This is a genomic window from Lutibacter sp. HS1-25, from assembly GCF_004121075.1.
GTDB lineage: Bacteria > Bacteroidota > Bacteroidia > Flavobacteriales > Flavobacteriaceae > Lutibacter.
In genome coordinates this window covers 1-57671 of the sequence record NZ_RHLN01000003.1, presented here as the reverse complement: position 1 = coordinate 57671, position 57671 = coordinate 1, and the positions used below count along the sequence as shown (strand labels likewise).

Sequence of the window (57671 nt, the reverse complement as noted above, 5' to 3'; positions counted from 1 at the left end):
ATAAATAATCCATTTTTCCTAAATGAATATAAGCTCTATACATATCTGGATTGTAAACTTCAGCCAATAAAAACGCATCAGGATTTACCATTTTTATAGCTGAATTCATATAACTCCAAAATTCAACAGGCACCATTTCAGCCATATCATATCTAAAACCATCAACACCTTTTGCTGTCCAATACAAGGCAATATCTTTAAACTTTACCCAAGAACTTGGCACCGTTTTGTCTTTCCAAAAATCGAAATGTGCTTTGTAATCTTCGTTATCAAATCCTGCAGGTAATTCATCAAAATCTTTTTTTCCATCTGGACTTACACCGTAATTAATTTTTACTGTTTCGTACCAATCATTTACATCTGGTTTTGACAAGCGAGATCCATTTCCTGTCCATTTTGCAGGATTTTCATCAAACTTACCATCTGCTAACGGATGATTTTCACCTCCTAATGGCAAATAACCATCTCTCCATTCAGGTACTTGAAAAGCTTCACCCGGATTGTAATAAAAATTATTATTTACATCGTATTGCTTTGTTTTGTTGTCAGTAGCACCAAAATCTTGAACACCTTCAGGATTTGTTTTTCCTTCGTAATTTCTGGCAACGTGATTTGGAACAATATCAATAATCACTTTCATTCCAGCATTATGTGTTCTTCCAATTAAAGCCTCAAACTCTTCCAATCTTTTTGAAGGATCAACCGCCAAATCTGGATTTACATTGTAATAATCTTTTACAGCATATGGTGAACCTGCACGACCTTTTACAACATCTGGATCATCATTAGAAATTCCAATCGCTGTGTAATCTCTAATTACATCGTGGTGAGGAACTCCGGTATACCAAATATAAGTTACACCTAAGTCTTTAATTTCCTGAAGTGCTTTATCTGTAAAATCGTTGAATTTCCCAACTCCGTTTTCTTCAATAGTTCCCCAAGGTTTATTGGTTGTATTGGTATTTCCAAACAAACGCGTAAAAACTTGATAAACGACTTCTTTGTGATTTTTTTCAGTTTTCATAGGCTCTTTGATTTCTTTATTTTGTTGATTGCAAGCCACAAAAATAACAAATAGACTTATAATACTTACTACGAATGATTTTTTCATTATATTATTTTTTAATTATACTAATTGCAAAACCGCCACCTGATGCTAATTTTAAATTTAATTTAGATTGTTTGGTTAAGGCTATTTCTCTAATATTTATTGAAGTTGGATTCTCGTTCCAATGTGCATTTTCACCATCTTCATAAATAATTGCTGAATAAGTTGCGTTTTCATCTAAAAAATCAAATGAAATTTCCATTTCACGTGCTTCTTCATTGGTAATAGCACCTACAAACCAATTTTCTGAATTTCTTTCTTTTCTAGCAATAGTTACAAATTCACCAACTTCAGCATTTAAAACTTTCGTTTGTTGCCAATCAACTCCTACATCTTTTATAAATTGAAGCGCTGGATTTCCTTCGTAATTTTCAATTAAATCTGCGGCCATTTGAATCGGACTATAAATAACCACGTATAATGCCAATTGCTGTGCAATGGTTGTATTTACCTGGTTGTCTTTTTTCCATTTGTCGAATTTAATATCAAAAATCCCTGGCGTATAATCTACTGGACCACCCAACATTCTGGTAAAAGCTACAAGAGGTAAATGCGCTGGCGGATTACCACCATCACTTGCCCAAGCATTAAATTCTTGTCCGCGTAAACCTTCTCTTGAAATTGTATTAGGGTACGTTCTGCGTAAACCAGTTGCCTTAATTGGTTCATGCGCATTGATAGCTACTTGATATTTTGCAGCTTTCATAACAGCGTTGTTGTAATGGTTAACCATATGTTGCCCATGATGATATTCTCCTTTTGGTAAAATAGCCCCAACATAACCCGTTTTTACTGCATGAATTCCCAAACTTTGCATTAAAGCATAAGCAGTATCTTGTTGTTTCTCATAAGTTTCAGTAGCTGCTGAAGTTTCGTGATGCATAATAATCTCAACTCCTTTTTCTTTGGCATACCGTGCAACTTCTTCCAAATCGTAATCTGGATAAGGGGTTACAAAATCAAATACACCTTCCCTATCATCAAAACCAATCCAGTTTTCCCAACCAGTGTTCCAACCTTCAATTAAAACAGCTCCAATGTTGTTTTTTGCTGAAAAATCGATATAAGCCTTTGCATTTTCAGTAGTTGCACCATGTTTTCCGTGTGCATTACCAGTATCAACCCATTTTCCATCTACCATAGTCATTCCATAATCCCAAGTGGATTTATTTAAATGCATTTCCCACCAAATACCGGTATATTTTGCTGGCTTAAACCAAGAAACATCTCCTAATTTGTTAGGCTCATTTAAATTAACAATCAGCTTAGATTCTATTAAATCACCTGCTTTTTCAGCAATTTGCATAGTTCGCCAAGGTGTATTAAACGGCACTGTTCTTTTTACCTTATAAACTGTATTTCTAGACCCTACTAAATTGCTAGTCATTGCCAAATTTTCCGTATCAACTTTTAAAGTCATATCCGAATAATCTATCAAACCTGCTTCATGAAAACTCAAATACAAACCTTCAGCTGTTTTCATGGTAACTGGCGTATTTACGGCATTTTCTGGAATATAAGTATGCTGACCTAAATTTGGATGATTGGCTTTTGACAACGCATCAATTTCATTAAAATTAGATGTATTATACAAATGCTCATAAATATCCCAATCACCTGGCGCCCACCAAACTTTATGGTTTCCAGAAAGATTAAATTGGGTATTTTCATCCATTATCAAAACTTCCGAAAGGTTTTCCTGTTCTGGAAATTCATATCTAAAACCTATACCATCATTATAAACTTTAAAAACCAAGTTCAATTTTCTTTTTAATGCAGCAGTTTCTTGTAATTCAATTTTTAATTGATTGTATTTATTTTCTACTTCTTTTTGTTCTCCCCAAGGCATTTCCCAAGTTTCCTCAAAATTAGAAATAGCGACATTCACAATTTCAAAATCATTAGCCAAAGCTGGTTGGTCTTTTATTTCAAAACCCAAGGTTGAAGGTTTTATGATTGTTTTATTTTTAAACAAAACTTCATAAGTTGGCGTTCCTTTTTCACTCAACTTAAATGCAACTTCAACATTGTTATCTGGTGAAGTAATTTTAGTTTGTAATGTTGCTTTTTTTGAACAAGAAAAAAGCAAAACACTTAAAATTAAGCTATAAAATTTTACATACTTCATCTCAAAAAAATTTTAAAATGATTTTTCTAACAATACCAAAGTGAAAGGAGATTCAATACTTACTTTTCCGCCTTTAACAATTGTCTCAATTCCAGAATAAGCATCTATTACCTTATCGCCTTCATTAAAAATAGTACCAACCGAAATTTCTTTAATACCTTTACTTAAATCCAAACCAACAACAACGGCATCGGTAAAATTTTCTTTTGAATAAGTACGTTGAAAAACATAAGGTGCTTCACTAATCATTTTATGCACTCCTGCCCCTACTGAAGGATGATTTATCCTAAATTTCCCTAATTTTTGATAATGTGCCAATAGCAATTTAGTAGACTCATTATTTTCAATATCGTCCCAATTCATAAAAGAACGCAAAGTTGCATCACCAACAGTTCCTTCAATAATTAAAGGACGAGCAGATTCGTCTCCATAATATATCTGTGAAGTTCCAGGGCATAACAATAGTAATTCTGCAGATTGATACGTTTTAGTTCGATCTTTATCAAAAGGTTGTCCATCATCATGCGATGTTAAATAATTTAAAACACCATATCCTTTTAACTGGTTGTTTAAAATACTATCATATTTTGAAAATATTTCTTCCTTGCTAATTTGTGCAGCATTCCATTTAAGTTCAAAATTGATTAAACTTTGAAAAGCCTTATCATAATAGTTCACTTTTTTATCACCAAAATCAAAAAACTGACCATTACTTATGCTATAATTATAAACCTCTCCAACCAAATAAAAATTATTATCATCTAAAACCAAGTCTGGATTTTCTTTTTTCCATGTCTCAAAAGCATAATCACATTCTGTTTTAAACTCTTGCCAAACAGCCTCTTGCGTATGTTTTACAGTATCAGCTCTGTAGCCATCAACCCCAAATTCTACAATATAATCTGTTAACCATTTGATAATATAATATTTAGGAGCTCTTGGATAGCCTGTTCTTTCAAAAAAAGCATCCAACTCTTTTATTTCCTGTTCGTATCTTCCTTCGGATTTCCATTTTTCAACCAATTGAGGTGGCAAATCAACATTTTCATCGCTATCGGTTAAAATATCAGGTAAATTTTCAACCAACGTACAATTTATAGTAGAATCATAATCTTGATACTTACAAGTAGGGCCTGTTAAAACCCAGTTATCTGGCCAAACAGGATCTTGATTTGTTACAGGACCCGTGTGATTTATTACACCATCTAAAACAATTCTAATTCCTTTTTTATGAGCAGCTTGTACCAATTTTTTTAGATCATCCTTTGTACCAAAATTTGGATCTAAACTTGTCCAATCTTTTGCCCAATAACCATGATAACCATAAGTTGCACCAGTACCTTCATCAACAGCTCCATGAATTTGTTCAACAATTGGCGTAAACCAAATAGCATTAATTCCCAAATCGGTAAAATAACCTGCTTCAATTTTTTGGGTAATTCCAACTATATCACCACCTTCAAAACCTCTTAAAAGTCCGGTTTCTTGGGTTCTTTCAAAATTGATATCGTTTGAAGTGTCTCCATTATTAAAACGATCTGTTAGTAAAAAATACATATTAGCACCTTCCCAAACAAAAGGCGTTTCTGCTTTTTTTGATTGTACTGCTTCTTTATTATTTTTTTCAGAACAACCCACAATTAGTGCTAAAACGACAATAAAACTTGTGATTTTTTTCATTGATTTATAATTTAATTTTAATATTTTTTTCAGATTTTTTATTTAATGAAACAGCAATAACAAGGGTTTTACCACTTTCATTCCAAGTATAATTATAACCTTTCACTTTTTTAGGTGCCTTAGCTATATTATGAATAACCAATTGAATTTTTTTTGAATAAAACTCGAAGTTTTCACCTAATTCTTGTTCAATTTCAATATTTAAGGAATTGTTTTTAAACTCACTTTCAAATTCTATAATTTCGTACATTCCTTTTTCAAAAGCATTTGGTGTTTCACCATCATCATTGTACAATTCAAATTCACTTTCTGAAACAGTTTCATCAAAATAAAAATGAGCATTGAACGACTTTAAACTATACGATGTTGTATTTTGTATTGTCTCAATCATTGGGATAAAAGCACCTCCACGCACATAGGTTGGGATACTTTCTTCAACCAAATTTACAGCCAAAGTTTGTCCGCCTTCAACTTTCTCATCAGTATAAAAATTAAACCAATTAGAATTACTTGGAAACGAAACTTCCTGTGTTTTTAAACCTGCATCAACCACTGGGCTTACCAAAAATTCATTTCCCCATAAATAAGCTTTATTGTTATTTAAAGCCTCCTTATTTAAAGGTTCATCAAAAAATAAAGGGCGCATTAAAGGCGTTCCTTTTTGATTGTTTTCAAAAGCCAACGTGTAATTATAAGGCATTAATTGGTAACGCAATTCAATAGCTGATTTTGCTAAAGCTTTGGTTTTTGGTTCTCTAAAAACAGGTTCAGAAGGCACATCTTCTTGCGCATGCGGACGATAAATAGGCTGAAAAACACCGTATTGCAACCAACGCGTATACAACTCATCGTCTAAATTAGCTCCTGCAAAACCACCCAAATCAGAGTGCATATAACCCATTCCTTGCATTCCCATTTGCAACGCAATTTCAACTTGCGGTTTTAAACCTCCCCAAGTTCTATTTACATCACCCGACCAAGGAATTAAACCGTAATGTTGTGATCCTGAATAACCTGCGCGCATTAAAATAAATGGTCTTTGTTCTGGAAAATTATTTTGATAACCTTCAAAAACCAGTTTAGCCCAATTGTGACCATAAATATTGTGCACCTCATCTGCAGTTCCAGTAACGTGTAACAAATCAGAGGGATGCACTTCAGGCTCACCTAAATCGCCCCACCAGCCACCAACTCCAAGATCAATGTGTTTTTTGTAAACATTCCAAAACCAATCTTTTCCTTCAGGCTTAAAAATGTCTATAATACCTGTATTTCCAAAATAAAAATCGTAGGTATAAGGTTTTCCATCTTTAGTTAGCCCTAAAATATTTTTTTCAACAACTTCATCCCATTTGCTTGAAGTTGTTAGTACAAATGGCTCTGTAATTAATATGGTTTTTACACCTTTATCCTTCAATTCTGAAATCATTTTTTTAGGATCTGGAAACGAATCTTTGTCGAATTCTAAATTCCCCATAGTACCTTGAACCGTTTTCCCGAACCAGTATAAATCTAAAATAATGGCATCAACCGGAATTTCTTCCTCTATAAAAGCATCGATTGTATTGATAGTTTCTTCTTGTGAATGATATCCAAATCGGCTAGAAAAATTTCCCAAAGCCCAGCGCGGAATCATAGGTTGCTTACCGGTTAAACTTACATATTGACCAACCAAGTCTGTCCAATTATCGCCTGCAACAACTTGATACACTTTACGGCCACTAATAGTTTCATATTGCAACGAATTGTCTTTTTTACTATCCAAATCTAAAAATCCAATTGGTGCATTGTCAAAATGAATAGCGTATAAATTTGAAGAATAAACTAACGGAATGGTAAAATTCATCAATTCAGAATGTGTTTCATAGCCATAATGAGCTCTATTATACAATTCTAGTTTATTACCTCTTCTGTTCATTCCTAAAACACGCGCACCGCCACCATATAAAAATTCATCGGCTGTTAAGTTAAAATCCAACACTTCGTGCTTTTCAGATTTTAAATACCCTTTTCTTTCAGAAATAAGGGGTTTGTTTTTGTAGAAATACGAAATTTGAAATGGTGACTTTTTAATTTCAACCTCAATTCCTTCGGTAATTAATTTTATTGAATTTTGACTTTCTGAAACCTTAAAACTTACCGTTTCTGGTTTTAAAACTATCGCATGTGAATTTGGGTTTACTTTTTCTCCATTTGGAATAAATGATGTTTCTATAATTTTTGTAGTATATGGTTTTATAGTATAAACACCATCGGAAGTAGTGATATTAATTTGTGAATTTTCTTGATTGAAATCGACAAATTTTCTGTTTTCATTTTGTGCATAACCAATGGTAAATGACAAACCAAAAACAAGTAATGATAATTTAAATAGTTTCATATTTTATTTTATTTAAAACTTTATAAGATTTTTAAAAATGCTGATTTTTCACTTTTTTTTGGAACAATCTAACTTTTTTAATCGTAAGTTTTGGATATTGTATAGGATGCATTTTTTGAAGCACCCACTATAAAATAGTTAAAAATAAAACGACACAAAAACTATAATTTTTAACTATTGAGAAAGAATTTTAATTTGAAAACCGTTTGCCAATATAACAATACTGGCAAACGGAACTCATTATAAATTAAACTGTTACCAGTTGGTTTGAAGGAATTGAAATTTCTTTGTTATTAACAAATAATTTTAACTCACTATCAGATTCATTCATAAATTTACATTCATTTTTACTAATGTAAACTTTTAAAATACTGCCTCTAAAATTAATTGTAAAAGAATACGATTTCCATTCAGCAGGAATTTGTGGTTTAAAGTTTAAAACACCATCATCCCAAACACGCATACCTCCAAATCCTTGAACAATAGACATCCAGGTTCCTGCCATACTTGTAATATGACAACCTTCGTGCACCTCGTGGTTATAATCATCTAAATCTAAACGCGATGTTCTAACATATTGTTCATACGCTTTTGGCATTCTATCAATAGATGCTGCCAAAATTGAATGCACACAAGGAGACAATGAAGATTCATGAACTGTTAAAGGCTCATAAAAATCAAAATGACGCTCTAATTCATCTTTGCTAAATCTGTTTTCAAACAAAAACATACCTTGTAAAACATCGGCTTGTTTAATATAACACGAACGTAAAATACGATCCCAAGACCATTTTTGGTTAATTGGTCTTTCTGATTTTGGTAATTGTGAAACAGGAATAATTTCTTTATCTAAGAAACCATCTTGCTGTAAAAATACTTTTCTCTCTTCATCAAAAGGAAAATACATATTGCCCGAAACTTCTAACCATTTGTTTATTTCAGCGTCGGTTAAATTAGTTTTAGCCATTACACGCTCAAAATCTGCACCATACAAATCTCTTACTTTTGCCAAACATTCTACTGTATATTCAATACACCAAGCCGCTAAATAATTGGTATAAAAGTTATTGTTGATGTTATTTTCATATTCATTTGGACCAGTAACACCTAAAATTACATATTGCTCTTTTGCTGCCGAATAATTTGCTCTTTGATGCCAAAAACGTGAAATCGCAATCATAACTTCCAATCCGTTTTTTGGAATGTATTCAAAATCTTGGGTAAAGTTTACATAGTTGTAAATACCATAAACCATTGCGCCATTACGATGAATTTCTTCAAAAGTAATTTCCCACTCATTATGACATTCTTCTCCGTTCATTGTAACCATTGGATACAAAGCCGCACCATTTTTAAAACCTAATTTAGCTGCATTTTCAATGGCTTTATCTAGTTGATTGTAACGGTATAACAATAAGTTTTTAGCTACGCTGGCATCTTTGGTTGCCATATAAAACGGTATACAATAAGCTTCCGTATCCCAATAAGTACTTCCTCCATATTTTTCACCTGTAAAACCTTTAGGACCAATATTTAAACGAGCATCGGTACCCATATACGTTTGATTTAATTGAAAAATATTAAAACGAATACCTTGTTGCGCTTTAACATCGCCTTCAATTACAATATCAGCAGTTTTCCAAATTTCAGCCCAAGCATCTATTTGAGATTGCAATAATGTTTTAAAACCAAGTTCTTTGGCGCTCTTAACATTTAATGCTGCTGCTGCAATTAGTTCTTCATTTTTATAATTTAAAGAACTAACATAACTTCCATATTTATAAATAGTAATGGTTTCGCCCTCAGCAACAGTTAAACTATAAGTATATGTTAATGATTTTTCGGCAATTTCAGTTTCTTGAGGCACTTCAACAGATTTACCATTGATAGCAAACTCAACTTCCATAGCTGTTGCTACATGAAATCCTGTTTTTAATGTTTTTGAAAGAATACAACCGTTGTTTGTACCTTCAACAATGTTTAAAATTTCCCAGAAAAATTCATCGTAATTAGCATCTTCATTTTCAATACCAGCATCTAAATAAGGCGAAAAAGTAATTTCACCCGAAAAATTCAATGCTTTAATTTGGTATTCTATAGCTCCAACTTCGTTGTATTTTACACTTATCAAACGTTTTGCAAAAACTTCAATTTCTTCACCTGTTGGCAACGTTGCCTGAAAAGAACGACTTAACCAGCCTTCTTTCATGTTTAACTCACGTTTAAAATTTGAAATTTTACAAGTATTTAAATCAAACGTAGTTTCATTGATTTTAATGTGAATTCCAATCCAATTTGGTGCATTTAATACTTTTGCAAAATACTCTGGATAGCCATTTTTCCACCATCCAACTCTTGTTTTATCAGGATAATAAATACCTCCAATATAACTTCCTTGAAAAGTTTTACCACTATAATCTTCTTCAAAATTGGCACGTTGCCCCATTGACCCGTTTCCTATACTAAACAAACTTTCAGAAGCTTCAACATTTTCAGCATCAAAACCATCTTCAATAATTGACCATTCGTTAGGAATAATATAATTCTTGTTCATCTCTTCTTAATTAATTATTTTCATAAAAAACTCTGTTGTAAATTCGCTAGTATCCTTTAAAACATAGGTAGCTTCACTTAATAATTGAGCATCTCCAATTCCAATACTTACCATATTTGCAGCATTTGCAGCTTCAACACCAGCAATGGCATCTTCAACAACAATACAATTTTCTGGTTTCATATTTAATTTTTGAGCACCAATTAAGAACACTTCAGGATCTGGTTTTGCTTTAGAAACATCGTTACCATCAACAATGGCAGCAAATCTATTTAACAGTCCTACTTTTTCTAAAATTAATGGTGCATTTTTACTTGCTGAACCCAAAGCATATTTGATATTATTGCTATCTAAATTATTTAGCAAATTGTTGATACCTGGTAAAATTTCTTCAGCAGTCATTTTGTTAACATAACCCAAATACTCGGTATTTTTTAGCACCAATAATTCCTGTTTTTTTTCTTCAGAAATTGTTACTTTACCAATATTCAACAAAATTTCAAGAGATCTAACTCTACTCACACCTTTTAACAATTCGTTGTGTTCTTCAGTAAATTCAAACCCCAAGGATGTTGCTAAATTTCTCCAGGCTAAAAAGTGATACTTTGCGGTATCTACAATTACACCATCTAAATCAAATATAAATGCTATTTCTTTTTTCATTTTTTTAAACTTATATCTCGGTCACTTTAATATCTTCATTAATTTCATCACTTGTATCATCTACAAAACGAACAGCTATCCCACCTAAAATCATTATTATTCCTGCAAACACTAAAATGTAAATTCCTTCACCACCGAAGAAACTACGTAAAATTGGCCCTCCTAAAACACCACTTAATATTTGTGGCACTACAACCGTTAAGTTAAAAAGCCCCATGTAAACTCCCATTCTTTTTGTTGGCAAAGTTCCAGACAAAATGGCATATGGCAATGCTAAAATTGCTGCCCAAGCAATTCCAACTCCAATCATTGAAATTAACAACATATATTGATCGTGAAAAAAGTAGGTTGAGATATATCCCAATCCTCCAAATAATAGAGACAATGAAAATACAAATTTTCTATTGGTTAACTTAATAAGTTTAGGCATAATTATCGAGTACAACGCTGCTACTAAACTATAAACTGCAAAACAAATTCCAACCCAGTTACCCGCATTATCAAATGCTTCTCTTATTGAAGGGTCAGTAACCGTTTCCGGATTGTAATCTATAGGTACACCAAAATAATGTTGTGAAATTGCTGTTGTTGAATACACCCATAACAAAAACAAAGGAAACCATGAAAACATTTGAACTACAGCCAATTGCTTCATTGTTTTAGGCATCTTTAAAATTAGTTTAAAGAAACTTTCTTTATTAGGTTCTTCCTTTTCAACAGCTCCGCTAAATGCTTCAAATTCTTTTGGTGGATATTCTTTTGTTTTAAAAACAGTTACTAAAACACTTAATAACAATAAAGAACCTCCAATATAGAATGACCAAATAACCGATGGTGCAACTTTTCCTGCTTCTGCTTCATTTACTACACCTGCCCAAGTCAATATAAAAGGCAACGCTGAACCAATTACAGCTCCTGCATTAATTAAGAAACTTTGAATGGAATATCCTACATTGCGTTGTTCATCAGGAGTCATATCTGCAACTAAAGCTCTAAATGGCTGAAATGTAATATTAAAAGAAGCATCCATTAGTGCGAGCATAGCAACGCCAAAAGCTAGGGCAGCTCCACCTTTTATAATTAAAGGTGCATTAGGCATAAAAAACATTGCTACCATAGAAACAAGTGCTCCAAACAAAATATATGGAGATCTTCTTCCTAAGCGTGTCCAAGTTTTATCACTTGCAGCACCTACAACTGGTTGTACTATAAGCCCCATAATGGGTGCTACAAGCCAAAAGAAGGAGAGATTATGTGGATCTGCTCCCAAACTCGTTAAAATTCGACTCGCATTTGCATTTTGCAACGCAAAACCGAATTGAACTCCCAGAAAACCGAAACTCAAATTCCAGATTTCCCAGAAACTTAGTTTCCGTTTAATCATAATGATTTTATTAATAATTATACAATTTAAGACCGTAGGTCTTAACTTTTTTTTGTGTGAAGTGTGAAAAAATAGTAAGTGTAAAATTAATTTTACGTAACAAATATATAAATAAATTTTATTTAATTCATTTATATACAGACGCTAATTTGCAAAAAAAATTGAAATTATAGTACTCTAACCTTTGAGTTGCTGCTATTTTTTTTAAAAAAAATTAGCAGCAATGGCTTAAATTATTACTTTGTAATGTTTTTTTCTGAAATTAAAGTCGAATTACGAATTTTTAAACTGGTTGAAATCACCTCTTTTTGAAACGCATTTGGTGCTTTATTCTCAATTCTATTAATTAATAATTCAGCAGCTTGTTTTCCCATTAAAAAACCATGTTGCTCTACACATGTTAATGGTGGTGATGTAAATTCTGAAATTAATCCACTTGTAAAACCAATAATTGCAAGGTCTTCTGGAATAGACAAACCTCGTTCTTTAGCTAAAATTAAGGCATTAGCTGCATATATTTCATTAACTGCTAATATGGCGTCTGGCGGGTTTGGAACGTCAAAAACTTTTGCAATTTGAGTACGTAAATCTAATTTATCATCAATTTTAAAAATTAAACTTTCATCAATAGCAACACCATTGTTTGTCAATGCTTTAATATAACCTGCTTTTCTTAAAGATCCTACAGACACATAATCTTCGGTTGTAACTATTGCTATTCTTTTAGCTCCAATCTCTAATAAATGATTGGCAGCTTTATAACCTCCTCCAATATCATCAATAATTACTTTATCACATTTTATTTCATCGGTTATTCTATCAAATAAAACCAACGGAAATTCATCTTTTGTCAGTGATTCAAAATGGCTAAAATTTTGATTTTTCTGTGTTTCTCTAGCAATTGAAACAATTAAACCGTCTACACTACCATTTGCTAACAAACTAAAGTTCAACACCTCTTTTTCATATGATTCGTTAGAAACACATACCATTACATTGTATCCTTTTTGATTTGCATACTGCTCAATACCATCAATTACTGTAGAAAAAAAATGATGCACAATTTCAGGAATAATAACACCAATAACAGATGTTTTTTGATTTCTAAGTTGTAAAGCTAAATTGTTAGGTTTATAGTTATAATAATTTGCATAAGCTTGGATTTTCTCTCTCATTTCTTCACTTATTTCATGACTCCCCTTTAAGGCTTTTGAAACTGTTGAAATAGATACTCCAAATTCTTTTGCTATATTTTTTAAGGTGATTCTTTGCTTCATTACAATTATTGTGTGTGTGATTTTATACAAATATAAAACTATTATAAATAAGAACGGAATACAACTGAGAAAACTAACCTACTTTTTGATAAAAAAACACGCATTTCCTACACATATTTACCCCTAAATATTGCTAAATTGATAATTTTTAACAAAATTTTAGAAAAAAAATCACATCAACTCTAACGTTAGAGTTGAAAAGTTATAAACACGAAAACGTTTGCGTTGTTTTAAAAAACGTGTTAATTCTATGTTAATTCCTTAACTTCACACAGTGAAAAGTAAAAAAATAGTACAAATTCTTAAAACAAACCTTAATTATTAATTAACTTAAAATAGATGAAAAATTTTAAAATTTTTTTGTTTAATGTGATCCTTTTGGTTCCTGCGTTTATGTTTGCACAACATACAATAAAAGGAACTGTTACAGAGGCATCTTCTAATTCTGGATTACCAGGAGTAGGCATTATTATTAAAGGAAGTACCATGGGTACAACAACAGACTTTGATGGAAATTATACCATTGAAGGTGTAAAGACTGGAGATTTATTAGAATTCTCTTATATGGGATTTCAAAATCAAGAAATTAAAGTAACTGAAAAAATTATTACAACAGGCTCTCTTAGCATTAAAATGGCTGAAGAAGCTAACGTTTTAAATGAAGTTATTTTAGTTGGTTTTGGTACTGCTAGAAAAAAAGACATGACTGGTGCTGCTGTAAAGGTAAGTGCAGATGACCTTATACAAGGTGCATTAACCGATCCTGTTCAAGCAATGCAAGGTAAAGCTGCTGGGGTAAACATTACTAAACAAGGTGGTGACCCTAACTCTGGCTACAATGTTCGTATTAGAGGTGCTGCTGGTTTTGCTGCTGGTGGAGACCCTTTATATGTAGTTAACGGTGTTAGAGGTGTAGACCCTACCACTATTGCTCCTGAAGACATTACTGCTTATGATGTACTTAAAGATGCTGCGTCAACAGCTATTTATGGTGCCGATGGTGCTAACGGTGTGGTTTTTATAACTACAAAAAAAGGTACTAGCGATAGAGTTAGACTTACTTTTAGCTCTTATTTAGCAATAGACAATGTTGCAAACAGATTAGGTCTTCAATCTGCTGATAGTTATAGAGGTTATATTAACGACAACCAAGACAAGTATGGTGATTTTAGTGATGCTGGTGGAAATGTAGACTGGCAAGATGCTATTTTTAGAACTGGTACTTCACAAAATTACAATTTCTCTATGGCTGGTGGTTCTGAATCTTCAACATACAGAGTTTCTTTTACTTCTCTAGGTATTGAAGGTGTTATTAAAAATTCTTCTAAAAACAGAAATATTGGAAGACTTGATTTAACACAAAAACTTTTAGACGACAAAATTTTAATTAGTGCTACTTTAGGTGGTACATTAGAAAAAAATCATTACGTAGATTATGGTAGTAACGGACCAACATCTGTATTGTTTCAAGCTTTCCAAAGGCTACCTACAGATCCAATTTACAATGCTGATGGTTCTTATTTTGAAACTTCAAGAGTATTTAACTATTACAATCCTGTTGCTCTTTTAGATCAAATTGAAAATGAAAGAGATGCTAAAAAATATTTAGCCAATGCTAGAGTAGATTACGATATTACAAGTTTCTTAAGCGCCAACTTAAACTTAAGTTATTTAAGAAACGATGATGAATCTACTTACTTTGAGCCTAAATACGAAAGTAGTATTGGAGGTATCAATACTTTAATTAGAGAAGGTTACGGTAAAAGAGCTTACAATAACTGGGGACAAGCTATGTTAGAAGCTACTGTAACTTACAAAAATACTTTTGCAGACTATCACAATTTAACAGCTTTAGTTGGTTATTCATACAGAAACCAAAGTTGGGATGGATTTAGCGCACAAGGTAGAAGCCCTATTTCTAATTCATTAGGTTCAGATAATCTTAAAAACTTTGAAGACCTTCAATTAGGAGATGTTGAATCTTACAAAGGTGAAAGAACTGATATTGGTGTTTTTGCTCGTGCAATTTACGACTATGCATCCAAATATTACTTAACTGCAATGATTAGAAGAGATGGTTCTTCTGTATTTGGTGATAGTAACCAATGGGGATGGTTCCCATCTGTTCAAGTTGCTTGGAATATGGCAAATGAGAAATTCTTTGAAAATATTGAAGTTGTTAACTTGTTAAAAATTAGAGCAAGCTGGGGTGTATCTGGAAACAGTAACATAGACAGTTACCTTTCTACATTAAGAGTTGGTCCTTCTGGAGTTGGACTAGATCCAGTTACTGAAAAACCAATTACAATTTTAGATTACTATAACAATGGTAACTCAGATTTAAAATGGGATAACAACCAAGAAATTAACATTGGTCTTGACTTCAACCTTTTCAACAGTCGTTTAAATGGTGCTATAGAATATTACACCAAAAATTTAACAGACATGCTTTCTATTTATGATGTACCAACTGAAACAAACTATGCAAATAAAGTGTTTTATAATGGTGGTGAAATTAAAAATGATGGTATTGAGGTTACATTGAACGGAGATATTATTAAGGGTGAGAATTTTAACTGGAACATGGGATATGTATTCTCTAGAAACAACCAAGAAGTAAAATCGTTAGACGGTGGAAAATACAATCTTGATTTTAGAGATGTTGGTTATATTTCTGCTCCTGGTATTGTAGGTGTTGCAACACAACGTATTATGCCTGGTTACAAATTAGGTACATTCTTTGGCTTTGATTATGCAGGTGTAAGTGAAGATGGAAAATGGTTGGTTAACGGAGCTGATGGTGAAATTCACTTTTTAGATGACGTTTCTCAATCTGACGACCAGAAAAAAGTAATTGGTAATGCTTTACCTGAATTTGAAATGGGATGGAGCAACCAATTTGGTTACAAAAACTGGGATTTAAGCTTGTCATTTAGAGCAATTTACGGCAATGACGTGTACAATGCAACCAAGCAAGTATTTGGTAACCCTGATTATGTTACACAAAGAAACGTATTAAATGAAGCTTTATTGGTTGACGGTTATGTTGGTGGTGCTTACCAAGCACTAAGCTATTATATTGAAGATGGTAGTTTTATTAGATTAGACAACCTTAACGTTGGTTATACTTTACCTAATACTTTGTTAGCTAAAAACATGAAACTAAGACTTTACTGCTCTATAAACAATGTATTTACTTTAACAAATTATGATGGAATAGACCCTGAGTTTAACTTTAGTGGTGGTGATAGAGGTAAAGGTGAAATATACTTTGGTCTTGACCAATACAACGTATATCCAAAAACTCGTACGGTAACATTCGGATTAAACTTTGATTTCTAAAATGAAAAACATGAAAAATATATATAAATTTATTTTGATACTTTTTGTTGGTATTACACTTACAAATTGTACGCAACTAGATGCAGATGTTTCTGATTTCATCCCTGGTGATGAATATCCAGAAAACGCAGATCAAGCAATACGTGTTGCAAATCCTGTATTCGCAAAAACCAAAGATCTATTAGACAATGGTGGATGGTGGTTTATACAAGTGGTTTCTAGTGATGAAGCTGTAGCGCCAACAAGAGGTTCTGACTGGGATGATGGTGGTAAATGGAGAGCATTACACCAACACACTTGGGGAGCAACAACTGAAGCTGTTAACCAAACTTGGGGGCTTATTTATGATGCTGTACCAAGAGCAAACAGAGCAATTGAATTGTTAGAAGTAGGTGCTGAAGCAAGCCCAGAAGTGGCTCAAGTATTAGCTCAAACAATTGTTTCAAGAGCATATTATTACTTTTTAGCTATTGACAATTTTGGAGATGTACCTTTTCCTTTAACCTTTACAGGTGTAGATGAGTTTCCTTCAAGAACACCAAGAGCTGAAGTATTTAATACTATTGTTCAACAAATATTAGACAATGTAGATTTATTACCTGTTCCTGTTCCAGGTATTTCATCAAGTGCAATAAACCAAGGTACAGCTTACGCTCTTTTGGCTAAATTGTATTTAAATGCTGAAGTTTACACAGGTACACCTATGTGGCAAAAAGCTTATGATGCTTGTGAAAAAGTAAAAAGTTTTGGTTATAGTTTAGAATCAAATCCTTCATTGCCTTTTATCACAAATAATAGTGGTTCTGTTGAAAATATTTATACAATTCCTTACGATGAAGATAAATACAGAGGATTTAACTTTCATATGAGAACATTGCATTATTTATCTCAACAAACATTTGACATGAGTGTTGCTCCTTGGAATGGATTTGCAGTATTAGAAGCTACTTATAACCTATTTGGATCTAACGATTTAAGAAAATACGGTTTATTAGTTGGACAACAAAAAACAGTTACTGGTGTTGATATTATTGATGAAGTTGCTGGTGCTAACTTGGTATTTACACCAAATATTCCTGCAATTTTAATGCCTGCTAGTGATTACTCATCTGCTGAACTTCGTAATTCAGGTGTACGTATCGCTAAATGGGAAATTAAAGCTGGTGCTAGAGATAACTTAAGTAACGATTTTGCCATTTTTAGATACGCAGATATCATACTTATGCAAGCTGAAGCTTTGGTTCGTATGAACGGAAGAGGTGCTGGAGATGCTCTTGTAAACCAAATTAAAAACAGATCAAATGCCCAAATTACTGGTAACTATGGTCTGCAAGATATTTTGGATGAAAGAAGTAGAGAATTATTATGGGAAGGATGGAGAAGAAATGATTTAATTCGTTTTGGACAATTCTCAAAAACTTGGTGGGAGAAAAACGACAATGATATAAATCACAACCTTCTTCCAGTTCCACAGTATGCAATCAATGCAAATAGTAATTTATTGCCTCAAAATCCGGGATACTAATTAAAAAGATATAATAAAATGAAAAAACTAAAATATATATTTTTCGCATTGATTTTTGTTGGATTATGGTCCTGTGAAGATGATGACGCAAACATTGACATTCTTCCGTCTGAAACAATTGCGACCAATGCAATTATAAATACGCCTGAAGAAACTGAATTTACTGTTATTGAAACAACAGAAAATGTAACAGGTAACGAAGACGAAACTGCAACTGCTTTTACTTGGAGTGCAGCTAAAGGAAGCTATGGTGGATTAATTGTCTACACACTTCAATTAGACTTAAAAGGAAATAACTTTAGAAATGCAGCTTATTTACCTTTAAGCGAACAAAAAACTTCCGACATAAAACAAGAAGTAACTTTTGGAGACTTAAATTTAACTGTAAATCAGGTAAATACAAACAGAGTAACAGATGGTGCTGCAAATCCTATTGATTTTTCAATACCAAATGATTATGAAGTTCGTGTAATTAGTGCTTCTAACGTATCTGGAAATCTAAAATATTCAGAATCTATAACTGTTTCTATCAAAGCTTATGAAGAAATAATTGTTATTGAACCTGAGTTATTTGTTGTTGGTTCTGTTCAAGGTTACTACGGTGCTGCTAACTGGACTCCTACTGAAGCAATTCAAATGAGATATATTGGAGATGGTACTACAAAAGTTTTTGAAGCTTATGTAAAAGCAAGTTCATCAGACATTTTAAAATTCATTTCAAACCAAGCAGATTGGGCTAACGTAGTTGGTAACTATGGAGATGACGGAACAAATTCTGGTATCTTAATTAATAGTGGTGAAAGTAAAAATATTTCATTTGAATCAAACGGATTGTACTATATCCAAGTTGATATTGATAATTTAACTTACAAAACTGTTAAAATGCAATGGGGAATTATTGGAAATGCAACAGCAGGCGGATGGTCTGATGAAACTCCTATGACTTATGATATTGCTTCTAATACTTGGAAAATTACAGCCAATTTAGATGCTGGTGAATTAAAGTTTAGATCTAAAAATACAGGAGCTGAAATTTATGCCAATGATTGGGCTTTTAACTGTGGACCAGATTTATTTGCCTATGACATTCCAAATTCTCCAAACTTCCAAATGGGAGCAGGATCTGCTACTATAACTATAACTATTGATCTTGACGGAGCAGTAACAACAACTGGCGTTTAATAGAACTTTTAAACTAAAATACATGAAAAAAATAATTTTTATATTCACAGCAATAATAGCACTTACGTTTGGAGCTTGTTCTCCAGACGAAGTGACTATTAATCCTTTAGAACCTACCGATCCATTATTAATTGGTGCCGTTCTAAACACTCCTAGTGTAACTACTTTCAACATTGTTCAAACAACAGATACAACTGTTGGTAATGAAGCTGATGAAGCAGTTGCATTAACTTGGGAAGCTGCAACTGGTGATAATGATGGAAGTATCTTGTATTATGTTCAAATGGACATTACAGGTAATGAATTCAAAACAGCTGTAACTATTCCATTAGCAGCATCTGGAACTACTGAATTGACAAGAGCCTTAACTTTTGGAGAATTGAATGAAGCGATGAATCAAGTTTCTGTAAATTTGGTTAAAATTGCTTCTGCTTTATCTGTAAAATTTGATGAAGCTAACGTAGTTGACGTAAGAGTACAAACTATTTTAGGGGCTTCAATTGCAGTTCAATATTCAGAAATAATCAACATTACAATTACACCATATTTTACAGGTTTAAGTGATGAGATTTCAATTAAAGGTGATGCCTTAGCTTCAGATGTTATGTTGGTAAATACTGATGGCGTATTTAAAAATAGAGTTGAATTAACTGCCAGTACTTTTAGATTTTTTGCTGAACCAAGTGAAACAAATATTAGTTACAATTACCAATATTTTGATTCAAGAGGATACACAATTGATCCGCTACTTGTAAATGCTAACGATACTGAAATGAACTTTAGCTTTACAGGTGAAGAAGGTGCTTGGGACTTAATTTTAGATACAAATTCTAAAACAATTGAATTGGTAGAAGTTGTTGCTCCAGATAATTTATACTTAATTGGATCATTAACTGGATGGGATCCTGCTACAGCATTTCCTTTCCATAACAATGGAGACAATACGTTTACAATTTCAGCTCATTTAGTTGATGGAGACCAATTTAAATTTATTCCAACTAACACATCTTGGGATGGTGCTTGGAAAGAAGATCCAAACAACCCTGGATCAATAATTAATGAAGGTGGTGATCCAAATATTGGTGGATACCCTGCAGGTCAATATCTAATTACAGTAGATTTTAATGCTCTTACATTTACAATGAAAGAAATTAACAACCTTTACTTAGTTGGAACAATTTCAGATCCTGCTTGGACTCCTACTGCTGCGATAAAAATGGGCAATCCAAGTGCTGGGGTATTTTCTTTAATTCGCGATTTAAAAGCAAGTGATGAGTTTAAATTCTTACCAACAAATATTGATTGGTCTGGAGATTTTGGTGAAGATCCAAATAACCCTAACAAAGGTTTTGATGGTGATGGTGAAAAAAACATAAAAGTTGCTGAAGATGGAACTTATGTTATTTCTTATAACTATACTACCAATGACATCATTGTTTCAAAAATTGTGATTCCTACTCAATTGTATTTAGTGGGAAGTTTTAGAGGCTGGAATAATGATGCTGGAAACCCTAAATTTACAGAAGTTGCAACCAATGTTTTTGAAATTACACAAGCATTAGCAGCTAATGACGAATTTAAATTTGTAAAATCTAACACTGGTGGAGATTGGGCAAATGACATTGCGCAAAACAAAACAAGCCCATTGGTAATAGAGCAAAATGGTGAAGAAAACATTAAAGTAACAACTGATGGTACTTATACCATAACTGTTAATTTTAATAATGGAACAATAAAACTTTCCAAGTAATTTATATTTAATTTTTACTAAAAAGGCTGCTGATATCGGCAGCCTTTTTTTTTAATAGCAACCTATCTAATATTCAAAAAATGAAAAAAACAGTACTTCTACTCTTCTTAATATTTTCAAATATTGCATTTTCGCAAGTTAGTACTGTGCCTACAATACCAACTGCATCAACAGAAATTATTGTAACCCTTAACACTTCTGGAACCGAATTAGAAAACTACACCGGCGACATATATGCTCATACTGGCGTTTTAACCAATAAATCTACAAGCACTTCAGATTGGAAATATGTTATTGCTAATTGGGATACCAATATCGACAAAGCAAAGCTCACAAAAATAGCAGCAAATACTTACCAATTTAAAATCACTCCTAATATTAAAACTTTCTACAATATTCCTAGTAGTGAAACTGTAACAGATATTGCAATTGTATTTCGATCAGCTGACAGGTCTAAACAAACAAGACCAGATATTTTTATCAAAATTTTTGCCGATGGCTTAAATGTTACTTTTACAAATCCTACAAATAACAATATTTACCAATTAAACGAACTTATTACAATTGCTGCCGAATCTTCTATAAATGCAGATTTAGAACTTTTTGTAAATGGAATTTCTGAACAAACAGCAACTGCTTCTACAACAATTTCAAAACCATACACCTTTACTTCTTCTGGTTTACAAACTTTAAAAGTAACAGCTGTAACTTCAACAGAAAATATGGAAACTGAAATTTCAGTTTATGTAAAAACCCCAACTCAGGAAGTAACAAAACCTACAGGTTTAAAATATGGCTTAAATAAGAACCCTGATAATTCAGTTACATTTTTATTAAAAGCACCTTTAAAAAATGATGTTTTTTTAATTGGTGATTTTAACAACTGGAAATTAAACCCAAACTACCAATTAAAAAAAGATGGTGACGATTTTTGGTTAACAATACCAAATTTAGATATCAATACAGAATACGCCTATCAATATATGATTGATTACAACATTAAAGTTGCTGATCCTTATTCTGAAAAAATATTAGATCCAGACACAGATCAATACATCAAAGACGGAAATTATCCCAACCTAAAAAATTATCCTACCAATTTAACCACTGGTTATGTTTCTACTTTTTTAATTAATGAAGAAAATTACGCTTGGAATATTACTGATTTTACCAAACCAAATCAAAATAATTTAATTGTTTATGAACTTTTAATTAGAGATTTTACCGAATCTGATTCGTACAATGAAGCAGCAACACACTTAGATTATTTAGCTTCATTAGGTGTAAATGCAATTGAATTAATGCCAATAAATGAATTTGAAGGTACTGACAGCTGGGGTTACAATCCGGCATTATATATGGCTTTAGACAAAGCTTACGGAACAAAAAATGCTTTTAAAAAGTTTGTAGATGAATGTCATAAACGTGGTATTGCAGTAATTGTTGATGTTGTTTTTAATCATTCATTCGACCAATCTCCAATGGCTCAAATGTATTGGAATAGTGAAAAAAGTAAACCTGCAGCTGACAATCCTTGGTACAACGAAGATCACAATTTAGTAGACAACACAAGTGCACATTGGGGAAATGATTTTAACCATGGATCAATACATACTGTTTCATTTTTTAAAGATGTTTTATCGTATTGGATCAATGAATATAAAATTGATGGTTACAGATTTGATTTCACCAAAGGTTTTTCAAATACTTTGTATTATGGTGAAAATAACTGGGCAAGTGCTTACGATGCCGCTAGAATTGCTATCTTAAAAAATTATGCTGATCACGTTTGGAGTCATAACCCCGCAAACAAACCTTACGTTATTTTTGAACATTTGTCTGAAAATACTGAAGAAAAAGAATTGGCAAATTATGGCATTATGCTTTGGGGAAATCTAAATCATAGCTACAATCAAAACACCATGGGTTACAGCAGCGAATCTGATATTTCTTGGATGTCGTATAAAAATAGAGGTTGGAATAACCCCAATATAATGGGCTATATGGAAAGCCATGATGAAGAACGCTTGATGTATAAAAACCTTCAATATGGAAACTCCAATTCTAATTACAATGTAAAAGATTTAAATACAGCCTTGTCTCGACAAGAAATTGCAGCAATGTTCTTTTTTACCATTCCTGGACCAAAAATGATTTGGCAATTTGGCGAATTAGGCTACGATTTTAGTATTGATGAAAATGGTAGAGTTGGCAGAAAACCTATAAAGTGGGATTATACAGACAATATTAACCGAAAACACATTTACAATACTTGGGCTACTTTAATCGCTTTTAAAACCAAATACCCAAATGTTTTCAACACAACAAATTTTGAAATAAACGTTGGTAATACCTATTCAAAATCCATTACTTTAAAAAATGCAAGTATGGATGTGGTGATAGTTGGTAATTTTGATATTGTTGAAAAAAATATATCAACTACGTTTACAAAAACAGGTACTTGGTACGAATATTTTACTGGTGAACAAAAAAATGTAAATAGTACATCACAAACTATTACCTTAAAACCTGGAGAATATAAAATGTATTCAACAACGCGTTTACTTGACCCTAGGGGCGGAACTGCGACTGATGACAGTGACAATGATGGTGTACCTGACACTGAAGATTTATGTCCAAATACAATGGAAGGCATTAAAGTTAATAGTACAGGTTGCCCTATTTTTACTTTACCTTCAACCAATTTTAAAATTGAAGCTACAGGCGAAACTTGTATTAATAAAGCCAATGGAAAACTACTTATTATTGCTGAAAAAACACTCAATTATAGCGCCACAATTAAAGGCAAAGTGTATCAATTTACAAAAAAATTAGCTGTTGAAAATTTAGCTCCAGGCAATTTTGATTTTTGTATTACTGTTGATGGTGAAACATTTTCTCAATGTTACAATGTTACTATTGAAGCAGGATTTAAAATTGAAGGAAAAGCTAGTGTAAATTCAAATAAAATGAATATTGATATTACCCAAGGCACTCCTCCATTTGATGTTTTGGTAAACGGCATAGAAATACTACAAACTAACAATACATCATTTTCAATAGATGCCAATTCAGGTGATTTAATTGAAGTAAAAACCAATGTAAAGTGTGAAGGTGTATTTTCTAAAAAAATGGATGCTTTTGAAAATATTTCAGCATACCCAAACCCAACAACCGGAATAATTACACTTGAGCTACCTATTGCCAAAAAAGAAGTATACATAGAATTGTACAATATGCAATCTCAATTAATATCATCAAAAACATATCCTGTAATTTATGGGAAAGTACAATTAAATATTGAAAATAAACCAAAAGGATTGTATCTTGCACGCGTTATTACAGATACTATTTATACCATAAAAATATTAAAACAATAAGTAAAATGAAAAAATTTTTATATTTAGCAGTCATAGGAATTGTTATTTGGTCATGTGGCGGTGGAGATGATCCTCCTCCGGCAAATAAAGCACCATCAACTCCTGTACAAGTTTACCCTGCTAACAACGAATTGTGTATCAATAATGCTGTAAATTTTCAATGGAATGCATCAACAGATCCTGAAGGAAAATCTTTAACTTATTTGGTTGAAGTATCTAAATCTAGTTCATTTTCTCCAATAACAGATTCAAAAACTGTCAATACAACATCTACGCTAATTTCATTAGAAAAAGGCATTGTATTTTACTGGAGAGTAACAGCTAAGGATAACGAAGGCTTGTCTAGTTCACCATCATCAACAAACGAATTTTATACTGAAGGTCTTGGTGATTCTAATTATTTACCATTTTCACCTGTGATAGTTACTCCAGAATTAGGCTCAACTGTACAAACAGCTACTGCTAATTTAAAATGGACTGCAAGTGATGCAGATAACGACCCGTTAACTTACGATGTTTATTTTGATACTGTAAATCCACCCGTAACTATTAAATCGTCAAATCAAACTGCTACTAATTATACAACACCAACTTTAGAAGCGTCAAAAACTTACTATTGGAAAATTGTTGTTAAAGATGGGCAAGGCGGGCAAACTACAGGGCAAGTGTGGAATTTTAAAACAGATTAACAAAAATTAAAATTATTTTTAATTTTACTAAAAACCACCTAAATTAAATATTTAGGTGGTTTTTAATTTTAAAAAACTAGTTTTCAAGCATTTGAAAAGCATATTAAAAACAAATTTTCTAATATTTTTGAATCCATATCATAAAAAAAATCATTTTAAAAAAATAATTACAAAGAACTGATAAAAGTCATTATTTGAACTTACATTTCTATATATTTTTGTCTCATAATTCATTTACTTATCACATTAAGTAATGTTTTTGATTTTTTTAGTTAGTAGTAAATAAAAAAAAGAGAGTATCCCTACTCTCTTTTTTTGTTTTAAAATATTTTTTAAAATTTGCTATTTTACAATACAACTACCGAATTTTCTTCAGTACCTAAACCGCTATTAACATATTTATCTGCACTATCATCATTAATCCATTTTTCACCATCTAACAAATACTTGAATTGAAATTCAGTATCAATTGGTAAGTCAAGTGTAACGTTAAATGAACCGTTTTTTAACATTTTCATTTTAACGGGTTCTGCTGTATTCCAATTATTAAACTCCCCTAATAAATCTACTTTGGCAGCACCAGAAACAGCATCTTTTGTCATTGAAAAAGTTACTTTACATACTGGTTTACTTTTTAAATATTGCTTTTTTAAACTCATAATATTTGGTTTTAATTTTAAACAAATATAATGCTAATACACAGTTTATTATACAACTCATTTTTCTTATTTATAAACTATATTAACCTAATTTTTCCATTATTAACAATGCGGGTTAAATTGACACAAGAACAAGAAATCCTATTATTTTCATCTAAAAATGCGAAAATATTCAAATTTATTAATAGCATTTTTAATGTTAATTAATTAAGAAATGTTTAAATTATTCCAACTTCAGAAATAAACAAAATAATTAATTAACAATTACATTCATTTATTAAAATTAAAATTTATAAATTTATCTAAATCAATATTTTATAAAAATTGAAAAACTATGGATAAATACTACAAAGTAAAAGTGAATGAATCTTTTGAATATGATTTAAATAGTTTAAACGTAGAAAAACTAGATATTTTAAACTTATCTCCATTAAAATTTCATGTACTTCACAACACAAAACCGCACAACATACAAATTTTACAATCTGACTTTAACAATAAAGAATACAATGTTAAAGTAAATGCCAATAATTATACCATCAAAATTTCAAATGAGCTAGATAACCTTATCAATAAAATGGGTTTTTCTGAAGGTGCTGATAAAAAAACAAATATTATCAAAGCTCCTATGCCTGGTTCAATATTAAAAGTAAACGTAAAGCCTAATCAAAAGGTAAAAGAAGGTGAAGTACTGCTTATTTTAGAAGCAATGAAAATGGAAAATACAATTTGTGCGCCTAAAGATGGTGTTATAAAAGTGGTAAAAGCTAAAGAAAACAATACTGTTGAAAAGGGCGAACTATTAATTGAACTTTTTTAATATTTATAAAAATGAAAAAAATATTAGTTGCCAACCGAGGCGAAATTGCCATTAGAGTGATGAAAACTGCTCGAAAAATGGGCATAAAAACTGTTGCTATTTATTCTGAAGTAGATAGAAATGCACTTCATTTAAGATTTGCTGATCAATGTGTTTATATAGGTGAATCGCCATCAAACAAATCGTATTTAGTAGGTGAAAGAATTATTGAAGAAGCAAAAAAACTTCAGGTTGATGCTATTCATCCAGGTTATGGATTTTTAAGTGAGAATGCCGAGTTTGCAGAATTATGTGAAAAAAATAATATCATATTTATTGGCCCAAAATCAAAATCTATTGAAATGATGGGTAATAAATTGGCGGCTAAAGATGCTGTTAAAAATTACAACATCCCAATGGTTCCTGGCTACGACAGCGCCATTACTGATCCTAAAAAGGCCATAGAAATTTCACGTAAAATTGGATTTCCTATTTTAATAAAAGCTGCTGCAGGCGGCGGCGGTAAAGGAATGCGTATTGTTGAAAATGAAAAAGATATTGAAGAGCAAATGCAGCGTGCTATTAGTGAAGCCGTTTCTGCTTTTGGAGATGGTGCCGTATTTATTGAAAAATACATTACTTCACCTCGCCATATTGAAGTTCAAGTTTTGGCAGACAGCCACGGAAATATTTTACATTTATTTGAAAGAGAGTGCAGTGTACAACGCCGTCATCAAAAAGTTATTGAAGAGGCTCCTTCCACAATTTTAACTCCAGAGTTACGAGAAAAAATGGGAAAAGCAGCCATATTAGTTGCCAAATCTTGCAACTATTTAGGCGCTGGAACAGTAGAGTTTTTAGTTGATAGTGAACTGAATTTTTATTTCTTAGAAATGAATACCCGCTTACAAGTTGAACATCCTGTTACCGAGTTAATATCAAATGTTGATTTGGTAGAATTGCAAATTAAAATCGCTCGAGGCGAAGCATTAACCATAAAACAAGACGATTTAAAAATACACGGTCACGCACTTGAATTAAGAATTTATGCTGAAGATCCTATGAACAACTTTTTACCAAGCATTGGTAAATTAACTACCTACAAACTGCCCGTTGGTGAAGGTATTAGAGTTGACAATGGATTTGAAGAAGGTATGGATATCCCTATTTATTACGACCCAATGTTAGCCAAATTAATAACCTATGGAAAAAACCGTGAAGAAGCCATTCAATTAATGATTGAAGCAATTGATAATTATACTGTTGAAGGTATTTTTACAACACTACCATTTGGGAAATTTGTTTGTCAGCATGAAGCTTTTAAATCCGGAAATTTTGATACGCACTTTGTTAAAAAATATTATTCACCCGAAAAACTAAAAAAAGAAATTGAAGAAGAGGCTCAACTCGCTGCAATTATTGGTTTAAAAATGTATTTAGAAGCGCAAAAAATATTAAAAATTCCTAATAATTAATCTTTTATAGTATTCAACCATATGGATTCAAGAAAAAAAATATTAAATGAAAAAATTGCAGCTGCTTATTTAGGTGGTGGAAAAAAACGCATTGAAATACAACATTTAAAAAAGAAATTAACCGCCCGTGAACGAATTGCTTATTTATTAGACGAAGATTCTTTTGAAGAAATGGGCATTTTGGTTACACACAGATCCAATGATTTTGGTATGGAAAAACAACATTTTTATGGAGATGGTGTTGTTACTGGTTATGGCACAATTTGTGGAAGATTGGTCTATGTTTTTGCACAAGATTTCACCGTTTTTGGTGGCTCACTGTCCGAAACACACGCTGAAAAAATTTGTAAAATTATGGATCAGGCATTAAAAGTTGGAGCACCATTGATAGGATTGAACGACTCTGGAGGAGCACGAATTCAAGAGGGCGTAAGGTCTTTGGGAGGTTATGCTGATATTTTCTACAGAAATGTACAGGCTTCAGGGGTTATTCCGCAACTTTCTGCAATTATGGGGCCTTGCGCTGGTGGATCTGTTTATTCACCTGCTATAACCGACTTCACTTTAATGGTTGAAAACACCAGTTATATGTTTGTAACTGGCCCAAATGTTGTTAAAACTGTTACCAACGAAGAAGTAACTTCTGAAGAATTAGGTGGCGCAAATACACATGCTACAAAATCTGGTGTTACTCATATTACTTCAGCAAATGATGTTGAATGTTTGGAACATATTAAAAAATTGCTAAGCTACATTCCTCAAAATAACAAGGAAACTACTAAAAAAATTCCCTATGAATTGGGTGATGAATTGCGAATAGATCTTGAAAATATAGTTCCAGAAAATTCCAATAAAGCATACGATATGCATGGTGTTATAAAAGGTATTATTGATAAAGATTCCTTTTTTGAAATTCAAGAGTCGTTTGCAAAAAATATTATTGTTGGTTTTGCTAGAATTGCAGGAAGAAGTGTTGGAATTGTAGCAAATCAACCAATGCAATTGGCTGGTTGTTTAGATGTGGATAGCTCCATTAAAGGTGCTCGTTTTACAAGATTTTGCGATTGTTTTAACATCCCACTGTTAGTTTTGGTAGATGTTCCTGGTTTTTTACCTGGTACCAACCAAGAGTGGAATGGCATTATTAAAAACGGTGCAAAATTATTATATGCACTAAGTGAAGCCACTGTGCCAAGAATTACAGTAATTACCAGAAAAGCCTATGGTGGCGCATATGATGTAATGAATTCTAAACACATTGGTGCTGATATGAATTTTGCTTGGCCAACTGCTGAAATAGCTGTTATGGGTGCAAAAGGTGCTGCTGAAATAATTTTCAAAAATGAAATCAATGCTGCTGAAAATCCGGATGAAAAATGGAAAGAAAAAGAAGCAGAATATGCATCTAAATTTACAGATCCTTATGGCGCTGCTGAAAGAGGTTTTATAGACGAGGTAATTCATCCAAAAAATACCCGAAGAAAACTTATAAAAGCATTTCAAATGCTAGAAGGAAAAACAGTAATTACACCCAATAAAAAACACGGTAACATTCCTTTATAAATCAACAAAAAACAAATAGAAAGTAATATGAAAAAAAAATGCACCCTAATTATTGCCATTTTATTGATGGTTAATTTTGGATTTTCTCAAACAAAAAATTTTATTGATCAACCTTATCTAGAAACTAGTGCAAGTGTTGATACTTTGGTAACTGCAGACAAAATTTATTTGAAAATATTAATTAATGAAAGCGATACAAAAGATAAAATTTCTGTTGAAGAATTAGAAAATAAAATGGAAATTGCTTTAAAGGATTTGGGAATTGACACTTCAAAAAATTTAGCTTTAATAGATTTGGCTAGCAATTTCAAAAATTATTTTTTAAAACAAAAAGATGTCATGAAAAGCAAAGCTTATTCGTTGCTTGTTTTTGATGCTCAAACAGCTGGAAAAGTTATTATTGCACTTGAAAATTTAAACATTTCAAATGTAGAATTAGAAAAACTAGAACATTCAAATATTGAAGATGTAAAATTGATTTTAAAATCAAAAGCAATTTTAAAGGCAAAAAGACAAGCTGATTATTTAACCAAACCTTTAAATCAAAAAACAGGAACTGCGCTACAAATATCAGACAATGTAAACCAAGGTTATCAATACAATAGAAATCAATTAGACGAAATGGTTGTTGTTGGTTATTCAGCAAGAAAAAAACAAGAGTTTGAGCCTATTGACATTGAATTTAAAAAGATAAAAGTTGAAACTGAAGTTGTTGTTAAATTTAAAATTGATTAGACCTAAAGAACAACTTTTAAAACAAAAAATCCTGAATTTCTTCAGGATTTTTTTTATATAATTTCAGCAGATAGCCCTCTTGTTAAAAGCAAACTACAACGTGGTTTCAAATCTTCATATTCACCAGTTTTTACTGCACATTTTCCTTTATAATGGACCAATAAAGCACATTGTTCAGCCTGTTCAAAAGTATGATCACAAATTTCAACTAACGAGTCTATAACATGGTCAAAAGTATTAACATCGTCATTAAACAACACAATTTCGTGTAAATTTGCTTCCTGCTCTAAAACATCAACTTCTTCTTGTATTTTTCTTTTCGTACTCATAATCACTTTCAAATTTATAAAAAATATTTTACAACAATCTTAAACAATCTAACAAAACACTTGTTAGCAGCATTTTAAAAATATCAAAATTTACCTATTATATTTTAACGAAACCCAATTATTACGTTCAATAGTTTTGTCTAATTTTAAACCATATTTTGTAACTTCAGCATCTATATATGGTATATCTTCCTGATAAAAACCACTAAATAAAATAGTTCCACCTGCATTTAAACAATTCATATAATGCGCCATATCATTTAACAAAATATTTCTGTTGATGTTTGCTATAATTACATCATAATGTTTGTTTTTTAACAAAGCTGCATCACCTTCAAAAACAGAAATATTTTTACAATTATTTCGTTCTACATTTTCTATTGAATTTTCGTAGCACCAATTGTCAATGTCAATTGCATCAATAGGATTTGCACCTTTCATTTCAGCAAAAATGGCTAAAATTCCTGTTCCACAGCCCATATCTAAGGTTTTTTTACCCGTTAAATCCATCTCCATTAACTGTTGCACCATCATATGTGTCGTTTCATGATGCCCTGTACCAAAACTCATTTTTGGTTCAATAACAATATCATATTGCAAATTTGGATTCTCGTGAAAAGGCGCTCTAATACTTACCAAATCATCAACTTGAATTGGATTAAAATTCTTTTCCCATTCACTATTCCAATTTACTTGTTCAATTACTTCTTCAACAAAAGAAATTTGAAACTCATCAGAATTTAAAATTTGAATATCTTCTAAAATTGCGTCATTCCAATCAACTTCTTGAATATATGCTGATACACCTTCTTCATTTTCTACAAAACTTTCAAAACCAGCCTCACCCAATTCAGCAATTAAAATTTCAGTTCCTGGCTCTTTAGGAGAAACTGTAAAAATGTATCCTCTATATTTTATCATATTTTATTATTTTCAAAATGCAAAAATACGGTTTCCTTTCAAAACGAAAGAAAACCGTATCTTAATATTATTATAATTTTAATTGTCTTAGAATGACTTAATTAAAGCTAAAAAGTTATCAGAATTTAAAGCAGCACCACCAATTAAACCACCATCAACATCTTCTTTAGAAAATATTTCTTTAGCATTTCCTGGATTTACACTTCCACCATATAAAATTGAAACATTGTTAGCAACTTCTGCATTGTATTTATCTGCAACAATTTTACGAATAAAAGCGTGCATTTCTTGCGCTTGTTCTGGTGAAGCAGTTTCTCCAGTACCAATTGCCCAAACTGGCTCATAAGCCAATACAATATTTTTCCAAGCTGCTGCATCTAAATGAAATAATGCATTTTTAATTTGACTTTCAACAACGTCAAAATGTTTATCAGCTTTTCTTTCAGCTAAAACTTCACCAAAACAGAAAACAATTTCTAATCCATTTGCTAAAGCAGCATCAACTTTTTGAGCTAAAATAGCATCTGTTTCACCAAAATATTCACGTCTTTCAGAGTGACCTAAAATCACTGTTTTTAAACCTAAAGAAGTTAACATTTCACCAGAAATTTCACCAGTAAAAGCACCACTTTTTGCTTGATGCATATTTTGAGCAGCAACCTCAACAGCTGAACCTTTAGTAACTTTTACAACTTCGCTAATGTTTACAAACGTTGGTGTTACAATAACTCTTGTATTACCAAGGTCTAAACCTTTTACTTTTTCAACAATTTCACTAGCTAATTCAGTTGATTCCTGAACATTTTTATTCATTTTCCAGTTACCTGCTACAATTTGTTTTCTCATGATATTATATTTTACTTTTTATAGTTCTAATTAAAGCTACAAATTTACAGTTTTATACGTAAAAAATTGCTTAAAAATTAGATTGATTCCGCAATCGTTTTCGATTGAAACTCAGTTAAAAAACTTATTTCAGCCTAATCCTAGGATCTAAAACCCCGTACAAGATATCTACCAAAATATTTATCAAAATAAACATTGTTGCAATTATTAAAACACTTCCCATAATTACAGGTAAATCTAAAGTGTTTAAGGCATTTACAATTTCTTTCCCTAAACCGTTCCAGTTAAAAATATATTCAACAAAAACCGCTCCTGCCAACATAGATGCAAACCAACCAGACACGGCGGTTACAACCGGATTTAATGCATTTTTTAACGCGTGGATTTTCATTATTTTGTATGTTGAAAGTCCTTTTGCTTTGGCAGTTCTAATATAATCTTGATTTAAAACTTCTAACAACGAATTACGTGTTAACTGCACAACCACCGCCAAAGGTCTGATACCTAAAACAATGGCAGGCAACAATAAATTTTTCCATTGAATGTAAATATGCTCACCAAAATCATCAACTTCATACAAACTACCTGTCATATTTAAATGGGTGTATTTATGCAACACAAAACCAAACAACCAAGCAAATAAAATGGCCGAAAAAAACGATGGAACACTCATTCCTAAAGTACTTATTACGGCAATAATTCTATCAAAAAAAGTGTCTTTATACAAAGCTGAAAGTATCCCAAAAAAGATACCAACAATAATGGCAATTGTAATTGCCGAAACTGCTAAAACAGCAGTATTTGGTAGAGTTTCTGAAATAACATCTGCAACATCTTTGTCGTTTTTTTGAAAAGATTTTCGCAAATACGGACTTTTAATTACAATGGTCTCACCTCCTACTGAAAACAATTTTGTATAACTATATTTTGAAGCATCTAAATACGTGTAATTTTTAGAACTGTTACTGTGAATAGAAATTGGAGATAAATCGTTTAAATAATACAAATATTGGGTTGAAATTGGTTGATCAAAACCATATTTTTTTCGAATATTCTGTAATTGTTCTGCATCTTCACGCTGATCTAACATCATACGAGCTGGATCACCAGGTAACACATTAAATAAAAAGAAAATAACCGTTACAACACCAAAAAGTGTTAACAATCCGTAACCTAATTTATTTAAAATATAACTAAACAATGTGTATTATTTGACAACAAATATAACTTAAACTATTAAAATTACTACTTTTGCACAACTCTTTATTTGAACATATGAACAGACAAGAACTAATTGCCCAAATTCAACAAAAAAAATCTTTTTTATGCATTGGATTGGACGTAGATTTAGCTAAAATTCCAACACATTTACTAAAGGAAGAAGATCCTATTTTTGAATTTAACAAGCAAATTATTGACGCTACACATCATTTAGCCGTTGCTTATAAACCAAATACTGCTTTTTACGAAGCTTACGGAATTAAAGGTTGGATGGCTTTGGAAAAAACCATCAATTATATCAATCAAAATTATCCTGAAATTTTTACCATTGCCGATGCAAAACGTGGCGATATTGGAAATACTTCAACTATGTACGCAAAAGCTTTTTTTGAAGATTTAAATTTTGACTCGGTTACTGTTGCTCCTTATATGGGAAGCGATTCTGTTGAGCCATTTTTAGCTTTTGAAAACAAAACAACCATACTTTTAGCTTTGACATCAAATAAAGGTGGATTGGATTTTCAGGGTTTAAAAACTGGTGAAAACGAATTGTATAAAGAAGTTTTAAAAACAGCCTTGACTTGGAAAAATTCTGAAAACTTAATGTTTGTTGTTGGTGCAACCAAAGCTGAATATTTTTCAGCTATCCGAAAAATTGTACCAAATCATTTTTTATTGGTTCCTGGTGTGGGTGCGCAAGGCGGAAACCTACAAGACGTTTGTAAATATGGTTTAAATAAAGATTGTGGACTATTAATCAATTCATCTAGAGGTATTATTTATGCTGGAAAAGATGAAAATTTTGCAAAAACTGCTCAAATTGAAGCTGAAAAATTGCAAAAAGAAATGGCAGCTATTTTAGAAGTTAGAAGTTAGAAGTTAGAAGTTAGAAGTTTTAAAAAATATCATTCCGAGTGAAGTCGAAAGTTACTTTTACTTGAAATTTATTAACAATGTAGCTATTTACATAAGAAATAGTGTCTAAAAATCGTAATTCATATTTTTAAAATGAAAACAGTTAGAGATCAAATTGGAAGAGAAATCACATTAAAACAAGCACCTAAACGAATTATTTCTTTAGTGCCTTCGCAAACAGAATTGTTATGTGATTTGGCTTTAGAAAATGAACTTGTGGGTATTACAAAATTTTGCGTTCACCCTTATCATTTAAAATCAACCAAAACAATTGTTGGTGGTACTAAAAAAGTTGATTACGATAAAATTAAAGCACTAAACCCCGATTTTATACTTTGTAATAAAGAAGAAAACACTTATGAAATGCTTCCTGAATTGGAAAAAATTGCACCTACTTATTTTTCTGATGTAAATACCATTCAGCAAGCTATTGATTTAATTTTAAGTTTAGGTACTATTTTAAACAGAAGAACTGAAAGTGATAATTTGGTTCATAAAATAGAATTTAAATTAGACCATTTTAAGCAATTTGTAAAAGACAAACCTACACGAAAAGTAGCTTATTTTATTTGGGCAAAACCGTGGATGGTTGCTGGTAATGATACATTTATCAATGAAATGTTACAACTCAACAATTTTGAAAACATTTATGAAGATATGAGTCGTTATCCAAAAGTTGAAATCAACAGAATTAGACACGAAGGCGATCCTGATGTTGTTATTTTATCTTCAGAGCCTTTTCCGTTTAAAGATGAACACGCAATGGAAATTGCCACTTATACCAACCGTTCTATCACCGTTTTTGGAGATGGTGAAATGTTTAGCTGGTTTGGATCTAGAATGCTTTTAGCCTTTGATTATTTTAAGGAGCTACACAAAAAATTAGAAAGTCATTTTTAAAACCATTCATTATTTATCAAACGAATCAGTTTTTTTATTGTAATGATACGGACAATGTTTACATCCATTTCTACAGCAATAACCACGTTTTAAATGGTATTTTTCGGTAAAAACACGGTAACCTTGCTCATTTACATAATAATCTCCTTCTTCTGAAGGTATTGTATTTTTAAATTCCATTTGGCAAAAATAAAAAACGTTCCAATACTATTGGAACGTTATATTAAAAATATAAATTCACTTTATTTTTTTTCAACTACAGGAGCAGGTGGATATTGCGCCATAATTTGGTTAACAAACTCTTTTACTCTTTCTTCCTTTTTAGTAACATTACCCGAAGTATTTAAACCTCCGCTACCAATTCCTTGCCAAATTAATTCTTTTTTTGCTGCATCAATAAAATCAACAAACAAAGTTCCTTCAGTATAAGTAGAAATTTGTGGGCCAAAATTAGGACCATAATACCAAGGATACCATCCGTAATAACCTCCAAAGCCATATCCATACCCCATAAAATCATTGTTGTAAACATTCACTTTCTTTTGAGCCTTTGTAAAAATATTGACTAAAATATCTGGATTTTCAGATTTTGTAAATCCTTTTGCCAATAATTGAGCTTCAACAGCTTTTAAAATTCTACGCTTATCTAAATCCGAAATTTCGGCTTTATCAATTCCCTTTTTATAAAATGCAAAAGTTTTATATTTTGTAAAATCGGTTGATTGATCGTAATCTGCTATAACTTTTACTGAAGAGCAAGAAGCTAGCGTTAAAAAAACAACTATTACTGTTAGAAATTTTATAGTTTTCATTTCAAAAAATATTTAACTAATTAGGTACTTATATAACAATTACAATAATAAAAAAACAATTTAAATAGCAATTTTATATTGATATAATTATCAACAACCATACCAAATAAACGATTCAATTTTAAACACTTATTTTAATAATTTGCTTTAAATTTAAATCATAAAAAAAGGCAAACAACGTTACCTTTTTAACTAGTTTAAATAAATACAACCGTTTTGTTTTTGTACACCATAACTTTGTGTTTTGTATGGAGTTTTATAGCTCTAGACAATACAATTTTTTCTAAATCTTTACCTTTTAGTATAAAATCTTTAATGGTGTTTGTATGCGTAACTCGTGTAATATCTTGTTCAATAATAGGACCTTCATCTAAATCTTCGGTAACATAATGACTTGTTGCTCCAATAATTTTCACCCCTCTTTGAAAAGCAGAATGATATGGTTTTGCCCCTGGAAAAGCTGGTAAAAATGAATGGTGAATATTGATGATTTTATTTTGATATTCTTCAATTAACTTACTCGAAATTATTTGCATATAACGTGCCAATACAATAAAATCAATTTTGTATTCGGCTAATAATTTCATTTGTAAATCTTCAGCAGTTTGTTTGTTTTCTTTTGTTACTTTGATATAGTAATAAGGAATATTGAAATTTTGAGCAATATGCTCTAAATCTGGATGATTGCTAATAATCAACGGAATTTCAACATCCAATTCATTGGCACTATACCTACTTAAAATATCGTACAAACAGTGTTCGTATTTAGAAACAAACAATGCCATTTTAGGTTTTACATCTGAATCGAACAAATACCAATTCATATTAAATTCAGCCCCCATTTTGTCACTAAAAAGCGATTCAAAATTTTCTGTTACAAAAGTCGATTTTGAAAATTCGCACTCCAAACGCATAAAAAACATGGCATCTTCTCTATCAACATGCTGATCTATATACACAATATTACCTCCTTGTTGTTGAATAAAGGTGGTTACTGAAGCTATAATTCCTTGTTTGTCTTTACAATTTATAAGTATTGTTATCCTTTTCATTTTAAAAAAATTAAGTTGCAAAATTATACAAAATATACATAGCTAAGACTTATTATTTAAAAGTTTTATATTCAATAAATTATCGCTTATTAATTTAAAAAAATCATAAATTGCATCATAAATAAGCTTAAATATTACGAAATGGAAAAAATCACAGCTTACAAACCGACCAATAAAATACGTATTGTAACCGCCGCTGCCTTATTTGACGGTCACGATGCGGCCATTAATATTATGCGCCGTATTATACAAGCTACTGGTGTTGAAGTTATTCATTTGGGACATGACAGAAGTGTTGAAGAAGTTGTGAATTGCGCCATACAGGAAGATGCAAATGCCATTGCAATAACATCGTATCAAGGCGGTCATATCGAATATTTTAAATATATGCGCGATTTGTTACTTGAAAAAGGAGCTTCACAAATACGCCTATTTGGTGGTGGCGGTGGTGTAATTCTTCCTGAAGAAATTAAGGAATTAACAAATTATGGCATTACACGTATTTACTCACCCGATGATGGCAGAGCAATGGGTTTGCAAGGTATGATTAATGATATGGTGGTCCTTTGTGATTTTCCAATCCCATCCTTAATCCTTAACAAAGAGAAGGAAATTGCGCAAAGTTTAAAAAATAAAGAGGTAACAACAATTGCCCGTTTAATTTCTATTGCTGAAAATAGATACGAAGAATTTCAGCAACTTTTTACGCCATTGAAATCGGTAGCGGCAAAAGTACCCGTTTTAGGAATTACAGGTACTGGAGGCGCGGGAAAATCTTCAATTGTAGATGAAATTGTGCGTAGGTTTTTAATCGATTTTCCAAAAAAAACTATCGGAATTGTATCTGTTGACCCTTCAAAACGCAAAACTGGAGGTGCTTTATTGGGTGATAGAATTAGAATGAATTCCATTAAAAACAATCGCGTTTATATGCGCTCTTTGGCTACACGACAGTCTAATTTAGCGCTATCAAAACACGTTAGTGATGCCGTTGCTATTTTAAAAGTCGCTAATTATGATTTGGTGATTTTAGAAACCTCTGGAATTGGTCAAAGTGATACTGAAATTTTAGACCATTGTGATGTTTCATTGTATGTAATGACACCTGAATATGGTGCTGCAACTCAATTAGAAAAAATTGATATGATTGATTTTGCTGATATTATTGCACTAAATAAATTTGACAAACGAGGTGCTTTAGATGCTTTAAGAGATGTGAAAAAACAATACCAACGCAATCACAATTTATGGGATAGCAATGTAAATTCTATGCCTGTTTACGGTACTATTGCTTCACAATTTAACGATCCTGGCACCAATGAATTGTACAAATCAATTATCGAAAAACTGAATAATAAAACCAGTGCTAATTTCAACAGCTCTTTTAAAAGTACTGGAGAATTGAGTGAAAAACAATATATCATTCCGCCAAATCGCACCCGATACTTATCTGAAATATCAGAAAACAATAGATTGTACGGTGCACAAAGTTTTCAGCAAAAAGAAATTGCTCAAAAACTATTTGGTATTTTTAAAACTATTGAAAGTGTTTCAAATGTTAAACTGAGCCTGTCTAAGTTTGGTTTAAATGAAGATAGTTTTCAACACACTTCTACTACGCTAAGTGACCAATCTAAAGAACTTTTAAGTCTGCTTTTTAAAGAATTTTCAAAAGTAAAAATGGATTTAAATCCACACAATTGGAATATCATATTAAATTGGGAAACTAAAAAACAAGCTTACAAAAACGATGTTTATTCGTACAAAGTTCGCGATAAAGAAATCAATATTAAAACACATAGTGAATCGCTATCGCACCTTCAAATTCCTAAAATAGCCTTGCCAAAATACGAAGCTTGGGGCGACATTTTATACTGGAATTTAGAAGAAAACGTTCCTGGAGAATTTCCTTACACTGCCGGTTTGTTTCCATTTAAACGCACTGGCGAAGATCCAACCCGCATGTTTGCAGGCGAAGGAGGTCCTGAACGTACCAACAGAAGATTTCATTATGTAAGTTTAGGATTGCCTGCAAAACGTTTATCTACGGCTTTTGATTCGGTTACTTTATACGGAAACGACCCTGCAATTAGACCCGACATATATGGTAAAATTGGAAATTCGGGTGTTTCAATTTGTTGTTTAGACGATGCAAAAAAACTGTATTCTGGTTTTGATTTAACCAATGAAATGACTTCAGTTTCTATGACTATTAATGGTCCTGCAACCATGATGCTTGCTTATTTTATGAATGCCGCTATTGATCAGGAATGTGAAAAATACATTCTTAAAAATGATTTAAAATTTGATATTGAAGCTAAAATCGCTTCAATTTACAAGGAAAAAGGAGTTGAAAGACCTAAATATCAAGGTGTTTTACCAGAAGGAAATAACGGGTTGGGTTTGCTACTTTTAGGCGTTTCAGGTGATGAAGTTTTACCAAAAGACATCTATCAAAAAATTAAAACTGAAACCATTTCAAAAGTTAGAGGAACCGTACAAGCTGATATTTTAAAAGAAGATCAAGCTCAAAATACATGTATTTTTTCAACAGAATTTGCGCTTCGTTTAATGGGTGACGTTCAGGAATATTTTATTAAAAACAATGTCAGAAATTTTTATTCAGTTTCTATTTCAGGCTATCATATTGCTGAAGCGGGTGCCAATCCAATTTCGCAATTGGCATTTACACTGGCTAACGGATTTACCTATGTTGAATATTACCTTTCTAGAGGCATGGATATCAATAAATTTGGGCCAAATTTATCGTTTTTCTTCTCAAACGGTGTTGACCCAGAATATGCTGTAATTGGTAGAGTTGCGCGTAAAATTTGGGCAAAAGCTATGAAAAATAAATATGGTGCCAATACAAGAGCGCAAATGTTAAAATACCATATTCAAACATCGGGCAGAAGTTTGCATGCGCAAGAAATAGACTTTAACGATATTAGAACTACGCTACAAGCGCTATATGCCATTTACGACAATTGCAATAGTTTGCACACCAATGCTTACGATGAAGCCATTACCACGCCTACCGAAGAAAGTGTGCGCAGAGCAATGGCTATTCAATTGATTATCAACAAAGAACTAGGTTTAACAAAAAATGAAAATCCAATTCAGGGTGCTTTTATTATTGAAGAATTAACCGACTTGGTTGAAGAAGCTGTTTATCAAGAATTTGACCGAATTACAGAACGTGGCGGTGTTTTGGGCGCTATGGAAACCATGTACCAACGCAGTAAAATTCAGGAAGAAAGCCTGTATTACGAAACCTTAAAACACAATGGAGATTTTCCTATTATTGGCGTAAATACTTTTTTAAGCAGCAAAGGTTCACCTACAGCGTTGCCACACGAAATAATTAGAGCAACCGAAGAAGAAAAACAAACACAGATTAAAGTTGTTAAAAATTTAAATGATGGAAATTTTGAAAAAACCACAAAACAACTAGAACTTTTAAAACAAAAAGCAATTGAGAATAAAAATATGTTTGAACAATTAATGGAAACTTGTAAAGTTTGCTCAATTGGTCAAATTACCGAAGCTTTGTTTGAAGTTGGCGGACAGTATAGAAGAAATATGTAGTTTTGAAGCTTGAATATAAATTTTATAACAATTAACAATTTATGAATAACGATTTGAATGATTTAATAAAAAATGGAGTTGAAAATTTAGCATTAAAATTTGAAAAAATTAATTTAAATACCTTAAACATATCAGATTACAATAAAATTTATTTACAAAAATATATAGACAATTATTCATTTTACATGTCTATGTATTCACAGCTATTGACAAAAGCTATAAAAAAACTTAACAAACCTATTTCAGAAAGTATTTTTATTGATTACGGTGGTGGTTCTGGAATGCTAACATATTTAGCATCGGAGGTGGGTTTTAAAAAAATTATTTACAACGATATTTACGATGTATCTGTAAAAGACACTGAAATTATTTCGAATGCATTAAAAATTAAAATAGATAACTTCATATGTGGAGATGTTGAAATTTTTGTAGAGGAAATCAACAAACTAAACATAAAACCAGATTTAATTTGCTCTGTTGATGTTTTAGAACATATATACAACTTAGAAAACTGGTTTGAAAATATTGCTACAATAGATGCTGGTTTTTCATTATTATTTATGACTAGCGCCAATTCTAAAAATCCTTTTATCGTAAAAAGACTAAAAAAACTTCATTTAAATGCTGAATTTAAAGGGTCATCTCAAACAACTGGCTGGAAAGATAGAGACTTAAACACTTCATTTTTATCAGCTAGAAAAAAAATAATTAAAGACAACTTTCCTTATTTAAAAGATGATGAAATTGAATTATTATCTTCAAAAACAAGAGGTTTACAAGTAAATGAGATTATAAATGTTGTAAACCATTATCATAAATTTAATGAAATAAAATACAAAATTAACCATCCAACCAACACCTGTGATCCCTACACTGGTAATTGGACCGAAAACTTGATTGATTTAGAATATCTTAAAAAAATGATAGAATCAAAAAACATGAACGTTTGTTATACAAACTCTTTTTATGGCTATTCAAAAAATAAAATATTAAACATTCCTAAAACAATTCTAAACCAAACAATTAAATTACTTGGAAATAAAAATTTATTTTTTTCGCACACTTACACTCTTGAAGTTAAAAAGAATTCGCTGATTATTGATAAATAAATTTACCCTTTTACTCAACTCTTTTATAAACTTTTACACCGCTCTCTGTGTCAATTTGCAGACTTCCGTTTTCAGTTAATTCTAACAATTGAGATTGACTAAATCCAGTTTTTTTAACCATAAACATGGTCGATTTTGAAGTTTTACTAATAGTAGCAAACTCGTAATTTTCATCGCCACCAACAATCGCATAACCATCACCTTTAGGCTCAATTTTACATTCACCCCACATATCAATAAAATAAGTACCTTCAATGTTATATACTTTTGTTTCTTCAACTTCAGCAGGAACTGTTTGTGCAGCTACTGGAGACACAGCGGTTTCTGCAACAACGGCAGTTGTTACCTGTGGTGCTGGAACTACATTTGCTTGTTGAACTTGAGTTTGAGCAACAGGCGCAACTACATTATTTAAATTATTTTTAACAGTACCATTGTAAGCATAATCAAATTCAAGAATTTCATCAAAAGCATCTCTTATGGCTTCATGATAAGCTTTTTGATATTCTTTAATTTTAGAAGTTCCCAACTTTGTAGAATAAACAGTTGCATTAAAACAATCTACCAAATTTATTTTAACTTTTGTAGTAAACAACCCAGATTCTTTAACTAAAATTGCTTTTAGTGCCAAACATGGATTTGCTGCTAATTCTTGTGGATAAGCATCTGTTGACAATAAAACATCAAAGTCCTTTTTTTCAAACAAAAATTTAGTTAATGAATTTATTTGATACTGATCTGCAGAGCTTTGAAACTCATATTGAGCAGGAACAATAACATATTTATAAGAATTTAAAACTTCTTGTCCGAAAACATTAGAAAAACTAACTAAAATAAAAACAACACAAATAGAAATTAAACGACGCATACTCATATTTTTTTTGATGAATTTTGTAAATGTACTAATTATTATTGTAAAATATAAAATTTAACCCAACTTGAACATTGGCACTTTTAGCAGCATAAAGATTGGATAAGTACTGTAAATTATCTGCCAATAAATACAAATTAACAGGCCCTAATTGCGTTGAAATACCGAGGCCTAAATTTGCAAAAGTGTAAGAATCGGCGGTGTAAGTTACTTTGGCTTGAAAATGTTTATTAAACCAATGCTCAAAAAAGAGTGTTAATGCTAAATTAGAATGTACTTGACCAAGTGTTGAATACAATTGTACACCTACTTTATTACTAAATAAACCTGGACGGGTCTCAAAACGACAATTATCGTATTCTTTTCCAAAACTATAATGAATGGCACCATAAAATTTAAGCGGACGCAAAGTAATATATTTGGTATACAGGGTATCTAAAACTACCTCTTTTTCAAACCTATCTTTTAAATCGTTCCAATAATCCGCAGCATTACTGTTATCAAATTCAAGATCAAAACCTTCAACCTCAAAATCGCCTTTTACTTGATACGACTTAACATTTTGAGTATTGTAAACAAATCCTAAGTCCAATACACTCCCGCTAACGGTCCATTGCTCTTTATAATTATGTGTAAATCCTAAATCCAAGCCTAAACCTAAATTACCACCCAACAACATTTTTTTAACAAAGTCTGCAGCTTCTACATCAATATTACCATCCTCATCTTCCAAAAACACACCCGAAGTTTGCATTAGCAAATCAACATTGTTTAATTGCTGTTTGTAAATATTATCTGTTCCGTAGGTCGTTTTTAAAGCACCTGCATTTCTTTTACTACTCACATTTATAGCGCTCGAATATATTTTTCCACGTGCACCAACTTGCCATTTTTCATTTATTTTTTTAGAAATTCCGGCGTGAAAAACCCCCAATAGTTCGGCTCTTGCTGCTAATTTATTAACAGAATAGTTGTGATTAATATCTGAATTGCCATAATATGCTAAATCAACAAGACTTTTAGGAATTTTTATCAACGAATTAAATTCCTGATAGTATCCAAAACTCAAATAAATAGTGTTATTTAACTTAAAACCACCACTTAAAGCCTCTAGTTTTTGGTTTACTTCAATAAATTCAGCATTTCCAAATTTTTGTACAGCATCGTCAATTTTGGTATTTATATCTACACCGTTACTTGCAAAAATATCATAATAAGAAAATGCACTAAAACCGCCTTGCACAGCAACTTGAGACAATAAAGGAAATCCAACATAAAAATTATTGGAAACTTCAGCTCCTGGATTTAATATTAAAGTTTGAGGAAGTTCTGCAAAATCATATAAAACCTCATTATTTTGAGCGTAACCAACAGACAACATTAAAAATACTATAAAAACAATTTTTCTCATTCTGTAGTATAATTTAAAAACAACTCAACATAAGACTTAAAATTAAGTATAGATGGGTCGCTTGGTGAAATTATACTACCATCAGAACTTGATGACATAAACAATAAAAAGTCTATATACTGCGCATTGATAACCAAGCCAATATCTTTCTTTGGAATTTCAATTTGGGTAGTTAAAGCACCTGAATTTGGAGGAATTACAACAGTAGGACTTAAAGTGTAAATAAGATTTTTAGAAGCATCAAAAAGGTTAATAGTTACATTAAAAGTTCTGCTAAATTCATTTTTGGTTTCTACATTAAATACAATTTTTTCTAAATATTTATCGGTGCCACCACTAATTCCAGTTTCAATTAAATTACTTTGAATGTTTAACTCATCTCCAAATTCATTTAAAAAATCTGGAGCTTCTAAATTAAAAAAGACTTGCGTTACAATGTAATTGGTATTAATTTGAACATTGTCAATCTGATCAAAATCAACAGCTTTTGTACAACTTTGAAAACAACAAACAATAAGAAATAAATAGCCAAATAAAGCGTTTTTCATAATGAGAGGGGTTCATAATAAACATATCAAAGTTAATTTATTTTTTTTGAATTTCACACCAATTATGATTAGTTGTTAATGTTAATTATTGATTTTTATTTTAAGCATACTTTATTTAGTTTGCAGATTATATTGAACCGATTTATTTATTTTTTATTGACTGAATTGGCTAAGCAACCAACACACTTAAATTTTACAAATACTGTTTTAGCTCTAATAAATTTTTAACCGATTTGATATTTGCTGAAACAGATTCGTTATTAAAATTACAAAAGATAACATCGAGTCCCGCATTTTTTGCACCCATAATATCGGCTTCCCAATTATCACCAATCATAATAGACTCACTTGAAGTTGCTTTTGCTTGATCTAAAGCATACTGAAAAATGATAGGATTTGGTTTTTTTACACCAACAGATTCCGATGTAATTATTTTATCAAAATAAGTAGTTAAACCCGAATTTTCAATTTTCTTAAATTGAACTTCATTAAAACCATTGGTAATAATGTGCATTTTATATTTTGGCTTTAGATGCTCCAAAATTTCAAAAGTACCTTCAAAAAGCTGGTTGTTTTTAGGCAAATATTCAATATAATCAACTGATAAATTATCTATTAACTGTAAATCTACTTGGTATTTAATTTTAGTAAAAGTATCTTTTAATCTTCCCACCCTCAATTCTTCTTGGGTTACTTTTTCATCACGGTAAAGTTTCCAGTATTTTTCATTAATACCTCGGTAATAATTTAAAAACTTATCCATATTGGCATTTACACCATATTTTTTAAAAATGGCTTCAAAAGCAATGTCTGAGTTTGTTTCAAAATCCCAAAGGGTGTGATCTAAATCGAAAAATATGTGGTTGATGTGGTTCATTTTATTTACTTATATTTTATTTTTTAATCCTTTAGCAACTTTTACTAAGTTGGTTTTTATATACATATAATTGGGCTGAGAAATAAATTCTCCTATTGAAATTACCAAACTAATTCCAAGCAATAATTGAATTAAAAGTAAAAATAAAGGTTTTATTTCTATTAAATAACCTACTAAATAGACAATCAACCCAATAATTATTGCAAATAAAAACGAAGGAAAAATATCTTTTAACTGCTCCAAAACAGAATATTTCAACAACTTTGAACTCCAAAACGCATTCAACATACAAGATAGCATAGAAATAATTAGCATTCCTAAAATCAATATTTTTATACTTAAAAAGGCACAAAAAATTAGCACAGGAATTGCAATTGTTTTTTTAACTATTTCTAGTTTTAAAAACAAATCACTTCTACCAAACACTTTTAGAATATCAGTATTTAGTGATTGCAGTGGATACAAAGCGCCAACTAAAGTTAAAAATTGTAAGTATAAAATTGATTCAGACCAGTTCTCACCTAACAATGTTAAAATAATTGCTTCAGCACTAGCGGCAAGCCCAAACATTAAAATAAAAGTAATAAACATAGTGTTTTGAACTAATTTTTGGTAACTACGTTTCAAAACAATTAAATCATCAACTTTAGAAAGCACTGGGTATGAGACCTTTGCAATCAATCTTGCTATATTTTCTGAAATCATAGCCTGAAATCTATCAGCCCTATTAAAAAACCCTAATTGAGCAGCTGAATAATACTTTCCAATTATTAAATAAAATCCATCTCTATATACAGTTTCAATTAATCCAACCATTAATAATTTCCATCCAAAATCAAATAACTCTCTAAGAGCTTTTATATTAAACACTAAACTTGGCTTCCATTTTACAAATACCCAAAATAAAACTGACGTTGATAGTGTTTTTAAAAGATTCAACATTACTAAAGCCCAAACACCATAACCCAAAATTGCAATTATTATAGCTCCACATCCTGATAAAACCGTTGAAATAAAAGAAATTTTAGCCTGAAGTTTAAAATTCAAATCCCTGTTTAATTTTGTTTGATGAACAAAACCAAAAGCATCAAAAATAATACCTAATGCAAATACTTGTACAATTTGTTTTAATATGGATTCTCCATAGAAATTAGCAATACCCGTTGATAATAATAAAAGTAAACCATAAAAAACAAAACTTACAAATACTGAGAAATAAAAAACTGTCGAATAGTCTGTTTGATTACATTCTTTTTTTCTTATCAATGCACTACCCAATCCTGCATAAACAAAAACTTTTGAAATCGCAATAAATATTGCAATCATACCTATTAGTCCAAAATCTTTAGGCGATAAAATACGAGCTAAAAAAATACCTATACCAAATTGGATAAAATAAGTAAAGAAACTTTCAACAAAACTCCAAACTAAGCCGTAAATTGTTTTGTTTTTTAAATCATCCATTTTAGATTAACTATCATTTATTATATAAATTTAATGCCCTACTCAACAAACAAATGTAAACAATTTGAATAAGATTATTTTTGAAATAAAACTTGAATTGAGATGCTGTTAAATTATAAAACTATATTTGCACCATTAGGGTCTAATATCATAATTAACTTTTAAAAAATTGAAAAACAGTTTAAATATTTTGTTTTTATGTGGTTGGTATCCATCAAGAGTTTTACCAACAAATGGCGATTTTGTTCAAAGACATGCTGAAGCTATTGCTACCAAACACAACGTAACACTGATACACGTTATTACAGATAACAAAATAAATAAAACTGAAAAAACCTTTCAAACAGTTAACAATGTAAATACCCATATTATTTATATCCCAAAAACGAGAAATCTGTTTTTAAAATTTTTCCTTTTTTTTAATACATACATCACAACAATAAAAACCATTAAAGATTTTGATGTTGTACATTTAAACATTACTTATCCTGTTGGATTAATTGCATTGTATGTTAAATATTTTATTAAAATACCATATATAATTACAGAACATTGGAGTGGATATCAGTTCCCTAACAATAAATCAATTGGTTTATTTGAAAAAATACTCTCTAAAATTATTGTAAAAAAAGCCTCATTTGTTTGTCCTGTTGCAAAATATTTAGAGAAAGCAATGATTTGTTTTGGCCTAAAAGGAAACTATTATCCAATACCCAATGTAGTTGATACAGATATATTTAATATTTCTAATAACAACAGTGAGCATTTTACTATTACCCATGTTTCTGGAATGGATAATGAAGTTAAAAATATAAAAGGAATTTTATCGGTTATTTCAAAATTACAAAGTAAAATACCCAATCTTGAATTTAATTTAATAGGAAGTAATTCAGCTAAATACACTGAACTCATTGAGAAATTAAAAATCAAAAACATCCATATTATTGATCAAATTTCAAATGCCGAAGTCTCAAATTATTTAAAAAAATCAAATTTATTTATATTGTTTAGCAATTACGAGAATTTACCTTGTGTAATTTTAGAAGCTTTTTCTTGTGGAATTCCTGTAATAGCAACAAATGTGGGTGGAATTAATGAATATTTTCCTAATAATTTCGGAAAACTAATTTCAATTAAAAACGAAGAGCAATTATATCAAGAAACCTTAAATTTATATGAAAAAAAATATACAATTGCTTCTAAAGAAGAAATACACAATTATGCAGTTAAAAATTTTAGTAAAGAACATATTTGTAATGAATACAGTAGGATATATCTTAAAACAATAATTTCATTTTAAAACTAAAATACTTTTCTTCTTCAACCCCAAAACTTTTATAAAACCCTGCAACTCCTTTAACCATAGAGCCTTCAAAATCTAATAGTAAATTGCTATTTTGAAAGTCTTTAATCAATTGTGAAATTAATAATGTTGGTAAACCTTTTTCCTTAGCTTTTTTAGTAGCAATTGGCAATAAATAGGTAATTCTATTTATGTCTTTTAGCCAAATTAAACTAGCTAATAATTTTTCATTTTCTTTAATTCCCCAAATATTAACTGCTTTTTGATTTGAGTTTAACAATTGCTGAAGTGAGGTAATTTGATCTTGTTTTAATTGGTAGTTTTTTTGTTCATTTAAATAAAAGACTAAAAATTCACTAGCATTTATTTTTTTATCAATACTATAATTTTCTGCTCCTAGTTTTTTTAAACTTCGTTTTCTATTTTTATTATATCCATTATAAATATCTTCATACGATTTATTTAAAGGCAGTATATAATTCATTCTCTCTTCAGTTTTAAACAAACTCAAATCGTTGTTTGAATTAAACTGAATAGTGATTTTTTTAAACTTTTTTGGGATAGCATCAACAAACTGTTTTGTTATATCTGCTTCAATCTTAAAACTAGAGAAGACACCAAGTTGCTGGGTCCATGCTGGCGGGTAAATATATTTGATAAAGTATTTTTGCCGCCAAGTCAACGGCATTACAGCTTCATAATCATTCAACACCAAAGCATCCCAATTATCAGCAACAATATCTAAATACCAACTATAGGCGTATATTCGTGTATTTACAGCTGTTTCAATACAAGCGTTGTATTTTACAATATCAATGTTTTTTCTTTTTAAATAACGAATCATAAATTAATAATTCACCATTTTTAAATAAATTTCATTCCAACCAGCCCAATGCTCACCTTCACTTAAAGTTTCGTTGTGCAATAGTGAAATAAATGTTCCGTTTACTTTTTTCACTTCATCTTTTAATTTAAAAATAAGAGCCAAACTTTCTTCATTTGACAATTTCATATAATCTTTTAAAGTGCCATCCATAAAAGCAAACGGATATAACTTAAGTGGTGTTTGAATTTCAAAATCAAGATCATAAAAATAAAAAGGCGTACATGTACTGGCTCTAAAACCTGCATATTTTGCGTACCCCATAGTATAATCTTCTTCAATATCTAAGTCTATTAAATTTTGATAAGTTTCGGGAATAATCAACCTTAAAAAATGCTGACGCGAAAAAACTACAGGTGCATTTATTATACTCTCTAAACGTTTTTTTTCTTTTTTCAACATTTCAACATCTTTTATAGAAAAGTAAGATGGGTGCATTCCTATTTTAGCATAGTCTCCAACAGATTTAATTAATGATTGAAATTTGTTATTTATAAACGAAACATTTTTGTCATACGTTGTATAATCGCCCAATAAAAAGAAAAAACGGGTATCTACATTGTATTCTTTTTTAATTCTTAAAATTTCAGAAAACGTATCAAACGAGTCTTTTTTAAGATTCAAAATTGTAAGAAGCCTATACCAAAAATTCACAAAATTCAACCTTACAATATCCTTAAAAAACCCACCTAAAGTTCTAATAATTCCTTTGTTTTTATAGGCATAAGCGATATCAATATCAAAAGTTGAAATCATTTCAAAATTTCTACTTTGATAATTGTAATTTGGAAATTTTTCTTTAAGTAATTCTAAAAACTTAAATGCCCAAATATCTATTAAAGGCTGTTCTAAAAATCCATTTTTAAAGGCAATACTTTCATCTGCAGGAAATCGTTCATGCATATCTCTTACATGAGGCAAGTATTCTTCGTAACGTGAAATTAAATAAAAACTTGCGGCAAAAATATCAAACGGAATACTGCTAGATTCTCCTGCTGGAAAAAAACAAGGCACATCATCCCATTTAGCAATAACAATGTCAATATCGTTAATACCTTGCTCAAATAACAAATCGTTACTTCTAATGTAAAACTCCTCACCCAATGGCGTTTTAGAATAAGATATTTTTGGTCCATTATGTGCTGCAAATTCATCAACTTTTGTTGTAAATGTTACCTGAATTTTTAAGGTTCTAACAAAAAATTGTTTAAAAATATAACTTATTCTAGGCGTGACTTTATGCGTGTAAACTAATAACATTATCTGTTTTGGTTGTTGGATTTTGGTTGTTTGTTGCTAACTCAACAACAATTCCCACCTCAAGGAGGGTATTGTTTGCCTTAAGATTTTACTGAAAATCTAAAAAAACTTCTAATTTTTAATATGTAACTTTTATTTTATTCAACTTTAAACTTTAGACTTTAGACTTTAAACTTTAAAACTTTCAGTCTATAATATACTCTCATCGGCAAAGCTAAAATAAGCATTTTCGGTAATAATTAAATGATCCAGTACTTTTATGTCTAATGTTTCTCCTGCCAATTTTAATTTACTGGTAATTGATTTATCTGCAACACTTGGCTGTAATTTTCCTGATGGATGGTTATGACATAAAATAACTGCCGTTGCAAACAAATCCAATGCTCTTTTAAACACCAATCGCACATCTACCAAAGTTCCGGTTAAACCACCTTTACTTAGCTGTTCTTTCAACAAAACTTTATTCGAATTATTTAGATATACTATCCAAAATTCTTCGTGTTGCAACTCTCCTATTAAGGGTTGCATTATTTCAAAAACACTTTTACTACTTGTTATTTTAGGCACTTCCAAAGCCTCTTCTAATCTTCGTCTTCGCCCCAATTCAAGCGCGGTAATAATTGAAATCGCTTTTGCCTCGCCTATTCCTTTAAACTTTTGCAAATCCAAAGCTGTCAATTTCCCCAAAGTATTCAGGTTATTTTCAATTGAATTTAAAATTCGTTTAGACAGGTCAACTGCGCTTTCATTTCTACTACCAGAACCAATTAAAATTGCAATTAACTCTGCATCAGACAAAGCACTTTTACCTTTTAACAACAGTTTTTCTCTTGGTCTATCATCTTCAGCCCAAGCCTTGATAGACAATGATTTATTTTCATATTCCATAAACATTTTTTTTTCAAAGATAAGAGTAATATATTTGTCTAAATATTTCAAAACATGAAAATTATAATTGCAGGTGCAGGAGATGTGGGTTTTCATTTAGCAAAACTACTTTCTTTTGAATCTCAAGACATCTATTTAATTGATACAGATGCTGAAAAACTTGAATATGCAAGCAATCACATAGACGTTATCACTAAAAGAGGAGATGCTACTTCTATAAAATTATTGAAAGAGGTAAATATTGATAAAGCTGATATTTTTTTAGCTGTAACTGAATCTCAAAACACCAATTTTACAGTTGCTGTTTTAGCAAAAAAATTGGGCGCAAAAAAAACAATTGCTCGTATTTCAAATCACGAATTCACAAGAAATTCTGAAATTGATTTTACTGAAATAGGTATAGACAGTATGATTTCTCCTGGTGAATTAGCTGCCAACGAAATTTTAATGCTTTTAAATCAGTCGGCTTTTAATGATACTATTCAGTTTGAAAATGGCACTTTAAACATTTTAGGAAGCACTTTAGAATACAATTCGCCATTAATTAATTTAACGGTTAGAGAGGCGCGACATAAATTTTCGGATATTGATTTTATTACCATTGCTATAAAACCTTCAAATAGTAGCGAAACTATTATTCCGAGAGGCAATACAATTTACAAAGCCAACGATCAAATTTACTTTTCAACGCCACAAGAAAGTATCAAAAAATTATACAAATTAATGGGGAAAACCCAATTTGGAGTTAAAGATGTAATGATTTTAGGCGGTGGAAAAATTGGTGTAAAAGCTGCTCGAAGTTTGTGTAATAACAAATTTAACATCAAATTACTTGAAATTGATAAAGAGCGCGCCAAAGAAGTGGCCGAAAAAATTCCAAATGCACTTATTATAAAAGGGGATGGTAGAAATGTTGAATTGCTAGAAGAAGAAAATATTTCTCAAATGGATGCCTTTGTTGCTGTAACAGGAAACTCTGAGACCAATATCATGTCATGTTTGGTGGCCAAATCAAAAGGCGTTAAAAAAACAATTGCTTTGGTAGAAAATATGGACTATATCAATATTTCACAAACAATTGGTATTGACACTTTAATCAACAAAAAATTACTAGCTGCAAGTGCTATTTTTAAACATGTACGTAAGGGCGATGTATTAAAATTAGCCAACTTACACAATGTTGATGCCGAAGTTTTAGAATTTAGAGTGAAAGAAAATTCACTTGTTACAAAAAATCTAATTAGAGATATTAAGATTACCGAAAAAGCTGTTTTTGGTGGCGTAATTAGAAATGGTATTGCACATATGACCTTTGGAGATTTTCAAATTTTAGCAGGAGACAAAGCTGTTGTTTTTTGCTTACCTGAAGCCATTCATAAGGTTGAAAAATTATTTAACTAAAAACACCATAACTAGCTAAAATTTAAAGTTTTAAATATCCAATACATCTTTTAAAATTTTAAGTTTACCAATTTTTAATATGAAAAACCTCAACATACAAATTATCATAAGTTTTTTAGGGTTAACTTCCATACTAAACGGATTGTTTATGCTACTAGCTGTGCCTTTTAGTATTTATTATGGTGAAACTGAAAAATGGGGCATTTTAGGAGCTGGTATAACCACTATTGTAATTGGTTTTATATTGTGGTTTTTTAACCGAAATGCTAAAAAAAATCTTGGCAAAAAAGAAGGTTATTTAATTGTTACTTTAGGTTGGCTCATGCTTACATTAACAGGAACTCTACCGTATGTTTATACTGAAACCATTCCCGTTTATGTAAATGCTTTTTTTGAAACAATTTCTGGATATTCAACAACAGGTTCCTCAATTTTAACAGATATTGAATCTATGCCAAAAGGTATTTTATTTTGGCGAAGTGCAACACATTGGATTGGCGGTATGGGAATTATTGTACTTACGGTTGCCATTTTACCTTTATTGGGAATTGGTGGTATGCAGTTATTTATGGCTGAAGCTCCAGGTCCTTCGGCCGATAAAATGCACCCTAGAATTACTGAAACCGCAAAACGTCTTTGGTTGATTTATTTTTTACTAACTCTGGTAGAATTCCTTTTACTAAAAATTGCAGGAATGACTTGGTTTGATGCTATTAACCACGCTATGGCAACTATGAGTACGGGAGGTTTTTCAACAAAAAATGCAAGTATTGCTCATTATGATAACTTTCCAATAATTCAATATATAATTATTGTTTTTATGTTTATTGCAGGTGCAAATTTTGTACTAACCTATTTTGCTTTAAAAGGAAAAATTAGCAAAGTTTTTAAAAGTGAAGAGTTTAGATATTACTTTTTTGGCACCGTGGCTGTAACTTTACTTATTACTTTTTTAATTGTTAATTATCAAGATCCAAATTTAGCATCTAGTTTAAGTCATACTAAAATTTGGGGTGAAACAGAAAATGCCTTTAGACATGCTGCGTTTTCAGTTGTTTCTGTTTTAACAACAACTGGTTTTGTTTCTGCCGATTTTACAATGTGGAGCGCTATGGTTACAGCCATTATGTTTTCGTTATTTTTTATTGGTGGTTCTGCAGGTTCTACCAGTGGTGGTGTTAAAGTTGTTCGTCATATTATTATGATAAAAAGTAGTTTTTACGAATTTAAAAAAGTACTGCATCCAAATGCAATAATACCAGTACGTTACGATGGCGGAAGTGTTCCAAAAACAATTATTTACAATATCTTATCTTTTTTTGTACTTTACATGCTTATTTTTATAATGAGTAGTTTATTATTAACCTTTTTCGGATTAGATTTCCCTTCAGCAATGGGTGCTGCAGCTTCGTCTTTAGGTAATATTGGACCTGCAATTGGATCTGTAAGTCCGGTTGATAATTTTGCACATTTAACCATACCTGCAAAATGGTTCTGCTCGTTTTTAATGCTAATTGGAAGGTTAGAATTGTTTACTGTTTTAATATTATTTACACCTTTCTTTTGGAAAAACATTTAAGATTTTTGTAAAATGCATTTTATTTTTAAGGTATTGACACAAAATAAAAAGTGAGACTAAAAAATTATTCAGTCTCACTTTTTAATAGATTTTCTTAATTTGTTTAAAAAACCAACGATTTAAACTTCTCAAAATCCAAACCTCCATAATTACCCGAACTCATTAAAAGTAACGCAGTATTTTCTAAATTCTGATTGAATAAAAATTCTTTAAAAGCATCAGCATCCGTAAAAACTATTAAATCTTCGCGTTCAAATGCATTTCTAATTTGTGCTTCTGAAATTTTTTCTAAACGCTTAATTTCTAATGCATGTGCAGAATAATATACAACTGCTTTATCTGCACTATTTAAAGCACCTTTATATTCTTTTAAAAAATCGGCATTTAAACTACTATAGGTATGCAACTCTAAACAAGCTATTACTTCTCTATTGCTATACTGATTTTTAACTGCATTTGTAGTTGCTTCAACTTTGCTAGGCGAATGTGCAAAATCTTTAAACACAACCGTATTTTTATTTTCAGCAATTTTTTCCAAGCGTTTGCTTGCACCTTTAAAACTTACAATAGCTTCATAAAAATCATCTTCATTTACACCCATATGCTGACAAATCCATTTTGCTCCTGCCATGTTTTGTAAATTGTGTTTCCCAAAAATTTCTAAAGGAAGCTCACCCTCATTAGTTTCAATAAATGTAGTGCCATCAACAATTTTATAATTTGGGGTTATGTACGGATATTTTTTAATAGGATTTTCAGCTGATTCAACAACATTTTTTACAATTTCATCTTCTTCATTGTAGACCATTATTCCACCATCAATTAATGAATTGGTAAAAATTGAAAACTGTTCAACATAATTTTCAAAAGTTGGAAACACATTGATATGATCCCACGCAATACCACTTATCAAAGCAATATTTGGCTGATATAAATGAAATTTTGGTCGCATATCTATTGGGCTCGATAAATATTCATCTCCTTCTAACACCATAAATTCATTATCAGAAGTTAAATGTACCATGGTATCAAAACCATCTAATTGTGCACCTACCATATAATCTACATCCATATTATGATAATTTAGCACGTGTAAAATCATAGAAGTAATGGTTGTTTTCCCATGAGAGCCACCAATTACAACACGTGTTTTATCTTTAGACTGTTCATATAAAAACTCTGGATATGAATATATTTTCAGACCCAATTCCTGTGCTTTTTTTAGCTCAGGATTATCGGGTTTTGCATGCATTCCTAAAATTACAGCATCCAAATCTGATGTGATTTTTTCTGAAAACCATCCAAAATCACTAGGTAACAAACCTTTATTTGCCAACCTTGTTTTTGAAGGTTCAAAAATAGCATCGTCACTTCCTGAAATAGTATACCCTTTTTCTTTCAAAGCCAGGGCTAAATTATGCATAGCACTACCTCCTATTGCTATAAAATGTATATTCATATATTATAATTTTTAACATCAAATGTAAGTAATCTCCTAAAAAAAACACGATGAATCAACTTTATTTTCAACAAATTTACACAGAAACATCATACTTCAAAAAACAACTTATTCATCTAAAATTGAATAAAATTAACTATTTTTGATATACCAAACGATTTCATTTATTCGAAATCAAAAAACTAACCAATACCCAACTAATGAAAAAAGAAAAATTTTCATTGAATATTAATACAATATTATTATTCTTTGTTTTAGCCTTTTTAAGTCATGAACTGACATATTCACAATGTGTAAATCCAACCCCAATAGGAAATACTTCTCAAATTTTTTGTGATAGCAATGAACCTAAAATTGAAAATTTTATAGTTTCTGGTGGTGAAATTGCATGGTTTGATGCTCCTTCTGGAGGAACTCAGTATGATAAATTACTCCGTTTAGAAAATAACAAAACCTATTATGCAGATGATATTACAGGTGGAAGTTGTAGCCCAAACAGACTTGCTGTTACCGTAACAATTAATGGAACACCTCCAACAAATACTTACTCTATTATAGGTGTTTGTGCCGATGAAAATGCTACAATAGCAGATTTACCAGCAACTGGTACAAATATTGAATGGTATGATGCCAAAACTGGTGGCAACTTACTTTCAGACTCAACCCCACTGGTAAATGGGGTAACTTATTATGTACAGCAAACCGCAAATGGATGTACTAGTAAAAGATTGGGAACTGCCGTTATTTTAATTGCTCCAGAAACGCCTACCGTGGCTCCAACACAAACATTTTGTGCTACTTCCAATCCTACTGTAGATAATTTAAAAGCTATAGAAAACAATGTTATTTGGTACGAATCTGAAATGGCATCTCTACCTTTAGATATTTCAACAGCCTTAATTAATGGTGAAGATTATTGGGCAACTCAAGAAAGCGTTGGTTGTGAAAGCTTAGAAAGAGCTAAAACAACAGTTTTTATTGACACCCCTCCAAATGCAGGAATAAGTTCATCATTAAACGAGTGCGAAATTGATTTAGTTACAACTAATTTATTTGATAAATTAGGAGGAAGTCCTGATATTACTGGTGTTTGGACAGGGCCAAGTTCTCTATCTGGTGGTTACTTAGGTACTTTTGAACCTGGTGTTAATAGCTCTGGAACATACACTTATACTGTTAAAAGTAGTTTAGGTGCTTGCCCTGATGCATCCGCTAATGTAGCAGTAGTAATCGAAGTAGTTACTCCTCCAACAGGTCCTACAACTCAAACTTTCTGTGAAATTGAAAATCCAACTGTTGACAGTTTAAGTCCTAGTGGAAATAACATCAATTGGTACGATAGTGATAATGCTACAATTCCTTTAACTAAAACAGCTGCTTTGGTTGATGGTAAAGTTTATTACGCTACAATAACAAATACTTCTGGTTGTGAAAGTGTTTTACGATTAGAAGTTACTGCTAACATTGAAAAGCCTTTACCTCCTACTGGTGCTGCAACTCAAACTTTTTGTGAAATTAACAATCCAACTATTGAGAATTTAAGTCCTAGTGGAAATGAAATCAATTGGTACGATAGTGATAATGCTACAACTCCTTTAACTAAAACAGCTGCTTTGGTTGATGGTAAAGTTTACTATGCTACAATAACAAATACTGCTGGTTGTGAAAGTGTTTTGAGATTAGAAGTTACTGCAAACATTGAAAAACCTTTACCTCCTACTGGTGCTGCAACTCAAACTTTTTGTGAAATTGACAATCCAA

General features: G+C 31.1%; 42 protein-coding genes and 1 pseudogene (1 of these 43 running past the window's edge). 18 read left to right on the top strand and 25 right to left on the bottom strand.

The genetic code is table 11. The features are described from left to right. The 8 genes from EC396_RS02475 to EC396_RS02440 form a co-directional block, all read right to left on the bottom strand. Positions 1–1111 carry the 5' portion of an alpha-amylase family glycosyl hydrolase gene (locus tag EC396_RS02475; RefSeq protein ID WP_129365130.1) on the bottom strand. Its footprint begins 764 nt before the window's first position, so 1111 of the gene's 1875 nt are visible here — the first part of the coding sequence; its start codon is at positions 1109–1111; the stop codon falls past the left edge of the window. 4 nt (positions 1112–1115) lie between these two features. Further along, a complete protein-coding gene (locus EC396_RS02470; RefSeq protein ID WP_129365129.1) occupies positions 1116–3236 on the bottom strand; it encodes a glycoside hydrolase family 97 protein in 2121 nt (706 codons plus the stop codon). Positions 3237–3248: 12 nt separating this feature from the next. Next, on the bottom strand, positions 3249–4916 hold the full coding sequence (locus EC396_RS02465; RefSeq protein ID WP_129365128.1) for an alpha-amylase family glycosyl hydrolase: 1668 nt from the start codon (positions 4914–4916) through the stop codon (positions 3249–3251). A gap of 4 nt (positions 4917–4920) precedes the next feature. After that, on the bottom strand, positions 4921–7296 hold the full coding sequence (locus tag EC396_RS02460; RefSeq protein WP_129365127.1) for a TIM-barrel domain-containing protein: 2376 nt from the start codon (positions 7294–7296) through the stop codon (positions 4921–4923). A 247-nt stretch (positions 7297–7543) separates the two neighbouring features. Next, positions 7544–9850, bottom strand: coding sequence for a glycoside hydrolase family 65 protein (locus EC396_RS02455; RefSeq protein WP_129365126.1), 2307 nt, complete (start codon positions 9848–9850; stop codon positions 7544–7546). Between the two features lie 6 nt (positions 9851–9856). Continuing rightward, the gene (gene pgmB / locus EC396_RS02450; RefSeq protein ID WP_129365125.1) at positions 9857–10513 is read right to left on the bottom strand and encodes a beta-phosphoglucomutase; all 657 of its coding nucleotides are present in this window, start codon (positions 10511–10513) and stop codon (positions 9857–9859) included. A gap of 10 nt (positions 10514–10523) precedes the next feature. After that, a complete protein-coding gene (locus EC396_RS02445; RefSeq protein WP_129365124.1) occupies positions 10524–11897 on the bottom strand; it encodes an MFS transporter in 1374 nt (457 codons plus the stop codon). 236 nt (positions 11898–12133) lie between these two features. Continuing rightward, positions 12134–13174 carry a LacI family DNA-binding transcriptional regulator gene (locus EC396_RS02440; protein ID WP_129365123.1) on the bottom strand — a complete coding sequence of 347 codons (1041 nt, stop codon included), beginning with the start codon at positions 13172–13174 and terminating at the stop codon, positions 12134–12136. 339 nt (positions 13175–13513) lie between these two features. Between EC396_RS02440 and EC396_RS02435 the strand changes: the two genes are divergently transcribed. The 6 genes from EC396_RS02435 (at position 13514) to EC396_RS02410 (ending at position 25042) form a co-directional block, all read left to right on the top strand. Next, on the top strand, positions 13514–16516 hold the full coding sequence (locus tag EC396_RS02435; protein ID WP_129365122.1) for a SusC/RagA family TonB-linked outer membrane protein: 3003 nt from the start codon (positions 13514–13516) through the stop codon (positions 16514–16516). A 10-nt stretch (positions 16517–16526) separates the two neighbouring features. Further along, entirely contained in the window at positions 16527–18041 is a 1515-nt protein-coding gene (locus EC396_RS02430; protein ID WP_164975185.1) for a RagB/SusD family nutrient uptake outer membrane protein, read from the top strand. Positions 18042–18059: 18 nt separating this feature from the next. Beyond that, entirely contained in the window at positions 18060–19223 is a 1164-nt protein-coding gene (locus EC396_RS02425; protein WP_129365120.1) for a SusE domain-containing protein, read from the top strand. Positions 19224–19245: 22 nt separating this feature from the next. Beyond that, a complete protein-coding gene (locus EC396_RS02420; protein WP_129365119.1) occupies positions 19246–20973 on the top strand; it encodes a SusF/SusE family outer membrane protein in 1728 nt (575 codons plus the stop codon). A gap of 80 nt (positions 20974–21053) precedes the next feature. Next, positions 21054–24353 (top strand): alpha-amylase family glycosyl hydrolase, encoded by a 3300-nt coding sequence (locus EC396_RS02415; RefSeq protein ID WP_129365118.1) that lies wholly within the window; start codon positions 21054–21056, stop codon positions 24351–24353. A 5-nt stretch (positions 24354–24358) separates the two neighbouring features. Then, a complete protein-coding gene (locus EC396_RS02410) occupies positions 24359–25042 on the top strand; it encodes a hypothetical protein (RefSeq protein WP_129365117.1) in 684 nt (227 codons plus the stop codon). A 347-nt stretch (positions 25043–25389) separates the two neighbouring features. On the opposite strand, the gene EC396_RS02405 is transcribed toward EC396_RS02410, so the two are convergent. Beyond that, the gene (locus tag EC396_RS02405; protein ID WP_129365116.1) at positions 25390–25701 is read right to left on the bottom strand and encodes an isoamylase early set domain-containing protein; all 312 of its coding nucleotides are present in this window, start codon (positions 25699–25701) and stop codon (positions 25390–25392) included. A gap of 334 nt (positions 25702–26035) precedes the next feature. Between EC396_RS02405 and EC396_RS02400 the strand changes: the two genes are divergently transcribed. Genes EC396_RS02400 through EC396_RS02385 form a run of 4 tightly spaced genes read left to right on the top strand, consistent with a single transcriptional unit; the run spans position 26036 to position 30273 of the window. Then, complete coding sequence (locus tag EC396_RS02400; RefSeq protein WP_129365115.1) at positions 26036–26521, top strand: acetyl-CoA carboxylase biotin carboxyl carrier protein subunit; 486 nt, start codon at positions 26036–26038, stop codon at positions 26519–26521. An 11-nt stretch (positions 26522–26532) separates the two neighbouring features. Beyond that, positions 26533–27975, top strand: coding sequence for an acetyl/propionyl/methylcrotonyl-CoA carboxylase subunit alpha (locus EC396_RS02395; protein ID WP_129365114.1), 1443 nt, complete (start codon positions 26533–26535; stop codon positions 27973–27975). Between the two features lie 21 nt (positions 27976–27996). Beyond that, on the top strand, positions 27997–29538 hold the full coding sequence (locus EC396_RS02390) for an acyl-CoA carboxylase subunit beta (RefSeq protein WP_129365113.1): 1542 nt from the start codon (positions 27997–27999) through the stop codon (positions 29536–29538). Positions 29539–29565: 27 nt separating this feature from the next. Further along, the gene (locus EC396_RS02385) at positions 29566–30273 is read left to right on the top strand and encodes an SIMPL domain-containing protein (RefSeq protein ID WP_129365112.1); all 708 of its coding nucleotides are present in this window, start codon (positions 29566–29568) and stop codon (positions 30271–30273) included. Between the two features lie 53 nt (positions 30274–30326). Here EC396_RS02385 and EC396_RS02380 read toward each other — a convergent pair whose 3' ends face one another. The 4 genes from EC396_RS02380 to EC396_RS02365 all read right to left on the bottom strand — a co-directional run bounded on the left by EC396_RS02380 (position 30327) and on the right by EC396_RS02365 (position 33570). After that, the gene (locus tag EC396_RS02380) at positions 30327–30602 is read right to left on the bottom strand and encodes an ATP-dependent Clp protease adaptor ClpS (RefSeq protein WP_129365111.1); all 276 of its coding nucleotides are present in this window, start codon (positions 30600–30602) and stop codon (positions 30327–30329) included. A 90-nt stretch (positions 30603–30692) separates the two neighbouring features. Further along, entirely contained in the window at positions 30693–31523 is an 831-nt protein-coding gene (gene prmA, locus EC396_RS02375; RefSeq protein WP_129365110.1) for a 50S ribosomal protein L11 methyltransferase, read from the bottom strand. Between the two features lie 87 nt (positions 31524–31610). Continuing rightward, positions 31611–32369: a triose-phosphate isomerase gene (gene tpiA, locus EC396_RS02370; RefSeq protein ID WP_129365109.1), complete on the bottom strand. Its 759-nt coding sequence runs from the start codon at positions 32367–32369 to the stop codon at positions 31611–31613. 124 nt (positions 32370–32493) lie between these two features. Beyond that, positions 32494–33570 carry an ABC transporter permease gene (locus EC396_RS02365; RefSeq protein ID WP_129365108.1) on the bottom strand — a complete coding sequence of 359 codons (1077 nt, stop codon included), beginning with the start codon at positions 33568–33570 and terminating at the stop codon, positions 32494–32496. Between the two features lie 74 nt (positions 33571–33644). Between EC396_RS02365 and pyrF the strand changes: the two genes are divergently transcribed. Then, positions 33645–34466, top strand: a complete 822-nt coding sequence (gene pyrF / locus EC396_RS02360) for an orotidine-5'-phosphate decarboxylase (protein ID WP_129365107.1) — start codon at positions 33645–33647, stop codon at positions 34464–34466. Positions 34467–34598: 132 nt separating this feature from the next. Continuing rightward, positions 34599–35405 (top strand): ABC transporter substrate-binding protein, encoded by an 807-nt coding sequence (locus EC396_RS02355; protein WP_129365106.1) that lies wholly within the window; start codon positions 34599–34601, stop codon positions 35403–35405. A gap of 9 nt (positions 35406–35414) precedes the next feature. Here EC396_RS02355 and EC396_RS17815 read toward each other — a convergent pair whose 3' ends face one another. The 3 genes from EC396_RS17815 to purU form a co-directional block, all read right to left on the bottom strand. Then, positions 35415–35585, bottom strand: coding sequence for a DUF5522 domain-containing protein (locus tag EC396_RS17815; RefSeq protein ID WP_164975184.1), 171 nt, complete (start codon positions 35583–35585; stop codon positions 35415–35417). 62 nt (positions 35586–35647) lie between these two features. Continuing rightward, positions 35648–36217 carry a DUF4136 domain-containing protein gene (locus EC396_RS02350; RefSeq protein ID WP_129365105.1) on the bottom strand — a complete coding sequence of 190 codons (570 nt, stop codon included), beginning with the start codon at positions 36215–36217 and terminating at the stop codon, positions 35648–35650. 197 nt (positions 36218–36414) lie between these two features. Further along, entirely contained in the window at positions 36415–37269 is an 855-nt protein-coding gene (gene purU / locus EC396_RS02345; RefSeq protein ID WP_129365104.1) for a formyltetrahydrofolate deformylase, read from the bottom strand. Between the two features lie 141 nt (positions 37270–37410). Between purU and EC396_RS02340 the strand changes: the two genes are divergently transcribed. After that, entirely contained in the window at positions 37411–40857 is a 3447-nt protein-coding gene (locus EC396_RS02340) for a methylmalonyl-CoA mutase family protein (protein ID WP_129365103.1), read from the top strand. Positions 40858–40898: 41 nt separating this feature from the next. After that, positions 40899–41966 carry a methyltransferase domain-containing protein gene (locus tag EC396_RS02335; RefSeq protein WP_129365102.1) on the top strand — a complete coding sequence of 356 codons (1068 nt, stop codon included), beginning with the start codon at positions 40899–40901 and terminating at the stop codon, positions 41964–41966. Between the two features lie 10 nt (positions 41967–41976). On the opposite strand, the gene EC396_RS02330 is transcribed toward EC396_RS02335, so the two are convergent. From EC396_RS02330 to EC396_RS02310, 5 genes are all read right to left on the bottom strand, one after another. Then, complete coding sequence (locus tag EC396_RS02330) at positions 41977–42834, bottom strand: hypothetical protein (RefSeq protein WP_129365101.1); 858 nt, start codon at positions 42832–42834, stop codon at positions 41977–41979. 34 nt (positions 42835–42868) lie between these two features. Then, on the bottom strand, positions 42869–44248 hold the full coding sequence (locus EC396_RS02325; RefSeq protein WP_129365100.1) for a DUF5723 family protein: 1380 nt from the start codon (positions 44246–44248) through the stop codon (positions 42869–42871). Further along, positions 44245–44796 carry a hypothetical protein gene (locus EC396_RS02320; protein ID WP_129365099.1) on the bottom strand — a complete coding sequence of 184 codons (552 nt, stop codon included), beginning with the start codon at positions 44794–44796 and terminating at the stop codon, positions 44245–44247. Before EC396_RS02320 ends, EC396_RS02325 begins: the two co-directional genes overlap by 4 nt. Positions 44797–44989: 193 nt before the next feature. Continuing rightward, positions 44990–45673, bottom strand: coding sequence for a YjjG family noncanonical pyrimidine nucleotidase (locus EC396_RS02315; RefSeq protein WP_129365098.1), 684 nt, complete (start codon positions 45671–45673; stop codon positions 44990–44992). A 9-nt stretch (positions 45674–45682) separates the two neighbouring features. Continuing rightward, on the bottom strand, positions 45683–47137 hold the full coding sequence (locus EC396_RS02310) for a lipopolysaccharide biosynthesis protein (RefSeq protein ID WP_129365097.1): 1455 nt from the start codon (positions 47135–47137) through the stop codon (positions 45683–45685). A gap of 169 nt (positions 47138–47306) precedes the next feature. On the opposite strand from EC396_RS02310, the gene EC396_RS02305 reads away from it, so the two are divergent. Continuing rightward, entirely contained in the window at positions 47307–48437 is a 1131-nt protein-coding gene (locus EC396_RS02305) for a glycosyltransferase (protein ID WP_129365096.1), read from the top strand. On the opposite strand, the gene EC396_RS02300 is transcribed toward EC396_RS02305, so the two are convergent. The 3 genes from EC396_RS02300 to radC all read right to left on the bottom strand — a co-directional run bounded on the left by EC396_RS02300 (position 48415) and on the right by radC (position 51471). Continuing rightward, positions 48415–49284, bottom strand: a complete 870-nt coding sequence (locus EC396_RS02300) for a hypothetical protein (protein ID WP_129365095.1) — start codon at positions 49282–49284, stop codon at positions 48415–48417. The two genes, EC396_RS02305 and EC396_RS02300, sit on opposite strands and share 23 nt — an antisense overlap. Positions 49285–49287: 3 nt before the next feature. Beyond that, entirely contained in the window at positions 49288–50583 is a 1296-nt protein-coding gene (locus EC396_RS02295) for a polysaccharide deacetylase family protein (RefSeq protein ID WP_129365094.1), read from the bottom strand. A gap of 189 nt (positions 50584–50772) precedes the next feature. Then, positions 50773–51471, bottom strand: a complete 699-nt coding sequence (gene radC, locus EC396_RS02290; RefSeq protein ID WP_129365093.1) for a DNA repair protein RadC — start codon at positions 51469–51471, stop codon at positions 50773–50775. Between the two features lie 54 nt (positions 51472–51525). Between radC and trkA the strand changes: the two genes are divergently transcribed. Together trkA and EC396_RS02280 are read left to right on the top strand one after the other, a co-directional pair. Next, positions 51526–52872, top strand: coding sequence for a Trk system potassium transporter TrkA (gene trkA / locus EC396_RS02285; protein WP_129365092.1), 1347 nt, complete (start codon positions 51526–51528; stop codon positions 52870–52872). A gap of 79 nt (positions 52873–52951) precedes the next feature. Further along, positions 52952–54451 carry a TrkH family potassium uptake protein gene (locus tag EC396_RS02280; protein ID WP_129365091.1) on the top strand — a complete coding sequence of 500 codons (1500 nt, stop codon included), beginning with the start codon at positions 52952–52954 and terminating at the stop codon, positions 54449–54451. Between the two features lie 103 nt (positions 54452–54554). Here the strand turns inward: EC396_RS02280 and murC are convergent, their stop codons facing one another. After that, on the bottom strand, positions 54555–55910 hold the full coding sequence (murC, locus tag EC396_RS02275; RefSeq protein ID WP_129365090.1) for a UDP-N-acetylmuramate--L-alanine ligase: 1356 nt from the start codon (positions 55908–55910) through the stop codon (positions 54555–54557). A 200-nt stretch (positions 55911–56110) separates the two neighbouring features. Between murC and EC396_RS02270 the strand changes: the two are divergent. Beyond that, a pseudogene (locus EC396_RS02270) lies at positions 56111–57671 on the top strand (hypothetical protein); the annotation flags it as partial.

Bases quoted from the DNA above. Each gene is read 5' to 3' on its own strand.
- EC396_RS02465 (WP_129365128.1), bottom strand. From the start codon at position 4,916: ATGAAAAAAATCACAAGTTTTATTGTCGTTTTAGCACTAATTGTGGGT.
- EC396_RS02415 (WP_129365118.1), top strand. From the start codon at position 21,054: ATGAAAAAAACAGTACTTCTACTCTTCTTAATATTTTCAAATATTGCA.
- EC396_RS02295 (WP_129365094.1), bottom strand. From the start codon at position 50,583: ATGTTATTAGTTTACACGCATAAAGTCACGCCTAGAATAAGTTATATT.
- EC396_RS02405 (WP_129365116.1), bottom strand. From the start codon at position 25,701: ATGAGTTTAAAAAAGCAATATTTAAAAAGTAAACCAGTATGTAAAGTA.
- EC396_RS02355 (WP_129365106.1), top strand. From the start codon at position 34,599: ATGAAAACAGTTAGAGATCAAATTGGAAGAGAAATCACATTAAAACAA.
- EC396_RS02440 (WP_129365123.1), bottom strand. From the start codon at position 13,174: ATGAAGCAAAGAATCACCTTAAAAAATATAGCAAAAGAATTTGGAGTA.
- EC396_RS02335 (WP_129365102.1), top strand. From the start codon at position 40,899: ATGAATAACGATTTGAATGATTTAATAAAAAATGGAGTTGAAAATTTA.
- EC396_RS02325 (WP_129365100.1), bottom strand. From the start codon at position 44,248: ATGAGAAAAATTGTTTTTATAGTATTTTTAATGTTGTCTGTTGGTTAC.
- EC396_RS02315 (WP_129365098.1), bottom strand. From the start codon at position 45,673: ATGAACCACATCAACCACATATTTTTCGATTTAGATCACACCCTTTGG.
- radC (WP_129365093.1), bottom strand. From the start codon at position 51,471: ATGGAATATGAAAATAAATCATTGTCTATCAAGGCTTGGGCTGAAGAT.
- EC396_RS02395 (WP_129365114.1), top strand. From the start codon at position 26,533: ATGAAAAAAATATTAGTTGCCAACCGAGGCGAAATTGCCATTAGAGTG.
- EC396_RS02310 (WP_129365097.1), bottom strand. From the start codon at position 47,137: ATGGATGATTTAAAAAACAAAACAATTTACGGCTTAGTTTGGAGTTTT.
- pyrF (WP_129365107.1), top strand. From the start codon at position 33,645: ATGAACAGACAAGAACTAATTGCCCAAATTCAACAAAAAAAATCTTTT.
- EC396_RS02460 (WP_129365127.1), bottom strand. From the start codon at position 7,296: ATGAAACTATTTAAATTATCATTACTTGTTTTTGGTTTGTCATTTACC.
- EC396_RS02340 (WP_129365103.1), top strand. From the start codon at position 37,411: ATGGAAAAAATCACAGCTTACAAACCGACCAATAAAATACGTATTGTA.
- EC396_RS17815 (WP_164975184.1), bottom strand. From the start codon at position 35,585: ATGGAATTTAAAAATACAATACCTTCAGAAGAAGGAGATTATTATGTA.
- EC396_RS02410 (WP_129365117.1), top strand. From the start codon at position 24,359: ATGAAAAAATTTTTATATTTAGCAGTCATAGGAATTGTTATTTGGTCA.
- prmA (WP_129365110.1), bottom strand. From the start codon at position 31,523: ATGATAAAATATAGAGGATACATTTTTACAGTTTCTCCTAAAGAGCCA.
- EC396_RS02400 (WP_129365115.1), top strand. From the start codon at position 26,036: ATGGATAAATACTACAAAGTAAAAGTGAATGAATCTTTTGAATATGAT.
- EC396_RS02330 (WP_129365101.1), bottom strand. From the start codon at position 42,834: ATGCGTCGTTTAATTTCTATTTGTGTTGTTTTTATTTTAGTTAGTTTT.
- purU (WP_129365104.1), bottom strand. From the start codon at position 37,269: ATGAAAAGGATAACAATACTTATAAATTGTAAAGACAAACAAGGAATT.
- EC396_RS02445 (WP_129365124.1), bottom strand. From the start codon at position 11,897: ATGATTAAACGGAAACTAAGTTTCTGGGAAATCTGGAATTTGAGTTTC.
- trkA (WP_129365092.1), top strand. From the start codon at position 51,526: ATGAAAATTATAATTGCAGGTGCAGGAGATGTGGGTTTTCATTTAGCA.
- EC396_RS02320 (WP_129365099.1), bottom strand. From the start codon at position 44,796: ATGAAAAACGCTTTATTTGGCTATTTATTTCTTATTGTTTGTTGTTTT.
- EC396_RS02380 (WP_129365111.1), bottom strand. From the start codon at position 30,602: ATGAGTACGAAAAGAAAAATACAAGAAGAAGTTGATGTTTTAGAGCAG.
- EC396_RS02350 (WP_129365105.1), bottom strand. From the start codon at position 36,217: ATGAAAACTATAAAATTTCTAACAGTAATAGTTGTTTTTTTAACGCTA.
- EC396_RS02300 (WP_129365095.1), bottom strand. From the start codon at position 49,284: ATGATTCGTTATTTAAAAAGAAAAAACATTGATATTGTAAAATACAAC.
- EC396_RS02435 (WP_129365122.1), top strand. From the start codon at position 13,514: ATGAAAAATTTTAAAATTTTTTTGTTTAATGTGATCCTTTTGGTTCCT.
- EC396_RS02470 (WP_129365129.1), bottom strand. From the start codon at position 3,236: ATGAAGTATGTAAAATTTTATAGCTTAATTTTAAGTGTTTTGCTTTTT.
- EC396_RS02455 (WP_129365126.1), bottom strand. From the start codon at position 9,850: ATGAACAAGAATTATATTATTCCTAACGAATGGTCAATTATTGAAGAT.
- murC (WP_129365090.1), bottom strand. From the start codon at position 55,910: ATGAATATACATTTTATAGCAATAGGAGGTAGTGCTATGCATAATTTA.
- EC396_RS02430 (WP_164975185.1), top strand. From the start codon at position 16,527: ATGAAAAATATATATAAATTTATTTTGATACTTTTTGTTGGTATTACA.
- pgmB (WP_129365125.1), bottom strand. From the start codon at position 10,513: ATGAAAAAAGAAATAGCATTTATATTTGATTTAGATGGTGTAATTGTA.
- EC396_RS02425 (WP_129365120.1), top strand. From the start codon at position 18,060: ATGAAAAAACTAAAATATATATTTTTCGCATTGATTTTTGTTGGATTA.
- EC396_RS02420 (WP_129365119.1), top strand. From the start codon at position 19,246: ATGAAAAAAATAATTTTTATATTCACAGCAATAATAGCACTTACGTTT.
- EC396_RS02385 (WP_129365112.1), top strand. From the start codon at position 29,566: ATGAAAAAAAAATGCACCCTAATTATTGCCATTTTATTGATGGTTAAT.
- tpiA (WP_129365109.1), bottom strand. From the start codon at position 32,369: ATGAGAAAACAAATTGTAGCAGGTAACTGGAAAATGAATAAAAATGTT.
- EC396_RS02390 (WP_129365113.1), top strand. From the start codon at position 27,997: ATGGATTCAAGAAAAAAAATATTAAATGAAAAAATTGCAGCTGCTTAT.
- EC396_RS02280 (WP_129365091.1), top strand. From the start codon at position 52,952: ATGAAAAACCTCAACATACAAATTATCATAAGTTTTTTAGGGTTAACT.